This is a genomic window from Hymenobacter terrestris (genome assembly GCF_013377905.1).
Classification (GTDB): domain Bacteria; phylum Bacteroidota; class Bacteroidia; order Cytophagales; family Hymenobacteraceae; genus Hymenobacter; species Hymenobacter terrestris.
On the sequence record NZ_JABKAV010000008.1, the window covers coordinates 57,083 to 105,357 of the forward strand.

The window sequence follows — 48,275 nt, forward strand, 5'->3', positions numbered from 1 at the left end:
CAAACGTAGGCACAAGCGGCGCGGCTGCAGCGGGCTCCTCATCCTCACGGTCTGGACCGGTCGTAGGGTCAGCCCGAGCATCGTCGCGGGGCACTACGGCCGTAATGTTGTGGGCGTCGCGAGCGAAGCCGGTGGCAATTACAGTTACGCGGATGCTCTGGCCCAGCGAGGGGTCGATGCCGTGGCCAAAAATAACCTCAGCATTCTGGCCGGCCTTATCTTGGATGTACTCCGTGATTTCGGTCAATTCGTCCATCTCCAGTTCGGCCTGGTCACCCGACATGATGCTGAGCAGAATACGCTGGGCACCGTGGATATCGGTGTTGTTGAGTAGCGGCGAGGCCAGAGCCTCCTCAGCGGCCCGGGCGGCGCGGTTCTCGCCCTCCGTTACGCTACTGCCCATTACGGCCGCGCCCGAGTCCTTCATCACCGTTTTCACGTCTTCAAAGTCCACGTTCACGTCCGAGGTTACCGTGATAATCTCGGCAATGGACTTGGCCGCCGTCGTCAGCACAGTATCGGCTTTGGCAAAGGCCGCGCTCAGGGGAAGGTTGCCGTACATCTCGCGGATCTTGTCGTTGAGAATCACCAGTACCGTGTCGCAGTCCTCACTCAGCTCCTTGATGCCCTGCTCAGCTTGCTGGCGCTTTTTGCGGCCCTCAAACATAAACGGGGCCGTTACGATACCAACCGTCAGAATGCCCAGCTCCTTGGCAACCTTGGCAATTACGGGCGCGGCCCCGGTACCGGTGCCGCCGCCCATGCCTGCCGTAATGAACACCATGCGGGTACCATTGCTCAGCAGCTCGCGAATCTGCTCGCGGCTCTCAATGGCCGCCTGCTTGCCCCGCTCGGGGTTGGCCCCCGCGCCCAGCCCTTCGGTTAGGTCGATGCCAATTTGCATGCGGTTAGGTACGGGCGACGATGCCAGGGCCTGCTTATCGGTATTGCAGATTACAAACTCCACGTCTTTTATGCCTTGGGCATACATGTGTTTGACCGCATTGGAGCCACCACCACCCACACCAATCACTTTGATGATGGAGGTCGATTGCGGCTGTATGTCGAAGGTATAATTCATGTTTAGGGTCAATTATGAATTAAAAGCCAAAAATTAAAAATCAAGAATTGGCAGTCTTGGCAGAGCAGCAACTCCTAATTTCTAACTTCTAATTTTCAATTGACATTAATACTGTTTGTCGTCGAAATCATTAATCAGCAGATCTTTTGTGCGATTAAGAATTCGTTGGAAAAAATCCCCGGCACCCGGCTTTTTAGCAGCCTTTTCGGCTGCTGGAGTGGCCGAGGCTGCTGGAGTTTGCGGAGCAGTAGTAGCCGGCCGCGCTTCGGGCGTGGGCACGTAGTAGTTCTGCTCCTGCTCGGGCTCCTCGTAGCCGCGCTGAGCCAAACGGTCGTCGAGCGAGCGGTAACCAGCTAGCACCAGGCCCACCGTGGTGGCGTACATGGGCGATTTTACCGCTTCAATCTTGCTCTTACCCAAGTGCTCGTTGGGGTAGCCGATGCGCGTGTCGAGGCCTGTTACGTACTCAGCCAGTTGCACCAGATTCTGGAGTTGCGAGCCGCCACCGGTCATCACGATGCCAGCCGCCAACTTGTCCTGGAAGCCCAGACGCTGGATTTCGGCATATACCAGCTCCACAATTTCCTCCATCCGGGCCTCAATGATGTAGGCCAGGTTTTTCAGGCTGATTTCCTTGGGTGCTCGGTCGCGCAGGCCAGGGATGCTCACGATTTCGTACTCCGAGGCTTCTTCGGCAATAGCCTTGCCGAACTTCACCTTGAGCTGCTCGGCCTGGTTCTGCATCACCTGGCAGCCCTGCTTGATATCGGTAGTGATGATGTTGCCGCCGAAGGGCAGCACCGCCGCGTGGCGGATGATGCCATCCTTGAAAATGGCCAGATCGGTCGTGCCGCCGCCAATGTCAACCAGCGCCACGCCAGCTTCCTTCTCCTCATCGCTCAGCACCGACATGCTCGATGCCAGCGGCTCCAAAATCAGGTTATCAATTTCCAGCCCGGCCTTCGTAACGCACTTATACACGTTATTGATGGCCGTGCTCTGCGCCGTGATGATGTGGAAATTGCCCTCCAGCCGTACGCCCGACATGCCTACCGGGTCCAGAATACCTTCCTCGTAATCCACCTTGTAGTCCTGGGGCATTACGTGGATGATCTGCGAACCAGGCGGCGTCACGAGGCGGTACATGTCGCTGGTAAGGCGCTCCACGTCGGCCTGGGTTATTTCGGTTTCGGCCGAGGTGCGGGTGATGCTGCCGTTGTGCTGCAGGCTCTTGATGTGCTGGCCCGCAATGCCCACGTTCACCACGCCAATGTTGATGCCCGACTGCTCCTCTGCCTGCTTAATGGCCTTCTTGATGGCGTCCACTGTTTTGTCGATATTCGACACAATTCCCCGTACCACGCCTTCCGACACGGCCTTGCCCAAACCCAGAATTTCGAGCTTGCCGAATTCATTTTTACGGCCAACCAAAGCACATATTTTGGTGGTACCGATGTCGAGGCCGACTACAATTTTATCGTGTTGCATGGGAAGGATGGGCGAGGAGTTGGCAGGTGCAGGCAGGAAAAGGGCGTTTAATCCGCTTTAAGGTAGCGTTTTAGACGGATAATTTTATTCACAGATGATTTGATCCTTGAATTCGACGTTGACGCGATGGTACGTGTCCCAGCCAAGCACCGGCGGAATTTGACGGTAAAATACCATCAGTTTCGCGAATTTTTCCGAAATATTATCAGGAAAGCCAAATTCGACCCGCTGGTCACCCACCTGTTGGGTGAACGAAATCTTTCCATTAGGCGCCACGAATATTTCGGCGACCTGTGCGCGCCAGAAGGGTTTTCCGTCGATGTAACGCAGGAATTCGAGGTAACGTATGCCGCTGCTGTCCTGAAAGAAGGAGGCGACCAGCGGAACGCCGCCAGCCCGCGAGATGGGCACGACCCGGGCCGTGAACAGCGAAGAAAGCGGCAGCTTACGCCCATCGGCATCGAGGTAGCTGTCCTGTCGCGAATCGGCGTGTACGAGGCGGGCAATGGGCCGGCTCTGGCGCACATCGGCGTGCAGGTTGCCGGCCAGGTCGCGGTAGACTTGGGCCTCCTTCACGAAACTATGGGCCTTGAGGCGCGCTTCGAGGGCCTTCAGGTCGATGTCGGAGGGCGCAGAGCCCTCCAGCCGGTCGCGGCCCTGGCGGGTCAGCAGGCCGGTTACTTCGCGCTGGCCGATGAAGAAGTTATTGAATTCGTTGCTGACCGACACAATGACGCCCCCCACCTTGCGATTGGCCTGCCGCACGGCCGCAAATGCCCCCAGGCCCAGCAGCAGCAGCAGACATACAGTGGCAATCAGCAGGTTTTTGGCGTCGCGCTTCATTCGGGGTTTGGTACTGGGGTCAGGAGAAAAATGAATGACGTGGCGGCGGGGCTTGCTGCAGGAGCCGCTTCCGGTTACCGGCAAGCGGCCGGCCGGGCAACTCAGCTATTCAGCCAGCGAATATTCAAAATATTCTTTAATTGAGGCACTAACTGGTCGATGTCGCCGGCGCCTACGGTGGCTAATACGTCAAAATTCGGATTGGTTTCGGCGTTTTGCAAAATTTCGTCCTTAGTTTGGAGAGATTTTATCGGCGCCGTGATTTGGGATAAAATCAACTCCGACGTGACGCCCGGCAGTGGCTGCTCGCGGGCCGGGTAGATGTCGAGCAGTACCACTTCGTCGGCAAGGCTCAGACTCTCAGCGAATCCGGCGGCAAAATCGCGGGTGCGGCTGTAAAGGTGGGGTTGGAAAATCACCCGCAGCCGCCGCCCCGGGTACAGGGCCCGCAGAGACTGCAAAAAGGCCTCGATTTCGCGCGGATGGTGGGCGTAATCATCCACATATACCTTAGGCTGCTCGGACGTACCGGCCGTCACGATGAACTCGAAACGGCGCTTTACGCCCCGATAAGCGGCCACAGCAGCACGCAGTTGCTCATCGCTGAGGCCGTAGAGGCGGGCCACGCAAGCGGCGGCCAGCATGTTTTCCACGTTATGAAATCCTGGCACGGCCAGCTCCAGATTTTTTATCTGAGCTGTTGGCTGAGAGTTGTTAGCTGATAGCGCCGTTTGCTCCGCTACCGGTCCGTGCATATCGAAACGGAACAAGTGGCCCTCGGCGGTAATGTTGGTAGAATATAGCTCCGGGCCCTGCTCGGACGAGAGACCGTAGCGCAGCACCCGCACGCCGGCCGGTGCGGCGGCAGCCACGCTGGCATCAGCCGTGTGGTTGATGATGAGCGTGCCACCCGGCTGAATCTGCCCTACAAACTGCCGGAACGACTCCAGTAGCGTCTCGGCATCCCCGTAAATATCGAGGTGGTCGGCGTCGGTACTTGTCACGATGGCCACCGTCGGAAACAGCGTCAGAAAGCTCCGGTCATATTCATCAGCCTCTACTACGACGGGAACATTTTCAGTTGTTGTTTCGGTGTTCGTTTCTGCCGCCTGATTATCACTTTCTACACTCAAATTTTTAATTGAATCCGGCAGCAGCAGGTTCGAGCCCAGGTTCACGCTGATGCCACCCAGAAACGCGGCGCAGGGTACGCCGGCATGATGCAGCAAGTGGGCCACCATGCTGCTGGTGGTAGTTTTGCCGTGGGTGCCGGCCACCGCAATGGTGGGCCGGCCGGCGGTGAGCACGCCCAGCACCTGGCTGCGCTTGCGGATGTCGTAGCCCCGCTCCCGCAGCCAAGCCCACTCGCGGTGGTCCTTCGGAATAGCGGGCGTAAGCACGACCAATGTATCGGCCGGATTCGCGCGCACGGCCGCCGGAATGCTTTCTATCGAATCGTCGTAGTGAATCGTGATACCTTCGGCCGTCAGAGCGTCGGTCAGAGGCGTACGGGTTTTGTCGTAGCCGCTCACCACATGCCCGTTGGCCCGGAACCAGCGCGCCAGTGCCGACATACCGATGCCACCGATACCCAGGAAGAAGACGTTGGTTTTCATTTTTAGGGGTGCAGAGCTTGGATGGTAGTCGTAGGGGCGGGGCTTGTCCCCGCCCGCCGTGCGCGCAATTGCAACGACAATCGTTCAGTGACGGGCGGGGACAAGCCCCGCCCCTACGCGTTCGGAATCAGTTTCAGTAGCTCGTCCACAATCGTGGCCGTGGCTTGAGGGCGGGCAAGCTGCAGAATGTTGGTGCTTAGCTGCTGCTGGCGCGCCGGGTTTTGGAGTAACGCCAAGGTTTCGTCGTAGAGCGTGGCGGCGGCCTCGGCGTCGCGCACGAGCAGGGCGGCGTCCTGAGTGCTGAGGGCCAGGGCATTCTTGGTCTGGTGGTCTTCGGCTACATTGGGCGAGGGCACCAGGATGCTCGGCTTGCCCGTCAGGCACAGCTCCGACACCGACAGTGCCCCAGCCCGGCTCACCACCACGTCGGCAGCGGCGTAGGCCAGATCCATGCGGCGGATGAACTCTAGGGCCTGCAAACCGGCGGCGGCAAATGGGGCGGCCTGCTTGCCGGCTTCTGGAAAATAGAGCTTGCCGGTTTGCCAGAGCAACTGCACGCCGGCCTCCTGCAGGCGGGGCAGCGCGGTGGCAGTGGCCTGGTTGAGCGTACGCGCCCCTAGGCTGCCCCCAATCACAAGCAGCACCGGCCGGGCTGCATCGAGCCCGAAAAAGGCCAGGGCCTCGGCACGCTGGCCGCTGGCAATTTCGGTGCGCACGGGGTTACCGGTTAGCGTCAGCCGGTTGCTGGGGAAGAACTTTTCCATGCCCTCGTAGGCTACACAGATGCGTTGGACCCGTTTGGCCAGTAATTTATTTACGAGGCCGGCGTAGGAGTTCTGCTCCTGAATAAGGGCCGGAATGCCTCGCGAAGTGGCCGCCAGCAGCACCGGGGCCGAGGCATAGCCGCCCACGCCCACTACGGCATCGGGCCGGAACTTCTCAATGATTTTACCGGCTTTGCGCACGGCCCGCATCACTTTAATCGGGAACAGCAGGTTTTTAGGCGTCAGGCTGCGCTGCAGGCCGGCAATATCGAGGCCGATAATCTCGTAGCCTGCTTCGGGTATCCGGGTCATCTCCATGCGGCCGTTAGCGCCCACAAACAGAATTTCGGCGTCGGGAAAGCGCCGCCGCACTTCGTTGGCAATGGCCACGGCCGGAAAAATGTGCCCCCCGGTGCCGCCGCCGCTGATGATGAGTTTCATGCTTTGAGCTTAGTATTTTACGCCTAGTGCTTAGGCTGTTAGACGCTGCCGGAATAATAGAAAGGCCCAATCACCAGGCACGAACAGCTAAGCACTACCAGCAACCGCTAATAGCTGACCGATACTTTCGGGATGCGGGCGGTATCGGCGGGCTGGTCAGTCATGGGGCGGATTTCCCGCTCGCCACGGCTTACAGCCAGAATAATGCCGATGCTGATGCCGGTGAAGATGAGCGAGGTACCGCCCATGCTGAGCAGCGGCAGCGGCAGACCGGTAATTGGGCCCAGGCCCACGGCCACGCCCATATTCACCATAGCCTGCAGCACTAAGCTAAAGGTAAGCCCCGCTGAGAGCAGCCCTCCGAAGGCCCCGTAACTATTCATCACCGTTTTCAATCCTCGATAGAGGAAGGCCAGATAAAGGAACAGCACTATCACGCCCCCAAACAGGCCGTATTCTTCAATAATGATGGCGTAGATGAAGTCGGAATACGGGTGGGGCATGATGTTGCGCTCGGTGCTTTTGCCGGGCCCCTTGCCGAACACGCCGCCCGTAGCCTCGGCAATGTAGGCGTGCTCCAGCTGAAACGGCACCGGCTTGCTCTTGTCGGTGAAGCTCTCAATGCGCGACTGCACCGTTTTCCAGCGCTGCCCCGCCACTAGGCCCACGCCGCCAATCACAACGCCAATCACGACCATCACGGCCATCTGCTTGAGCGGCACCCGGCCAATAAACATCAGCAGCAGGCAGGTGGCGAACAGCAGCAGCGCTGTGGAGGCATTCGACAGAATGATAAGCCCGCAGATGACGCCCACCCACAGCATTACCGGCAGCAGCGTGGTTTTAAAGTCGCCCACGTTTTGCTGGCGGCGGCTGAGCATGGAAGCCAAGTGCGTGATCAGGGCCAGCTTGGCTAGGTCGGAGGGCTGGAAGGTTTGGTTGATGACCGGGATGGTAAGCCAGCGCGAGGCCTCGTTAAGCGTCGAGCCCATCACGAAGGTGAAGATGAGCAGCGGCACCGAGGCCAGCAGCGCATAAAGCGAGAGGCGCGAGTAGTGACGGTAGTCTATTCGGTGTGCCAGCCACATAAACAGCAGGCCCACGAAAATCAGGCTGGTGTGCTTGAAGAGGAAGTACTCGGTGTTGCCACCGCGGCTCTTATAGGCCAGCGTACCCGTTGCCGAGTACACCACGGCAATGGAAATCAGCGAAAATAGCAGCACGATACCCCATAGAATAGGGTCACCCTTGAGGTTTTTCCGAAGCCAGTTATTAATCACTGATTTTCGTTGATTAGAGGTGGTTGTACTGATTATTTATGTTCGATTGGAGAAACGAACGTGTCATGCTTCATCTGGCGTCCGCTTCCAACAGCTACGCTTCGGCCTCCAATGCAGCCACAGCGGCGGCGAACTGGCGGCCGCGGTCCTCGTAGTTCTGAAACAGGTCGAACGAGGCGCAGGCGGGCGAGAGCAGCACCACGTCGCCGGAGGCGGCGAGGGCAGCGGCCCGCTGCACGGCGCTAGCCATGCTTTGGGTTTCTTCGAGATGCGGCACCACGCTGCCGAAGCTGGCGCGGAGCTTTTCGTTGTCGAGCCCCAGGCAAATTAGCGCTTTTACGCGGCTTTCGGCCAGCGGCAGGAGGCTGCTGTAGTCGTTGCCCTTATCGGTGCCACCCGCAATCCACACAATTGGGGCCGTAATACCGTCGAGGGCGTACCAGGCAGCCTCCACGTTGGTGGCCTTGCTGTCGTTGATGAAGCGCACACCGCCTACCTCGCCTACCAGCTGCAAACGGTGGTCGGCGTTGCGGAACGTAGCCAGGGCGGCTTCAATCTGCGGGGCTTCCAAGCCGGCCAGGCGGGCGCATAGTATGGCGACCAGCGCGTTCTGACGGTTGTGCTGGCCGATGAGCGGCGATGCAGCGGTGCTGATTTCCTCAGCCTCACTGTAAGGACCGGGCTGCAAGTCCACGCCCATCACCTCCTCCTGCAGGTAGTAGCCCGCCAGTTGGAAATCGGGGCGGTGGTGCAGGCTAAAGGGTAGCTGGCGCATAGGCCGCAACGCGCCGGGGAAGTAACGCTGGATGGTTTCGTCGTCGGCATTATAAATGAAGAAGTTGCTGCTGTCTTGGCGCTGGGTGATGCGCAACTTGGACTTGGCGTAGTTCTCCAGCGAGTAGTCGTAGCGGTCGAGGTGGTCGGGGGTGATGTTGAGCAGCACCGCTACCCAGGGCTGAAAGTCGTAGGTGTCGTCGAGCTGGAAGGAGCTTAACTCCAGCACGTAGTAGTCGTGCGCATCGGCAATAACCTGCTCGGCCAGCGAGTAGCCCACGTTGCCGGCCAGCCCCACGCTCAGGCCGCACTCCTTCAGCAGGTGGTAGGTGAGCAGCGTAGTGGTAGTTTTGCCGTTGGTACCCGTAATGGCGATGCACCGGGCGCGGGTGTAGCGCCCGGCCAGCTCAATTTCGGAAATAATGGGCGTGCCTTTATTCCGCAATGCCTGAATGACGGCTGCTTTTTCCGGGATGCCGGGGCTTTTTACTACCTCATCGGCCGTCAGAATTTCTTCCAGCGTGTGCCCGCCCTCCTCGAACCGGATATTGGCGTTGCGCAGCTTCTGCTGGTACTTGGGTTGAATCGGGCTTTGGTCGGACACGAACACGGTGTGCCCCTTGGCCTGGGCCAGCAGCGCCGCCCCTACCCCACTCTCGCCGGCTCCCAGAATTACGTAGTGCATAGTTGTTCTTTTGGGTTTAACGCAGTGTCTTGCAGTGAACGAACTCTGCGTGAAACCTCTGTTAGCGTAGCTTCAACGTTACCAAAGTCAGCACGGCCAGCATAATACTCACAATCCAGAAGCGCGACACGATTTTGGACTCGTGGTAGCCCAGCTTCTGGTAGTGGTGGTGCAACGGCGACATGCGCAGCAGCCGCCGGCCCTCGCCATACTTGCGACGGGTGTATTTGAAGTAGCTTACCTGCGCCATCACCGAGAGACTCTCAATCAGAAACACCCCGCAGAGTACCGGAATCAGCAGTTCCTTGCGCACAATGAGAGCCAGCACGGCAATAATGCCGCCGATGGCCAGCGAACCGGTGTCGCCCATGAATACCTGGGCCGGATAGCTATTGTACCACAGAAAGCCCACGCAGGCCCCCACGAAAGCGGCACAGAAGATGACCAGTTCGCCCGAATTCGGGATGAACATGATATCAAGGTAATCGGCCAGCAGAGCATTGCCGCTCACGAAGGCAAAAACGGCCAGCGTAGTGCCAATAATGGCCGAGGTGCCTGCTGCCAGCCCGTCGAGGCCATCGGTGAGATTGGCGCCGTTGCTGACGGCGGTAATGATAAGGATGACGATGGGAATGTAGAAGAAGGCGTAATACTCGTTGAAAAAGTCGCCGGCCGTGGCGAACAGGTCGCCGTAGTTGAGCTCGTTGTTCTTAATGAACGGCACCGTGGTGATCATCAGCTTCACATCCTGGTATACCGTGCTGGCATCTACGGCCGAAAACGAGCCGTTGGCCAGCACGTACTGGCGCACCGTCACGTCGTTGCTGAAGAACAGCACCCAGCCCACCGTGAGGCCCAGGCCCACCTGCCCCAGAATCTTGAAGCGGCCGGCCAACCCGTCCTTGTTCTTCTTTACTACCTTAATGTAGTCGTCCACGAAGCCAATCAAACCCAGCCAAACCGTGCTGAGCAGCATCAGGATGATGTAAATATTATCGAGCTTGGCAAACAGCAGTACCGGCACCAGAATGGCCAGCAGAATAATCAGGCCGCCCATGGTGGGGGTGCCCTTTTTCTCGGCCTGCCCCTGCAAGCCTAGGTCGCGGATGGTTTCGCCAATCTGCTGCCGTTGCAACAGCCGAATCAGCGGCGCCCCGAAATACTGCGCAATAATCAATGATGAAACGATGGCCAGCGCCGCCCGAAACGAGCTATACTGCATCACGCCGGTGCCCGGAATGTGGTGTACTTTATAGAGGTAATTGAACAGGTAGTACAGCATGGGCGCGGCGTTCGGCGGGCGGGTTGAAGCGCAAAGGTAGATTTTAGCGGGGAGGGATTAGCGGCTAGTGGTGAGTTTTTGGAGATAATATGATTAAAAAACTGTCATGCAGAGCGGAGCGAAGCATCTCGCGTGCCGACGTTGGTTTACCATTTCAACGTCAGTACGCGAGATGCTTCGCTCCGCTCTGCATGACGTTTTTCCGCATCCACTAAACGCTACTTCCCCAGCAGCGCGAACATCTCCTTTAGCACCTGCTTGTCGTCAAAGTCGTTTTTAATGCCCTTGATTTCCTGGTAGGTTTCGTGGCCTTTGCCGGCTACCAGCACGATGTCGCCGGGCTGGGCCAGAGCTACGGCCGTTTTAATGGCCTCGCGCCGGTCGGCAATGGTGAGAACTTTGCCCAGCGCGGTAACCGGTACGCCGGCCTGCATCTGGGCCAGAATATCGTTGGGATCTTCGAAGCGGGGATTGTCGGAGGTAAGCACGGCTCGCTCGGAGAGTACGGCGGCCAGGCGGGCCATTTCGGGACGCTTGGCTCCGTCGCGGTTGCCGCCACAGCCCACTACCGTAATTATCTGCTGGCTGGGCTGGCGGATGTCGGCCAGCGTCTGGAGCACGTTTTCCAGCGCGTCAGGCGTGTGGGCGTAGTCCACGATACCCGTGATGCGCGCCTTTTCCGATACCACCGGCTCGAAGCGACCGGGGGCCGAAGTCAGGCCCGACAGCACCGTGAGCACCTCGGTGGGGTCTTCGCCCAACAGCACCGCCGCACCGTAAATAGCCAGCAGGTTGTAGGCGTTGAACACGCCAATCAGCCGAAACTGCACCTCGCGGCCCTCTATTGCGAGGTGCAGACCGTGCACGGCGTTTTCCAGCAGCCGCGCCCGGAATTCGCCGTGGCCGCGGAGCGAGTACAGCTCGCGGCGGCCGGCCACGTTCTGCAGCATTACGGCCCCACGCTTGTCGTCGGCGTTGCTGAGCGCAAAGCCTGACTTCGGCAGCATGTCAAAAAAGCCCTTCTTGGCCTTCAAATAGGCATCGAAGGTACCGTGGTAGTCGAGGTGGTCGTGGCTGAGGTTGGTGAACACGCCGCCCGCGAAGTGCAGACCCGTAACGCGGTGCTGCACCACGGCATGCGAGCTGACCTCAATAAACACGTGGGTGCAGCCAGCCTTCAGCATCTGCGCCAGCAGCTCATTCAGACGGATGGCGTCGGGCGTAGTGTGGGTGCTCGGAATCACCTGCTCGTTAATCTGGTTCTGCACCGTGCTCAGCAGCCCGCAATGGTAGCCCAGCTCCCGGAACAGCTTGTGCAGCATGGTAGCGCAGGTGGTTTTGCCGTTGGTGCCCGTAATGCCCACCAACTGTAGCTGCCGCGACGGATGCCCATAAAACTCGGCCGCCATCAGGGCCATTGCTTCCGCCGAATCGGCTACCTGCACGTAGCTCGTGGCCGGGTTCAACTCAGCCGGCAGCTCCTCGCACACTACCACGGCCGCACCCTGTTCTACGGCTTTCTGGATAAACTGGTGGCCGTCGGCCGCAGTACCGCGCAATGCAAAAAACACCGTTCCCGGCCCTGCCGAGCGCGAATCAAGGGTGAGGGCAGTAATGGTAGCGTCCGTCGGCCCGCGCTGGTCGAGCACGGTGGCAGCGGCAAGGAGTTGAGCAAGGTTTTTCAAGGGTGATTTCACGCAGTGTTGTTGAGCAGCGTATAGACGCACTAGTTGTAGTCTCTACGTTGCTGATATTATTCGAGCGGGCCTTTCAGGACGAGGATCCAATTAGTGCATCTCGACGCCGTTCAAAGGCCCCGATACCAACACTAGATCATCAAGGATTAGCAGCTACCTGCACCGCTAACGGCCGCGGCAGCATGCCAATCGGCTCCAACGTAAGCTGCACGGTGGTGCCGCGCTTGGCAGGTGTGCCGGCCGCTACCGACTGGCTGATTACCCGGCCCGATCCGACGGTACGGACCCGCAGGCCGCGGTTTTCGAGCAGAAACAGCGCATCGCGCAGCGTTAGACCCTCTACGTTGGGCACGCGGCCGGGGCGTAGCAACAGCGGCCGTAGCTGCACATCGGCGGCCTGCGAGTCGGGGCGGGCGGTGCGCACCCAATCTTCGGTGGGAGCCGTGGCCTGGTGGCGCACCCCTAGCTGGCTGAACATCATCGTCAGCTCGTCCTGCAGGCCGGCTTTCACCAGCGGCACGGGCGAGCGGCGCACGGGGGCGCGGGCCAGCAGCGGCCGCTCCGAAGCTGCGTCGCGGGCCATGGCCTTGTCGGCCAGTTCGCGGAACACCGGTGCGGCCACGTCGCCGCCGTAAATGCGGCCGTTCTTAGGCGAATCGACCACCACAATACAGCTGTACTTGGGCTTATCGGCTGGGAAGTAGCCGCAGAAGCTGGTGGAATAGGTGCGGGTATAAGCACCGTTTTTGAACTTCCAGGCCGTGCCGGTTTTACCCGCAATCAGGTAGTCGCTGGTGCGGATGCCGCGGGCCGTGCCGTGTTCTACCACGCCTTCCATCATGGTGCGCACTTTCTGCAGGGTTTCCTCGGAGCATATTTTGGGGTTGAGCACCACCGGCTCGAACCGCTCAATCACCTTATCGGCCTGCTTGATTTCGCTTACAATCATGGGCTGCATCTTCACCCCGTTGTTGGCCACAGCGTTGTAAAAGGCCAGCGTCTGGAGCGGGGCCAGCTTCAGCTCGTAGCCGATGCTCATGGTGCTCAGCGAGGTCCGGCTCCAGCTGCGGTCCTGGGGGTCTTTGATGTATGGCCGTGCCTCGCCGGCCATCTGGAAGCCCAGCGGCTTATCGAGTCCGAAGCTTTTCAGGTGGTTGGTGTACCCGTCGGGGTTCTTGCTGAAAGTGCGCTCGGTGAGTAGCGCCACGCCGATGTTCGACGATTTCTCGAACACCTGCTGAATGGAAATCCGACCATACGGGTGCGAGTCGGTTTTCACGGCCCCGCCGATGCGCATGGCCCCCGAGCGGCCAGTGTTAATCGTGTCGGTTAGCTGCAAGTCAGGGTTTTCCTCGAAAGCGGCCATCATTGAGGCCAGCTTGAAGGTTGAGCCCGGCTCAGTGCGGCCCTGGTCGGCAATGGCGTAGTTGTAGTTTTCGCGGTACACACCGTCGGCCACCTTGCCCAGGTTGGCGACGGCTTTGATATGGCCGGTGGCCACCTCCATCAGAATAACGGTGCCGTACTGGGCGTTATTCTGCACCAGCGACTTGTAGAGGGCACTTTCGGCCATGTCCTGGAGGTTGATATCGAGCGTCGTCTTCACGTCGTAGCCCGGCTGGGGCTTCACCTCGGTACCGTCGTAGATAGGCTTGTTGCCACCGGGCAGGCGCTCGAACAGGGCCTCGCCGTCGCGGCCGGCCAGGTGGCGGTTAAAGGTGAACTCCAGGCCCGCCCCGTTCTTATCTTCGTTCAGGAAGCCAATGGTGCGTTGGGCCAGCCCGCCAAAGGGCCGGAAGCGCTTATCAATCTTCTCAAAAATGACCCCGCCCCGGTTTTTTCCCTCCCGGAAGATGGGCCACGAAGCCAGCTCTTTTTTCTCCTGATAATTGATTTGCCGCGAGTTGAGGCGGATATAGCGCACACCCTTCTTGGGGTCGTGAGCGTTCTTGAGCTTGCGGAAATACTCCTGCTTGCTTCGGTCGCCAAAAAAGCCCGCCAGCAGCCCGGCCAGCGAATCTACCTTCTGGTTGAACAGCGCATCGTTCACCACACTAGGGTCCCAGGCAACCCGGTAAAAGGGCAACGAGGTAGCCATAATACTCTCATTATCAGAGTATATATTGCCGCGGGTAGCAAAAACCGGCTGGTATATAACCCGCCGTTCCTGCTCCAGGGCGCTCCATTTGGCACCTTCAGTAAACTGAATGTGGGTTATGCGCCACACAATGGCCGCCGAAAACAGGCAGACCCCCAAAAAGGCCAAACGTACGCGGGTTACAATGCTTTTTTTAACGTTTCCTTTCATCGACGGCGGATTGTAGCGCGATTGGATGAAGCGGCGGCCGGAGCCGGCTCGCCGTTGAGGTCGGTGCCAATAGGAACGGGCGGCGCGCCCACTTCCACCACCGAGTCGATGCCCAGGGCGGGGCCCACCACCCGGCGCAACGAGTCGACGCGGGCGCGGGCAGTCATGGCAGCTACCGAGTCGGCCGTGAGTCCGGGCATCATGTCCAGTTTGGCCTCATCGAGGCCACCGGCGGGCACGGCAATGCGAAAGGGCGGCGAGGAGCTTTCGGCCAGCCCGTAGGCAGCCACGCGCCGGGCCACTTCGCTCTGCTTGCTGGCCTCCATGTAGTCAGACTTGAGCGTGGTGTAATCAGCCCGCAGGTCTTCGGTTTCGGTCTTCATTTTCTGAATGCTGCGGTTCATGCGGGTGGCGTAGTGCGTGTTGCCGATATACAGCAGCACCAGAAACATGATGAACAGCAGATGCGGCAGCAGCCGCACCGGCAGTCCCTCCCGAAACAGCCCGTCCATGGGTGTGGCCCGCTCCAGCAACGTAAACACGCTCCACGTGCTTCGCTTTGGGGCCGCCGGCCGGGCCGCCCGCACTGGTCGGGGAATCGGCTCGGGGGCCGCCTCAGGCTCTGGCTCGGCCACTGCCGGCGGGCGCACCGGTTCCGGCTCCACGGCGCGGGGCACGTTGGCACGGGGCGGGGTGCTGGCAGGACGAACGGTATTGGCGGACATCTTTTTACTTTTTGATTGCGATGCGCAGCTTCGCCGAACGGGCGCGGCTATTGAGGGCAACTTCTTCGGCCGTGGCCTCCATGGGCTTGCGGGTAACGACTTCGAAGGGCAAATCGGTGCGGCCAAACAGGTCTTTATCAGCCTCGCCGAAGAATTTACCCTTGGCGAGGAAGTTCTTCACCAGTCGGTCTTCGAGCGAGTGGTAGCTCATGACCACCAGCCGGCCGCCGGGGCGCAGCACCTGAGTAGTCTGTTCGAGCATTTCGCGCAAAGCGGCCATTTCGTCGTTGGCCTCGATGCGTAGGGCCTGGAAAACCTGGGCCAGGTACTTGTTCTCCTTGCCCCGCGGCGTGCAGGGCGCAATGGCTTTCTTGAGGGCCGCAATGGTGGTAATGGACTGCCCGCGCCGCGCCGAAACCACCATGGCGGCCAGCGTGCGGGCATTGGTTACCTCGCCGTACATGCCAAAAATGCGGTGCAGCTCCGCTTCCGGGTATTCGTTGATGAGGTCGGCGGCCGAGGCGTCGGGGCCGTCGGGGTCCATGCGCATATCCAGCGGCCCGTCGAAGCGGGTGCTGAAGCCGCGCTCCGGCGTATCGAACTGGTGCGACGACACGCCCAAATCGGCTAACAGGCCATCGACGGGCAGCACGCCGCGCTGGTTGAGTTCTTGGAACAGGTGGCGGAAGTTGGCGCGGATGAACGTGAACTCGGGGCGGGCCAGTTGGGCGGCCTCCGCCTCGGCATCGGCATCCTGGTCGAAGCTGTAGAGGTGGCCGGGGCTTTGCAGGCGCTCCAGCATCCGGGCCGAGTGGCCGCCACCGCCGAAAGTAACGTCCACATAGCGGCCTCCGGGCTGCAAGTCGAGGGCTTCGAGGCACTCGCGCAGCATCACCGGGCGGTGGTAGGCGGTATCGTTGGCGTAGTCGTTCACGGCAGGTAATTCGGGTTCCGCGTTGTAAATCGGCGAAAGTCAAAAGTACGCATCCAATGGGCAACACCAACTGCCTGGGGCCGCAAACCGGTTTTTCTTGGATCATAGCCTGCTAAAGCCCATAATACTGAACACGTCCCTTATAATTCCGTACGCGGCCCCCACGCGGTATTCCCTACCTTTGCGGTTGCTACTTATGAAACGTCCACTGCTCCATCGGCTCTTTAGTGTCTGGCTGGCCCTGCTGGTACTCACCTCCTCGGTGGGTCTGGCGGTACAGCAGCATCTGTGCCTGCAAAGTGGTCAAAGCAGCACCGACGTCATTTTTCAGCCGGCCAGCCACGGCTGTGCGCCGGTTCAGGTAGCCGCTGAGCCCCACGAGGACGAAGCAGGCCACCTGCTAAAGTCGTGCTGCGAGTTTGGGGCTGATTTTCATAAGCTCGATGTCGCTTCGGCTCAGCTGAGCTGGGCGAAAGTATCGGTGCCGGCTTTGGTGCCGGTTTGGCCCGCGGCCCCGTTTCCGGCCTTTAAAGCCGCTACCTTCTACCAGCCCGCTTCGCGCTGGTACGCGGCCGATTCGTCTCCCCCGCCGCTGGGCGGTCGGGCGCTGCTCACGCGGGTGGGCCTGCTGGTCGTTTAGCATTTTTCCGGAGGCTGCCGTTCGGGCAGCCCGCTTCGCCGGGCCCTATTGGGCCAGCGCTTATTTCGGAAAAAGCTAAACTTCTGCTTCTTATGCATTCCTCTATCCGGCACAGCCGGGCGCTGGCGGTAGCCGGCCTCGTGCTGGCTGCCACTGCCGCCCAAGCCCAAACGCCCGACCCTTCCGTGGCCCCCGTGCGCGGGCAGGTGCTCGACGTTACCAGCAACTCGCCCGTCCCCGGCGCAGTCGTCCGCTGGCTGAGCAACCCCGCCGGGGCCGCCACCACCGACGCCCAAGGCGCCTTCTCGCTGGTGCGCCCCGCTGGCACTGACAACCGGCTCATCATCAATTTCCTGGGTTACCTGGCCGACACGGTGCGGGCCGAGGGCACCCGCTACCTGCGCGTGCCGCTCCGCCGCTCCGCCGAGCTGGGCGAGGTGAAAGTGGAAGCCCGCGCCCTCGCCTACTCCGGGCTCACGCCCACCAACACCCAGGTCATCACGAGCCGCGACCTCACCAAATCGGCCTGCTGCAACCTGGCCGAGAGCTTCGAAACCAATGCTTCGGTCGAAGTTTCGACCACCGACGCGGCCTCAGGAGCCAAACAAATTCAGCTATTGGGCCTCGATGGGGCTTATACGCTGCTGACGCTGGAGAACCTGCCGGCCCTGCGCGGGCTGGCCACACCCTACCGTCTGGGCTACCTGGCCGGCCCCTGGATTGAGGGCATCGACATTATTAAGGGCATGGGCTCGGTGGTGAACGGCTACGAAAGCATTGCCGGGCAGGTGAATATTCACCTCAAGGACCCCGAGAAAACCGACCGCCTGCACTTCAATGCCTACGTCAACGACATGGGCAAATTCGACCTGAACCTGAACCTGGCCACCCGGCTCACGCCCAAGCTGAGCACGGCCCTACTATTGCACACCGACCACCTGGGCGGCCGCATCGACCGCAACGACGACGGGTTCCTGGATCTGCCCCGCGCCACCCAGTTCAACGCTTTTAATAAGTGGAAGTACAACTCGGGCAACGGCGTAGTGCTGGAAGCCGGCCTGGGGGCGCTGCGCGAAACCCGGCAGGGCGGGCAGCTTGGCTTCCGCGAGAATACGCCCGGCCCCTACTACGGCATCACCCAGGAAACCAACCGCTTCACCGGCTACGCCAAAGCCAGCTACGCCTGGACCGGCCGCCCCTACCAGAGCCTGGGGCTGCTGCTAAGCGGCACCGACCACGACTTCATCTCCAGCTATGGCCGCCGCAACTACGACGGCAACCAGCGCACGGGCCTGGCTACGCTGCTGTTCCAGAGCATCATCGGAACCACGGCCCACACCTACCGTACCGGCCTGAGCTTCCAGTACGACGACTACCGCGAAACCTATAACCCCAGCACAACCAGCACGGAATTGCTGGCCCGCAACCGCCGCGAGCAGGTGCCGGGCGCATTCGGCGAGTACACCTACCAGAATGCCAGTAACCTGACGGTGGTTGGTGGCCTGCGCCTCGACCGCCACAACCTGTACGGCTGGCTGCTGACGCCCCGCCTGAACGTGAAGTACGACCCGGCCAAGAATACAGTGCTCCGCTTTGCGGCCGGCAAGGGCCTGCGGGTGGCCAACCCGCTGGCCGAAAACTCGGGCATGTTCGTCAGCTCCCGCGACTTTGTCATCAGCCCCGATCTACAGCCTGAAAAGGCTTGGAGCGTGGGCGGCTCGGCCACCCAGTACTTCAATGCTTTCGGCCGGCAGGGCACGCTCGTGGCCGATTACTACCACACCGAATTTCAGAACCAAGTGGTAGTCGACTCCTACACCTCCCCCGACCGGCTACTGATTGGCAACCTGGCCTCGGGCGGGCGTAGCTACTCGCGCAGCTTTCTGGCCGAAGTGCTGGTGGAGCCCTTGAAGGGCCTGGAGGTAAAGGCGGCCTACAAGCACCTCGATGTGCAGACAACGTATGGCGGCGAGCTGTTGCCGCGGGTGCTGGTGCCCCGCCACCGCCTATTCCTCAACCTGGCCTATGCCACGGCCTTCGACAAGTGGCGCGCCGATTTGACAGTACAGGGTTACGGCCAACGCCCGCTGGCTCCCGAGCCCGGCTCCGTTGAGCGAGGCCCGATTTTCAGTCCCCGCTACGCCCTACTCAACACCCAAATCACGCGCGCTTTCAAGCGCTGGGAGGTGTATGCCGGCGTCGAGAACCTAACGAATTATCGCCAACGCAACCCCATTCAGGGAGCCGCCGCGCCTTTTGGCCCGACTTTCGATGCGGCCATGGTATGGGGTCCGGTGTATGGCCGTATGAGCTACTTGGGTATGCGGTTCACGCTACCCTAAATCGGCCTTTTTCGAATGATTACGCACTTTTTCACCTTTCAGTCTGTTTCAATCTCATGAAATTCTTCCCCTCCTTTCTGCTTTCCTGCCTGCTGATAATTTCGGGCGGCGCTTTTGCTCAAACCACCAAAACCAAGGCGAAAGGCCCGGCCACCGAAACACTCCAGCTGAAAACCTCGGCCGTGTGCGACATGTGCAAAGCCCGCCTCGAAAAAGCCATGGCCTACGAAAAAGGCGTGCAACAGGCCACGCTCGATGTGCCCAGCCAAATGCTGACTGTTACGTTCCGCCCGGATAAAACCAGTGCTGCCGCGCTTACCTCGGCCGTGCAAAAAACCGGCTACGATGCCAATGGTCAGTTGGCTGACAACAAGGCCTACGAGCGCCTGCCGGAGTGCTGCAAGAAAACCAACGACGTTCACTAAATAGCCTGGCCAGAGCAGCTGGTAATTGGCTGAGCATTGCCCCATGTGGCAGCTTATGGCTCAGGGTCCATAATGCAGGAGGGCTGGCGGTAAGTGGCATACCCAAACTGGGTTGCTACTTACCGCCGGCCCTCCTGCATAGGTGTAATGGCCTATGTATCTGGGCTTCGGATAGTATAGCAACCAGATTAAATAGTATGCCAACGGGGCTATATATCCGACGAACAGGTAAATTTCAGCACGTTTATAAAAATAGTCTGATTTAATCCACCTATATTACCGACTGCTACTCCGCATGTAAGTCAGCTTGTATCGGTACCAAAACTGCTTTCTCGCTTATTCTTTATGAAGATATCCTGCCTGCTTCTAGACGATGACCGGTTGGTACTGGAGCTGCTTCAGGCCTACGCAACCATGACCAACGTGTTGGAGGTGAAAGCAGCCTTCACCGACCCGCTGGAGGCCCACCGATATTTGCTGGAAAATCCGGTGCAGGTGCTGTTCTCCGATGTTACCATGCCTCACCTCAGCGGCATCGACCTCGTCAGGTCGCTCCACCATCCACCGTTGGTGGTACTCATGACGGCGCATCCGCAGTACGCGATGGAAGGATTTAATCTGGATGTCATCGACTTTCTGCTCAAGCCTATTTCGCTCGAACGCTTTTTAAAGGCCGTAAACAAAGTGGCGAGCCTGCTGCGGGTGCAAACCCATCCGGCAGAGTTACCGCCCGACGCGGCCCCCGATTGGGGTTCGTTCTTCATCCGTACCGATGCCCGGTTTGTGCGCCTGCACTACCGCGAGGTGCTTTTTATTGAAGCGCTGAAGGACTTCACGAAGATAAATACCGCTGACGGACGCTCGCATCTGACGCTGGTGAACCTCAAAAACCTGGAGCACCAGCTACCGGCCGGCCTGTTCGTACGCACTCACCGCTCCTACCTGGTCAACGCTGCCCGCATCGACTCAATGAGTTCTTTGGAAGTGAAAGTAGCCGGCCACGCCCTGCCGCTGGGCCAGACCTACCGCGAGCGAGTAACCGAGCAGATTGTTAACACTACGCTTATCAGGCGGAATTAGAAGGGCCGAACTACCCTTTAGCCTTCCATAGCCGCCACCAAGGCAGGTAGGGCTGGTCGTGGTGCTCGTAGTGGTAGCCGAAGAAGTAGCAGCTTATAAAGGCCCAGACATGCTGGCGAAACTGGCTGCGCGATTTGTGCGCATTGTCGGCCTCATGCTCGCCCCGATGCGGCAGATATGTACCGAAATAAAACAGCTGAAAAGTACCCAACACGGCCGGTAGCATCCAGAAGGCAACAACATTGGCCTGCGGGAAAAACAGCTTGAGCACATTATAAGTGGCCGCCATCAGTAGCACCTGCCACACGGTTACGTAGTTCCAGGCAAAGCGCACAAACCAAGGCAGAAAGCCCGGGTGGCGGCCGTTGTGGAAGTCGGGGTCGTGTTCGGTGGCTACGTGGCGGTGGTGGGCGTGGTGTTTGGCCAGCATCCCCGGAAACCAGTTGAACGCGAAAAGCCCGGCGGCCAGCGTACCAAGTGCATTATTGAGGCGCTTGTTGGAGCTTACTACCCCGTGCATGGCATCATGGGCCGTAATAAAAAGGCCGGTATACAGATGTGTTTGCAGCAGCGCCAGCAGGTAGGGCCAGGGCGTGCGCCAGTTGGGCTGGTAGAAAGCCAGCAAAAACGCAAGCAGCCCACCCCAGCAGGCCAGAACCAGCCCCGCCGCCACTACACCCCGTCCTTCAAGTGGCGCCGGCCGCACCCGGCTTGGCCGAGCCAACGGCACGGCGGCAGTCGTGTTTTCAGCAACAGGGTAGCTCAGTTCACTCATTGACTTACGTACTCGTTCAGCGACTACAACGCCAGCAGCGCGTCGCGGATCTGCTCCATCTGCCACATGGGGGTGCTGGTAGCCCCGCAGATGCCCACACTTTGGCCCGGCGTAAACCAAGCATTGTCTAGGTCGTCGAGCTTGGAGATGAAGTGGGTGGCTGGGTTGGTATCCTTGCAGACCTGGTAGAGCACCTTGCCGTTAGAGCTTTTGGTGCCCGATACAAACACCACCTGATCGTACTGAGCGGCAAAGCGGCGCAAATCCTTGTCGCGGTTGCTTACCTGCCGGCAGATAGTGTCGTTGGCATTTACTTCGTAGCCGCGCTCGGTTAACTCGTTTTTGATGCGGTAAAACGAGTCGGTGCTCTTGGTAGTCTGGCTGTAAAGGGTGAGGCGGGACGGCAATTCGTGGCCCAGCAGTTCCTCCAAGCTTTCAAACACCACGGCATTTCCGCTGGTCTGGCCCAGCAGGCCACGCACCTCGGCGTGCCCATGCTTGCCGTATATAAAGATCTGATCCTGCTTGTCGTAGCTGGTTTTAATTCGGTTCTGTAGCTTGAGCACCACCGGGCACGAGGCATCGACGAGGGTCAACTCGTTCTCCATAGCCATCTGGTAGGTGCTGGGCGGCTCGCCGTGGGCCCGGATGAGCACAGCTTCGCGGCGCAAACCAGCCAGCTGCTCGTAATCGATAATGCGCAGGCCCCGGCGTTCAAGGCGCTCCACTTCCTCGTCGTTGTGCACAATATCGCCCAGGCAATACAGGTAGCCCTGCTCATCGAGCAGGTCTTCGGCCATCTGAATGGCATAGATGACGCCAAAGCAGAAGCCGGAGTTGGGGTCGATTCGAACGCTTAGGTGGTGCGGCATAGCGAAGCAGTAACCTGGAAGCAGCCCGGAAGGTTACGGCTAGCGGAAGATAAGCCGTATTTCGCAAAAAGCTCACGACTGTCCTGTGCGGGCAGTTCGGCTAAAACGTGCCAAAAGCTTTCTGCTCCTCCATGTCGCGGATAACGCGCTCTTCGGCAGGCGTAGCGCGCAGCACTTCGCGGCTGCGCCAGAACTCAGGTTCGTAAGGGCCTTTTCGGGCCTGGCGCAGGTCGTTGTAGTTCACGCCGGTGCTCTTGTAGCCTTTGGTGTTGGCACCTTTGGCGTAGCGATAGAAGAATAGGTTGCCGCTGAGCGTGGTCGTATCGGGGCGGCCGTTGTAGGTCAGCACTATGCGCTGGTCGGCCCGCACGGCCCGCAGCTGACTGAGCGAGTCCTGGTAAGGTGCAAAATCAGCTGTCAAGCGCATATTCTGCGAGTCGAGGCTGGTGCCTTCACCGAACTGCAGCGACATAAGGTCGGCAATAGGCACCCGGCTTTCCATGCGCCGCAGGCTGGCCGTTTCCATATCGAGGTAGAGTGTGCCAGTCAGCGCCGACTGGCCCAGCTCGGGGCGGGGCCGGAAGTCGATAACGGCTACTTCGCCCGACTCATCGCGCAGTATCTCGCGCAACTGAAATATGAACTGTTTGGTGGCGCGCGGGCCCAGCGGTACGGCCACCTTACGGGAGCTGGGCTTGGGGTCGTATACCGGAATCAGGCGCAGGGCGGCCGAGAAATTCATCATATCCACGCCCGTTTCTTCCTTCACCTGTCCATAGCGGGCCTGCGTTAGTTGCCAGCCGCTAATACCTTCCACCGTGAAGCGTACGTCATAGAAGGCATCCATAAACTCGGTATAGCGGCCATTATGGCGCTGCTTCTGGCGGTAAAAGGCCTGCCCATACATAGCGTCACGCTGGTGCCGGGCCAGCTTGGCGCTGGCACGCTGCACTAGCTCGGCCGCCACCTGCGCGGGGTTGCGCACCCGCACTTCGGGCAGGGCCACCAGGCTGCTTTTGAGACGGACTTCAAGCGGCGAGGCCGCCATGGTAGTGTTAACGTTGAGAATGGTAGGCTCGAAACCCAGACTGTTCACCGTAAGCTGCTGGGGCAGCCGCGGCACCCGTAGCAGAAACTCGCCGGCTTCGTTGGTAGCGGTGCCAACTTCGGCCCCCACCACCCCCACCCCGGCGTAAGGTATCGGCTGATTTTTCTCATCGACCACGCGGCCTTTGAGTAGAATTTCCTGGGCCTGGGCAAGGCTACCACCCAGCAGAAAAACCAGGACAAGTAACAGCAACGATTTCATAGGCAGAATAAGTAGGAAGGACCTCGAAAGGCAGATAATGGAGCCATGGGCCACGAATAAACCGGGAGGCCCAGCGAAGCGGAGCACCCATATGCCACCCAAAGGCGCTATACTAAATAAGTGATTCTATAACCGGGCCAGCTTCTGAGCATCGGCGTCCGACACGTGGCCCCGCTCTACCAGAAAATCGCGCACCAGTCCGAACGATTCCGCATCGAGACCCGAGTTGGGATGGTTGAGCAGCGTTTTAAGCAAAAACTGCCGGTCCTCGTCTACGTGCTGGCTCAGGCCCAGGAAAGAAGGCAGGTTGCTTTCCACGCTCAGGCGCAGAAACCGCACTTCGGGGTTAGCCGAATCGAGCTGCACGGCCTGCTCGAACTGCTTGCTGGCCTGCTGCACGTAAGTGAGCTTACTGAGCATGGAGGCGTCGCGGGCACGGATAGCCTCGGCGGCCGCCTTGTACGCCAGCACCACGGCATCCTGCCGGGTGTAGGCGCTCATCAGCTTATGAAACTTCTCGCCGGCTTCTTTACTGGCGGCTGCCTGCTGGTACTGCTGGCGGAGCTTGGGCAGGGCGTAGGGGTTGGCTTCGGTCGACACGAGCGTGGAAAAAATCAGGAGAACGGTTAAAATCAGAAACTTAGGCACGGCAGAGGGCAGGAAACAGCGGCAGGCAAGGCGGCCTCGTGAGCCGCGGTTGTAGCCGCTTTGCTTCAATTATGACGCCAAATAGCGAAATTCAGCGCAATCCGGCATCTGCAGGCCTATATTTTAGCCATCCGGTAGCGCAGCCACGAGCCCATCAACAGCAGCAGCTTGGTGTTGGTAGGTACCCGCACCCGCTGCTGCTGAATGTGGGCCGCCGGCAGCCGCCGGATTTTGTCGAACAGCTTCAAATAGTATACATACGCCAGGTAAACCCCCAGCCGTGCTGCCTGCGGCAACTGCACGATGCCCGCATAACCAGCCTCAAAATCGGCCCGGATGTCGTCCTCAATGTCGCGCTTTACCGCATCGGTGAACCGCTCGTATTGCACCCCCGGAAAATATACCCGCCCCCGATCTTCATAGTCGGAGCGGATGTCGCGCAGGAAGTTGATTTTCTGGAAAGCCGAGCCCAACCGCCGGGCCGGCTCGCGCAGCCGCTCGAACTCTGCCTCATTGCCTTCGCAGAAGATACGCAGGCACATAAGCCCCACTACCTCGGCCGAGCCGTAGATGTACTTGCTGTACAGCGACTGGTCATAGCTACGGTCATCGAGGTCCATCTCCATGCTATAGAGGAAGGCCGCAATAAACTCCCGGTCGATGCCGTACTGGTGCACCACATCCTGAAATGCGTGCAGCACGGGGTTCAGGCTGATGCGCTTGTCGAGGGCTTCGTAGGTCTGGCGCTCGAAATCGGCAAACAGCGCGGCCTTGTCGTGCTCGTGGAAGGTGTCCACAATTTCATCGGCCCAGCGCACGAAGCCATACACCGAATACACCGGCAGGTGAAACCGCTTATCGAGCGTGCGGATGCCGAGCGTGAAAGACGTGCTGTAGCGCTGGGTAATCAGCTTACTGCACGCCCGGCTGGTTTCAGTGAAAAGGGCAACGTGGTCCAAATGTGGTTGAATTATGCGTTTTAGATTTTGAATGCCGCTCGATTGAAGCTATTTGAAAAGTCAAAAGAACGTCATACTTCAACTGGCATCCGCGAAGCTGAAGCGCCTCTACTACGATATTAAATTCCTAGTTCCTTAACTACCTCCCCTGCCACTACCTGGCCCGAAATGAGCGAAGGCGGCACGCCGGGGCCGGGCACAGTGAGCTGGCCGGTGAAGTAAAGGTTGCTTACTTTCTTGCTTTTGAGGCTGGGTTTGAGAATGGCCGTCTGGCGCAGAGTGTTGGCCAAGCCGTAAGCGTTGCCCTTGTAGCTGTGGTAGTCGTCGATGAAATCCTGGTGGGCGTAGCTGCGCTTGTACACCACCGCGTCGCAGATGCTGGTGCCACAGTGCCGCTCCAGCCGCTCCATAATGAAGTTGTAGTAATGCTCGCGGGTGGCCTCGGGGTCGGGCAGGTTGGGAGCCACCGGAACCAGCAGAAAGATGTTTTCGCAGCCTTCGGGGGCTACTGAGGGGTCGGTTTGCGAAGGGGCCGAAACGTAGAACAGCGGGCGGGTGGGCCACTTCGGGTTCTCGTAGATTTCCTCGGCGTGCAGGCCGAAGTCCTGATCGAAAAATAGGTTGTGGTGGCGCAGGTTGGGCAGGCGCTTGTTTACGCCCACGTAAAACAGCAGCGACGAAGGCGCCATCGTGCGCTTGTCCCAATACTCCTCCGAATAGGTGCGCCACTCGGGCGCCAGCAGGTGCTGCTCGGCGTGGTGGTAGTCGGCGCCGGCTACCACGGCGTCGGCGGACCGGAAGCCGGCGGCCGTCTGCACGCCGGTAGTGCGGCCGTTTTCTACCACAATCTGCTCTACGGGCGCGTTGTACTCTATTTCTACGCCCTGCTCGCGGGCCAGGGCCACCATGCCCTCTACAATCTTGTGCATGCCGCCCATCGGGTACCAGGTACCCATCGCCAGATCGGCGTAATTCATGAGCGAGTACAGGGCCGGCGTGTTCTCGGAGGTGGCGCCCAGAAACAGAATCGGGAATTCCACCAGCTCCAGCAGGCGCGGGTCCTTGAAAAACTTACGCACGTGTTTGTGCATGCTCTGCAGCAAGTCGAGGCGCACAGCATCCACCAGCAGGCGCGGGTCGGCAAACTCCAGCAGCGAGCGGCCGGGCATGTGCACAAACTTGCCGATGCCCACCTTGTACTTGTAGGCCGCCTGCCGCAGAAACTCATCGAGCCGGGCCCCACTGCCGGGCTCGAACCGTTCGAATAATGCCCGCAGCTCGCTCATGGCCGCCGGAATATCCACCGCCTCAGGCCCCTTAAAAATCACCTGATACGAAGGATCGAGCCGTACCAAATTGTAGTAGTCGCTCACCTTGCGGCCAAACTTGGCGAAGTATTGCTCGAAAATATCGGGCATCCAGTACCAGCTCGGCCCCATATCGAAGGTGAACCCCTCGGCCTGAAACTGCCGGGCCCGTCCGCCAGGGCCCTCGTTTTTCTCTAGCAACGTAACGCGGCAGCCCTGCTGGGCCAAAGTAGTAGCCGCCGACAGGCCCGCGAAGCCGGCCCCGATAACAATGATGTGTTTCTTCACAGGCGCAAAGATGGGTATTTGCTGATTTTGCCAGCTAAAGCTGACTTATGATACCGGCCACCGGCCCCAAAGTTTGAGTTTGGGGCAAAACAACGGGCCGCAAACTACGCTGGCCAAAGTTGGTTGCGTAGTCCGCGGCCCGTGATACGCCCGGGGCGGGTCTGTACTCTCTCCCTATTCCCTACACGCCGGGGGCATATGTCTTCAGCGCCTGCTTAAGCTCTTTGCGGGCGATGTGGATTCGGTTTTTAACGGTTCCGATCGGAATCTGCAGCTTTTCTGCAATTTCCAGATACTTGTAACCGATGTAGTACATCATAAACGGCGTCCGGTAGTCGGCCGAAAGGCCGGCAATAGCCGCGTTGATGTCCGTTACTACGAAATCGGAGCTCGCTCCGTTGTGGGTAATGTAATTTTCATCGGTATTAAAGTACTGAAAGTACTCGGTGCTATCGATGTTGCTGTTGCGCTTGGTTATTTTGTTGTAGTTGTTGATGAAGGTGTTGCGCATGATGGTGTACAACCACGCCTTCAGATTGGTACCCGTTTTAAACTTATCTTTGTTGAGCATTGCCTTGAGCAGGGTTTCCTGCACGAGGTCTTTGGCGTCGTCGGCGTCGCGCGTCAGGTTCATCGCCACCGGCTTCAGCGAATAAGAAATCTTCTGTACCTGGTCAGTGAATTCGAGAGAGGTCATGCTGTTTAGCTTTTGGTGGCCAAATGTTAAACAAATATACGCAGGCACCGCCAAAAAGTACGAGAACAGGGCAATTTATTTTGCACAACCAATTGGTATCAAGCTCTAGGGGCCGCCAAGGCCATTTTAGCTTTCATAAAATTTGGTTCTGGTGTTCAGGCCCGTTTTCAACAGTGCTGGCTTGCGCTTTCCCAGCAACATTATACCGGCATCATTGGCCAACTGAGATACGGTGGGGCGGCCACAGCGGTTTGCAACGCTATACCTTAACCGCTCCCGCACCGACATCCGCCAAGGCAATAAAGTCGGTAATCAGGGCCAAGCGGGTAGTTTCAGGGGGAAGCGGGAAATCCAGCTGGGCTAACGGGCCATAGAGGTACAGCTCGGTGCCAGGGCAATAGCTGCGTAGCTGCTGCACGAAATTGCCTACTTCATCACGCTCGGGCACGGCAGTCATTACCGTCAGCAGGGCATGGGGCTGGTAGCTGACACACACGGCTTGCAACTCGGCAGCGGGCAGGTTCTGGCCCAGGTACAGCACATGATGCTGGCGAGCCCGCAACACGTAGTTCATAAACAACAGGGCCAGTTCGTGCATTTCGCGCTCGGGCAGAAACAGCACCCAGCGCCGGGCCGAAGCCGGCGACACTGGCGGCAGGGCATCGGTACCGGCCAGCATTTTCTGGCGTAGCAAATTGGTTATCAGATGCTCCTGCGCCGGATTAACGGTTCCGGCCTGCCACATAATCCCGATGCGCTGCAGAAACGGATACGCAACCCGCAGTATGGCTTCTTCGAGCCCTAATTGCTGAATGGCCTGATCGAGCAGGTAAACCAACTGGCACTCATCCATGGCCAGCATGGCGGCCAGCAGCGCGTTTACGCGCTGACAGTAGTTATGCGCTGCATCATTGCCGGCCAGCACAGCTGTCGAAAGATCTTCCTCGCTCAGACTTGCTACCTTGGAAATACGGTAGCCCCGGTCGCAGAGCGTGGCTACGTTCAGCAGCCGGCGTAAGTCGTCTTCGCAGTAAGTGCGGATGTTGGTGGCAGTGCGGGCGGGCTGCAGAATGCCATAGCGCTGCTCCCACACCCGAATGGTGTGCGCTTTAACGCCCGAAAGCTGCTCTAGATCGGAAATGGAAAAATACCCCATTGTTATGAATCGTTAGCCATTAGCTGGTAGCCGTTAGCCTTTGTTTAGGGGAAGAGGAAGTATAAGCCTGACAGCAACCCAGTGCCCGGGGCTGTTCCGCGAATGAATGACCAGCTATTAGCTAACTAACCGCTTTTGAGGACTTCAACACCCGAGTAGGCGCAGGCCGCCGTAGCGCCAGCCGGAAATATCGGGGCGACACCCACAGCAGGCCAAACTCCTCGCTACCGTCGCGGCCGGTGGTTTTATGGTGCATTTTGTGGGCCATGTTCAGGGCCCGCAAGTACGTACTGCGCGACTTGCGCCAGAAGCGTAGCCGGCCATGAATCAACACATCGTGCACAAAAAAGTACAGCGTACCATAGCTGGCTATGCCCACGCCCATCCAGAACCGAAAGTCGTGGCTTTCGGCGCCGGATATGATGAGCAGCATCGAAAGCGAGCCGTAAAACAGGAAAAAGAAGTCATTCCGCTCGAAGCGGTGCGGATGGCGCACGTGGTGTGAGCGGTGCAGGAACCACAGCGGCCCATGCAGCACAAACCGGTGCATGAACCAGGCCACGAACTCCATTCCCAAAAAAGTAGCCGTCGTAACGGCTACGGCACCCAGCGTTGTCATAGTAGCCCTAACCAGCGAAAAAGAGAGAAGGTTTAGCAGGTGATGTAGCGAAAACAAAAAAAATCCGTTCTGCCTCGACGATGCGTAGCAGCACGGACTCCTTTAGTATCGCCACACTTGCTAATTATCCCAGGTCAGCTTTTCCTTGTTAAGGAAGGCGGCAATGCCACGGCGGCAGTCGTCGGAGCTACGGGCATCGGCGTTCATACGGGCGGCGTAGCGCAGGCTGTCTTCGAGAGGCATTTCGGGCAGGCGCGCCATCATTTCTTTGGTGGTTTCCATGCTCTGGGCCGAGTTTTCGACGCACAGTCGGCGGGCAAAGCGGTACACGTTGTCGGCCAGCTCGGCACGGGGCACTACAAAGTTCACCAACCCATATTCCAGGGCCTTATCGGCCGGAATTACGTCGCCGGTAAGTAGCAGCTGCTTGGTGCGGGTTTCGCCGATTTTGCGCAGCAGGAAAATGCTGACGATGGCCGGCAGAAACCCGATTTTCACTTCGGTGTAGCCGAACTTCGCTTCCGGCACCGTAAAGGCGAAGTCGCAGATGGTAGCCAGCCCGCAGCCGCCGGCCAGCGCGTGGCCGTGCACCTGCCCGATTACCACCTTGTTGAGGGTGTAAATCTGATGAAACAGCTGCATGAGGTGGGTCGAGTCGGCCAAGTTCTCGTTGTAGCCGAAACTCTGTAGCTCCTGAATGTAGCCCAAATCGGCGCCGGCGCAGAATACGTCACCCTCGGCCCGCAACACGATGACTTTGCAGGCCTCATCTTCCTCGGCGTAGGCAAAAGTCTGCTTGAGCTCGGTAACAACATTGGCATTTAACGCATTGCGCTTGTCGGGGCGGTTAAGGGTAATGTAGCCAATGGATTCCTGAACGTCGTAGCGGATATAGCGCAGTTCTTCTAGTTGCTGAGTGGGCATGTCTTCCATAGTCGGAATGGGTGGGGCAAGGATGGGGGTCAGCAAAAGGGCCGGTGGGTGCAAGCAGCGAGGGGCCGGGCTGAGCCAAAAAAAGGTCGGAAATCCAAACCTAGCAAAATTGATGCTACTATAATACGAACTACGTGCGAAACCCGGCTACTGCCGGGCGGTATTTTGAGTTCCTACAGCTGGCTGCTCACCACAAAGGCCCCCGCCAGCGTTACATCGTGGGTACGGAAACCGGCGGCCCGGAACAGCGAATCCTGGCGGGACACGTACCAGCTTTTGCAGCTCGAGTCGAAAACGATTCGCGGGCCCGTGCCGAACAAAGCGGCTACTTCGGCGGGCTGCACGCGGGCATTGCGGCGCATCACCACGGCCTCCAACCCCGGCAACGGCGCAGTGCTGCCGCTGAGCCGCCCACTGATGAAGGCCAGTTGCCGGCCGCGCCAGCCGGCCAGCACCAACCCCGGCTCGGCTACCAACGCCGGCACCGGCCCACCCCGCCAGCCGGGCCAGTAGTTTACGCGCCGGGCGTTGCGCCGAATGCTGCCCGGCACAATGCGGTAGGTACGCTCGGTTTCGGTGAGCGGCAGCGAATCGAGGGGTACAATATCGGCGGCCGCGCCCTGCCAGAAGCCCACCACCGAGCGGCGCGGAATGCTGTACACCACCAACTGCTCGTCGGGGGCCAGCCGGCGGGCAGCCCACACCCGGCTGCCGGCAAACACACCCATAAATGTGCAGGCCAGCACCAGCCATTGCAACCCTTTAAGGGCCAAGAAAGCCAGCAGGGCCAATATCACCCCGAATACCAGCCAGGCCTGCGGAGCCGTAATGTGAATGCCCGACACCAGCGCCCCGGGCAATGAGCGGCCAATGAGGAAAATGTATTCGTTGAACAGCCAAATCATGTTTTCAAACACCCACGCCAGGCCTTTGATCAGGTAGTCGAAGCCATACGCAGCGGAAGCAGAAACCAGCCCCAGCACCCAGCCAACACCTTTAAGGACCAGCAGCACCAGACCCACATACACGGCCAAGCTGGAAATGGGCACGGCCACAAGGTTGGAAAGCAGGAAGCTGAGTGGGAACTGGTGGAAATAAAACAACCCCAGCGGAAACGTAGCCACCTGGGCCGCCAACGACAGCGCCGTAGCTTTCCACACCCAATCAAGCCCTACTCCTGTCCATTTCCAGAGCCGCTGCACCGCCTGCGGCTGCCAGGGCCGCTGCCGGGCCAGGAAATAAGCCTTTGGGTGCAGCCAAGTGGCAATGCGCGGCTGCAGATACACAATGCTGAGCACGGCCAGAAACGAGAGTTGAAAGCCCACGTCGCAGAGTAGGTACGGGTCGTAGCAGAGCAGAAAAAACGCGGCCACGGCCAGCAGGTTGTACATCGAGGTCTGGCGGCCAAACGCGCGGGCTACAATCAGAAACGAGAACATAACCGTAGCCCGCAGCACCGAGGCCGAGAGGCCCGTGAGGAAGGCGTAGCTCCAGATAACGCCCAGCCCGGCCAGCGCCGTGGCCAGCCGCATAAGCGGTCCACGGCGGCCGGGCAGCAACCCCAGCAGCCAGCTCACGGCCCCAAACAACAGCCCCACCTGCAGGCCCGAAACGGCCATAATGTGGGTAGTACCGGTGCTGGCGTAGGCTTCCTTGGTCTGCTGGTCCACGTCGTCTTTGAGGCCCAGTACCAACGCCGAAGCCAGCGCGTACTCGCGTTTGGCCCCCACGTAGCGCTTAAATACGCCCTCCACCACCCGCGCCGCCCGCATGGCCACCGCCCGCAGCACACTCGGCGGCGCTACATCAATGCGCTGGTACTGGTCGGGGTGGATGAACTGCTGGTGGTACACCTGGTGGTACTGCAGATAGCGGCGGTAGTCGAACTCACCGGGGTTGAGCGGGGCCTTGCTTGGAGCGGGCGCGCCGCGCACCAGCCACACGTCGCCATACTGCGGGGCGGGCAGCGAGTCGGTGAGCGGGATAGAGACGCGGATGCCGCCCACTGCCGGCCGCCATTGCCCGGCCACCCGCACCGCCGACACGCGCACGGTAGTGGCATAGGTAGCGGGCCGGCGCACGATGTAATCGTCCACCACGGCCCGGTAAAATTCAATCTCGTCGCCGAAACGGTACAGGTGGTTGGCCGCCCGGCTCTCGGTGGCCTGCTGCGTGAGCGTGAGGCCGGCTATGTACAGGGCCAGCACTGCCAGCAGCCCGGCGGCATCGGTCGGGCCGGGTTGGGGCTGCCGGGCCGCCCACCATTGCACGCCGGCAAACAGCGCCCCCAGCCCCAGCAGCAGCGGCCAGAGGTCGGGCAACGTTGCGCCATAATACAAATACGTCAGAATGCCGGCCATCAGCGGCAGCACAAGGCGCACGAAGGCATTCGGGGCCCATTTGACTTGCATACGCTTCTTGGCTGTTAGCTTTTAGCGGATAGCTGACAGCTTTCGACCGGGCGGTTTGGCTAGGGCAGGCAGTTGATAATCAAGGTGTAGAAAATCTATGAAACAACAAAGGCCGAGGGTATCATGCCAGCGCAAAAAACGCCGCAATACTCCACGGTCGTGCCGCACTTCGTTCCCTCAACCTTTCTTTAGCGCCATCCTGTAGTGCCCGATACCAGCTTCCTCAAACAGATTACCCGCTTTCGTGAATCCGTGGCGCTCATAGAAACGCACGGCAGGCAGTTGGGCGTTCAGATACACCAGGGCGGCCGGATGAGCAGCTTGCACGTCGCGGAGCACGGCGGTGAGCAGGGCCGCCCCGGCTTGCTGGTTGCGGTACTCGGCCAGCACGGCGAAGCGCTCCAGCTTCACGCCGGCTTCGGTAAGGCGCCAGCGGGCCGCACCGCAGGGCTGGCCGGCGGCCGTGAGGGCCAGATAGTGGGTGGCGTCGGTGCGGTCGTGGGCGTCATGCTCCAGGTCGGCGGGCACGTTCTGGCCCAGCACAAACACGATGTGGCGAATGGCTAACGCCGCTTCCAGGTCGGCTTCGGTGGTAATGCGGCGGACTTGCATAGTGTAAATAGAAGGGGATGGTGAAGCGTGAAAATACGCGGCCAGCATTTAACCGGGCACAAAAAAAGCGGCGACCCGTAACTGGGTCGCCGCTTTTTTTCGGTGAAAATTCTTATGGTCACGCCAAATCTGCTGGTTGACAGAGGTGAAAGGTTATAAGCTAAAAAGCCTACTCCCCGCGGCGCTGGGCGGGGCGCACGGGGCGGTTGGCCTGATCGGCGCGCTCCTGCTCCTGCTCGGTATCAAACTGGTCGTAGGCCAGCACAATTTCCTTTACCAGCCGGTGGCGCACCACGTCGTCGGCCGTCATTTCGATGAAGCCAATACCGGGCACGTCGCGCAGTATATCAAGAGCCTGGTTGAGGCCGGATTTCTGCTTGGTGGGCAGATCAATCTGGCTCCGGTCGCCGTTCACCATCACCTTGGCGTGGGGGCCCATACGGGTCAGAAACATCTTCAACTGCGAAGGCGTGGTGTTCTGGGCTTCATCGAGCAGCACGAAGGCGTGGTTGAGCGTGCGGCCGCGCATATAGGCCAAGGGCGCAATTTCGATGGTCTTGTTCTCCATGTAGAACTTGAACTTCTCGGGCGGCAGCATGTCTTCCAGCGCGTCGTAAATCGGCCGCAGGTAGGGGTCGACTTTCTCCTTCATATCACCGGGCAGAAAACCCAGGCTTTCGCCGGCCTCCACTACGGGGCGGGAGATGATGATTTTCTTGACCTCTTTGTTTTTGAGGGCGCGCACGGCCAGGGCCACCGAAATGTAGGTTTTGCCCGTACCGGCCGGCCCGAGCGCAAACACCAAATCGTTCTTCATCACGGCATCAACCAACCGCTGCTGGTTGGCGGTGCGGGCCTTGATAACGCCGCCTTTAGCCCCGAACAGAATAACGTCGGGCGCGGCCGCCATACGGGCCTCCTCCACCTCTTCATTGGCCGAAGAAAGGTACTGACTCACCGTTTTATCAGTAATGGTGCCGTACTCGTGGTAGTGCTCGATGAGGGCTGAGAGAATCTCGTTGATGCGGTTGATAACGGCCGGCTGGCCCTGAATTTTGATTTCGTTGCCCCGGGAGACGACTTTGCTACCCGGGAAAGCCGCCGCAAGCTGGCGGATGTTCTGGTTATCGGGTCCCAGGAACTCCACCAGGGACACATTTTCCAACGTGATGACTTTTTCGACCAAACTAGGAGATTTTAAAAGCGGGAAGAGATAAATAAGGGGTTGAGCGCCCGGCAAATGAGGGCTCCTGCTGTGTATAACAGCGAAAGCCCGGTTATCGTTGCCCTACTTGGTTCCGGGCAAAAGGGCTACTTTTGCCACCCCCACGGGGAACAAAGCAATAGTACGAATAACTCCCAATTTCCGGTCATGGGCTTGATTACGTTTCTGTCAGATTTCGGCTACCGCGACCATTACGTGGCCGCCGTGAAGGCCCGGATTCTGCAGCTGGCCCCCGAGCTGCCGGTACTCGACCTCACCCATGGCATCGAGCCGTTCAACATTGCCCACGCCGTGCACGTGCTGGGGGCTGTGTACGCCGATTTTCCGGCCGGCACCGTGCACCTGGTAGGCGTGAACGATTTGGGCGCCCCGCACGCCGCTTGGCTGGCCGCCCGCTTCCAGGGCCACTACTTCGTGGCCGCCGACAACGGCCTGCTGCCTCTAATCTGCGACGGAGCCCCCGAAGAAATGGTGCGACTCAGCGCCGGTGAGCAGCCCACTGCCTCCCCCACCCGCGACCTGCTGGTACCCGCTGCCGTGCATCTGGCCCAGGGCCTGCCGCTAATCGACCTCGGCCCGGAGCTGGCCGAACCCTACCAGCTGCTCAACCGCCAGTTGCGCCTGCAGGACAACCGCATTACGGGCCACGTGGTGCACGTCGACCACTACGGCAACCTGATAACCAATATTTCCCGCTCGGCCCTGGAAGTTATCGGCCGCGACCGACCCTTCACTATCCACTTCGCCCGCGAAACCGTGCGCTCCGTTGCGCCCCACTTCCAGGCTGCCGACCCGGGCGAGGCAGTGTGCATCTTCAACAGCCAAGACCAACTTTGCATCGGTATCAACCAGGGCAATGCCTCCGAATTGTTAGGCCTTCACTTCGACTCGCAGGTGGATGTGCGTTATCTAGGCTGAAGAAAATACGGCTTAATAGCTTACTAAAGAGGAAAATAACTTCCGTGCTTACATTATGTTAATAAATATCGGCCACTATGACAGTTGTGCCGGTTACACACAATTACCTTCATTTGCTGAGCCGATGCTGATTCGGATTGTTCGCCTCACCTTCGCCCCCGAGCACGTACCTGCCTTCCTGCGCATTTTTCAGGACTCAGAGGACCAGATCCGGCAAATGCCGGGCTGCTGCCACTTGGAGTTGTGGCAGGACGCCGACGACCCACGGGTGTACTGCACGCACAGCCACTGGGAATCGGCCGAGGCGCTGAACGCTTACCGCCGCTCGGCCCTGTTCGGGCAGGTCTGGCCGGCTACCAAGGCCCTGTTTGCGGCCCCACCGCTGGCCTTCTCGGTGCAGCCGGCCGTACTGCCTGGCCCGGCCAGAGCATAATCCGGCTTCCCTTTTCGGCCGGGTACCGTAACCTATCTATCCGGCTACGGGTTGAACCCGACAGCCCTGCGCCCCGATGGCCCGCCCCTACTTGCCCCAACCCTATGCCCGAAACGTCCAACTACTTCGATTTCTACGAACTGCCCGAAACGTTTCGGCCCGATGAGGCGGCGCTCAAGCGCAAATATTACGCCCTGAGCCGGGAGTACCATCCCGATTTCCACGGCACGGCCAGCGCCGAGAAGCAGCAGGAAATTCTGCATTTGGCTACGCTCAATACCGACGCCTACCGTACGCTCAGCCACCCCGACCAGCGTATGTCCTACATTCTGGCCCGCCACGGCCTGCTGGAAGAAGGTAAACAGGCCCTGCCGCCCGATTTTTTAATGGAGGTAATGGACCTGAATGAGCAGCTGATGGAGCTGGAGTTTGAGCCCGATCCAACCATCGTAAACAAGGTCGAAACGGAAGTTAACACACTGAGCGATACGCTCGATGTCGGCATCGAGCCGGTGCTGGCCGGCTACGAAGGGCTACCCGGTGATGCCCGCCCCCAGGCATTGCAGCAGGTGCGAACCTACTACCTCAAAAAGCGCTACCTATTGCGCATTCGCGAATCTCTTTCTAAGTTTGCAGCCCGTTCCTAAGCTACCTATCGGAACGGAATAGACGCCCGGATGGCGGAACTGGTAGACGCGTCGGTCTCAAACACCGATATCGAGAGATATGCCGGTTCGATTCCGGCTCCGGGTACTAGGAAGGACTAGATTCTTCCTCTTAAGCAAGCCTCAAAAGCTGTAAATCTGTTCGCAGATGCAGTTTTTGAGGCTTTTTTGCATTCAGCGCAGCATGACTGGAGCTAGATAAACCGGGCCGCCCACAAGCCCAGAAAGGCCGCCAGCATGCCCAGCAGCAGGCTACCGGTGGCATACAAGGCCAGTAGCAGCAACTCGCCGGTGCGGCCCAGTGCCACGCTTTCGTAAGCGAAGGTAGAGAAGGTAGTGAAGCCTCCGCAGAAGCCAGTCGTTAGGAACAGGCGCCAGGGCGCGGGCACGGCGGTGTGCCGCTCGAAAGCGCCCAGCAACAGGCCAATCAGCAGGCAGCCCAGCACGTTTACCACGAACGTGCCGAGCGGGAAGGCACCCGGCATCAGCCGCAGAAAATACTGCTGCACCCAATACCGGCTCACCGATCCGATGAAGCCGCCCAGGCCAATAAGCCACACCGAACTATTCATACCAGTACCTTACGTAGGCGGCCCCGGCTAACCGCCGCGCTGGCGGCCGGGGCTCAACCGGCGGCAAGGTAAAGAATGGCCGCCAACCGACAAATCGGGCCGGCGGGCGGGTAGTGCGTATTTTTGCCGGTGCGGAGCGTTTGCAGTTCTCTTTCTCCGCGAATCTTCGCGCGAAAATCTCCCGACTCATGAGCAAAGCCGTTTACATTGCCACCGCCGAGCCCTACAGCGGCAAATCGGTGCTGACCCTGGGGCTGGTGAACCTGCTGCTGGGCCAGGCCCAGAAGGTGGGCTACTTCAAGCCCATCATCACCCCGGCCGATGGCAGCCCCGACCAGCCCGACGCCCACATCGACACGGTGCTCCGGCACTTCCAGCTGCCCCAGCCCTACGCCGATACCTACGCCTACACCGGCCAGCAGGCCCTGCGCCTGCTCGAAAGCGGCCGCACCGGCCAGCTGCTCGACACCATCATTCACCGCTACAAGCAGATTGAGGAGGCCCATGATTTTGTGGTAGTCGAGGGTACCGATTTTGTAGGCACCGGCTTGGCGCTGGAGCTGGACCTAAACTGGCAGGTGGCCCGCACGCTCAGTATTCCGGTGATGCTGCTGATGTCGGGCCTGGGTAAAACAGTCGACCAGCTCGTGGATGCGGCCCTTTCTGTTAGGCGCGACGCCGAAAACGAGGATGTGCGGGTGCTGGCGCTGGTGCTCAACCGGGTGCCGCCCGAGCAGCTGGCCGAGGTGCAGGCCCGGTTGGCCGCCCAGCTGCCGCCAGACACGCTGCTGGCCGTTATTCCCGAAAGCCAGGCGCTGCGCAGCCCTACGATGCGCGAAATTCAGGAGCAGCTGGGCGGTGAGGTACTGTTTGGGGCCGAGCTGCTGGCCAACCCCGTCGACCACTTCATCAATGGGGCCATGCAGGTGCCCAACTTTTTGCTGCGCCTGCAGGAAAACGTGCTCATCATTACGCCCGGCGACCGGGCCGACATCTTGCTTACTGCCTTGCAGGCCAATATTTCGGCCAATTACCCCCGCGTGGCCGGGCTGGTGCTCTCGGGCGGCTACCGGCCCGAGGAGTCGGTGCTGCGCCTGATTGAGGGCCTGCCCGAGGTGGTGCCCATTGTGCTGGTCGAGCCGGGCACGTTTGAGGCGACTACCCGCGTGGGCCGCATTCAGTCGCGCATCGGGCCGGGACAGGAAAGCAAAATCCGGCTTGCCATCCAAACATTCGAGCGCCACTTCGATACCACCCGGCTGCTGCAGGAGCTGAGCACGTTCGCCCCCCGAGGCCTCACGCCCCACATGTTCCAGTACCAGCTGCTGCAGGGTGCGCGAGCCCAGCGCAAGCGCATTGTGCTGCCCGAGGGCACCGACGACCGGGTGCTGCTGGCGGCCGCCCGGCTGCTGGAGCAGGACGTGGTGGAACTCATCATCCTTGGCGAGCCCGACCAGATACTGGCCGCCTCCCGCCGCCTGGGCCGCCCCCTCGACCCGGCGAGGGTCCAGCTCATCAACCCCCAAAACTCCGAACTAGCCCCCGAATTTGCCCAGACGCTGCACGAGCTGCGCCAGAGCAAGGGCGTGAACCTGGAAATGGCCCGCGACCTGATGACCGACGTGTCGTATTTCGGCTCGATGCTGGTGTACAAGGGGCTGGCCGACGGCATGGTGTCGGGGGCGGCGCACACCACGCAGCACACCATTCGGCCGGCGCTGCAGTTCATCAAAACCAAGCCGGGCGTGTCGGTGGTGTCGTCGGTGTTCTTTATGTGCCTGCCCGACCGCGTGGCCGTGTTCGGCGACTGCGCCGTGAACCCCAACCCCACCGCCGCCCAACTGGCCGAAATTGCCATTTCATCAGCCGAAAGCAGCCGGCGCTTCGGCATCGAGCCGCGGGTGGCCATGCTTTCCTACTCATCGGGTACCTCGGGCGAGGGCACCGATGTAGACAAGGTGCGCGAGGCTACGGCCCTAGTGCGGCAGCTGCGCCCCGATCTGCTCGTCGAAGGCCCCATCCAGTACGATGCGGCCGTCGACCTGGCCGTGGGCCAGCAGAAGCTGCCCGGCTCGCCGGTAGCTGGCCAAGCCAGCGTGCTCATCTTCCCCGACCTGAACACGGGCAACAACACCTATAAAGCCGTGCAGCGCGAAACCGGGGCCCTGGCCATCGGCCCTATGCTGCAGGGCCTCAACAAACCTGTAAACGACCTCAGCCGCGGCTGCACAGTAGATGACATCTACAATACGGTGCTGCTGACGGCCATTCAGGCGCAGGAAGCGTAAAGGGCATCATTCAACGAGGAGGCGCAAAGACACGCCACCATATCACCCCAATGAAGCTGTTTAGAAAGCACTTAAAATCAAGCAAAACGTCATGCTGAGCGAAGCCGAAGCATCTCTACTGCTTCGTCGAACAACTGCAACGAAGCGGTAGAGATGCTTCGGCTTCGCTCAGCATGACGTTCTTTTGGCTTTCCAAACGACCTTTACACCCCAATCACTCAACCCACTTTATGGCCTCCGGACTTTTTGCTTTACTAGATGATGTGGCGGCTTTGGTGAAAGTCAGTGCGGCCAGCCTGGACGATGTACCGGCGCAGGTGGCCAAAACGACTGGCAAGGTGTCGGGCATCGTGATTGATGATACGGCCGTGACGCCCAAATACGTGGTAGGCCTGAACCCCTCCCGCGAGCTGTCCATCATCTTCCAGATTGCCAAAAAATCACTCTTCAACAAGCTGCTCATCCTCACACCGGCGGCGCTGGTACTGGGGTATTTTGCGCCCTGGGCCATCACGCCTATTTTAATGTTGGGCGGCGCCTACCTGTGCTACGAAGGCTACGAGAAGGTGCACTCCATGTTCAGCAAGCACCCCGAAGTAGACCCGGAAGCCGACCAGGTGCAGAACATTACGCCGGAGGAGCTGGAGAAAGAACGGGTAGCCGGCGCCGTGCGCACCGACATTATCCTGTCGGCCGAAATTATGGCTATTGCCTACAGCCAGGTAGTCGATTCGCCGCTGGTGAACCAGATTGTCGTGATGCTGACCGTGGCCGTGTTTATTACCGTGGCCGTGTACGGCTTTGTGGGCCTGATTGTGAAGGCCGACGATATCGGCCTGCACCTGGCGCAGAAAGAAGGCAGCCCCGGCGTTCAGAAATTCGGCCGCGGTATCGTGAAATTCATGCCCAACTTCCTGAGCATCCTCAGCTATGTGGGTACCGCCGCCATGCTGTGGGTGGGGGCCGAAATCATTGCCCACGGCATCCCCTACACCGCCCACCTGCTCCACGAGCTGGAACTGGCGCTAGCCTCAGTGCCAATACTTGCCTGGCTGGCCAAAGTGGTAGCATGCGGTATCGGCGGACTTATTCTGGGTTTTCTGATTGACCAGGTGGTTCGGTTGGTTAAGAAAGTGATGCCAAGCAAGCAGTAAGCATCTAGAACACTTCGGATAACTAAAGCAAAGCGGCCGCTGCTTCTGATGAAGCAGCGGCCGCTTTGCTTTAGTTGTTATGCTAACGGTTTTGGGCTTGGCGAAGCGCGGGATTTTCAGCACAAATGTTCATACGAAGCACAAATGTTGAACCTTCCACAAATGTTTCTACGAAGCGAGTTAACCCGCCTTTTGCCAAACCCATGTTAGCACCAGTAGTTCTATTCTGTCGTAAATTTTCCACCTGTTGCATAAATGTCAAACGTAAGTTCAAGTCCAAGTTTTGATAATCTGTTTATTATATCAATCTCAAGATAAAGTCCTGTAAAATTTTCGTTTCCGATATGATAAACAATTGTTACAAATATGTCTTTACTGCTTGTCTGTTTTGAAAGCAGTTTAATTCCTTCAATGTCTGTTTCTAAAATGTCCAATAAGTAATTTAGTTTTCTTTCAATTCGTCCTGGCTCTGAAAAGGTTTCAAATTCAATTCCGTTGTAAGTGTATTCAAATTTTCCATTTGAAAAAAAGTCGCCTTTTGTAATTGTCTTTGACGGCTTAACAGAAGTGATTTTCAACAACTCTTCTGTAGTAAACTCTTCCGAAGTCGGCATAAAACTAATTCCAACAAATGGCAATGTGTCTATACCAGTTAATTCCACATTGTCAGTCGTGTCTAAAATAAATTCAAGATAAAAGCTTTCATTTTTTACTTCTACATATGCTCTCGCTTGATTTTCCTGAAAGTCGATTTTTGCGATTTTAGGTTTGTTGTCTTCATATTTGACTTCCAATATTTTTAAATACTGTCGTGTCATCTCAAAAGTCGGATTGAGAAGTTCGTTAGTAATTATATTGGTTATCGTTGTCGTCATACTATTGGTGCTAACATTATGATACCCGCTACTCAGCGGTTGCCCGAATAGCGGGTATTTTTTCTTAGTACGCAAGTGAGTAGCGGATAGCATATCAAATTTAGTTTGCTATCCGCTACTTGCCAGTCAAAGGCCGAGGATGTCGAGTGGGGAAGCCGGGCGGGTGCGTTGGGCAACATGCGTGTAGATTTCGGTGGTTTGGTGCTGGGCGTGGCCCAGCAGATACTTCCCAATCTACAGCACCTGCCCCAGCCCAAACAGCAGCGTGAAAACTAGCGTGGTGAAGGCCATTTGCTTGAGCAACGGGTCGAGTTGCTTGGAGTCCTGGCGCTGCCACACGGCGCGGGCGTTGCGCAGCAGCAGCGGGGCGCTCAGCAAAAACAGCCACTGCCAGGGCGAGTGGTAGGTGAAGGCCACGTAGAGTACGGCCGCCGTAAAGCCCAGCGCCAGCAGCAGCCAGTGGTAGCGGCGGGCCTGCACCGGCCCCAGCCGCACCGGAATCGTGATTTTACCGGCCAGCGCATCGGAGCGGATGTCGCGGATGTTGTTCACGTTGAGCACGGCCGTAGCGAAGCAGCCCAGCGCCGCCGCCGGCAGCAGCACCGGCCACGGCAACGCCTGCGCAATAGTGGGCACCTGGCTGTAGGCCTGCAGAAAGTAGGTGCCGCACACACCCACCAGCCCAAAAAACACGAATACCGATAAGTCGCCCAGCCCGGCGTAGCCGTAGGGCTTGCTGCCCGCCGTGTAGTTGACGGCCGCCCAGATGGCCAACAGCCCCAGCACCAGAAACGCCAGAAACACCCACGCCCCGGCCGCACCCAGCGCCACCCACAGTAGCAGCACCCCGCTGCCCAACGACAGCGCCCCGAACAGCCCCATGCCCCGGCGCATCTGGGCGGGCGTAATCGCGCCGCTCTGCACGGCCCGTAGCGGCCCCTCGCGGTGCACGCTGTCGGCTCCGTTCTGCGAGTCGCCGTAGTCGTTGGCGAGGTTGCTTAGTATCTGGAGCAGCACAGTCGTAAGGGCCGCCAACGCCACCACCACGGGCCGGAACTGCCCGTGGCTGGCCGCCAGAAAGCCCCCGGCCATAATGCTGGCCAGCGCCAACGGCAACGTGCGCGGCCGAAACGCCGAAACCCAGGCTTTAGCAGAAAAGGTCATGGGGTGTTTTTGGGGTGATGAGGCGGAAATAATTTGTCATGCTTAGCGGAGGTGCAAGCCGGAGTCGAAGCAGCTCTGTTGCTGTGCTACCCTGCCATCGGAAATTCGCTATAGAGAAGCGGTAGAGATGCTTAGACTTCGGCTTGCGTCTCCGCTCAGCATGACGCCCACCCTCTCCTAAAGCTCCGCTTCTACGCCGCAAAATTAAACGCTAATTCAACGCCAGCGTGGCAATCCGGGCGGCACTCAACTCTCCGAAATCGGCCACCACCAAATCGGCCAGCCGCAAATCCTGGCTGGGCGAGTGGATGCTGTTGTAGCCGATGCAGTAGAGGCCCGCGGCCTTGGCAGCCGCCACGCCGTTGGCCGAGTCCTCGATAACCAAGCACTCGGCCGCGGGCGAGCGGGCTTCGGCGGCGGCATGCTCGAAAATGGCCGGGTCGGGCTTGGAGCGGGCGAAATCTTCGCCGCTGATGAGGTGGCTGAAGTACGGGGCCAGCGCAAACCGTTGCATTACCCGGTTGATGGTGGAGTGAGAAGCCGACGAGGCCAGCAGCATTTCCAGGCCATGTTGGTGCAGATCTTCGATGAGGGCGCGTACGCCGGGCAGCAGGTCGAAGTCGGGCTTCTCGTCGAAGGCGCGGTTGAAGTGCGCCCGCTTGGCCAGCACCAACTCCCCTACTTCGTGCGCCAGACTATACTGGTCTTTCAGGTGCTGGTACACGTTCTTGGTCGAGCGGCCGGTGAACGTAGCGTACTCGGCATCCGTCACGGCCAGGCCCAGCTCCTCAAAGTGCCGGAAGTAGGCGTAGCGGTGCACGGGCTCGGTATCGACGAGCACGCCGTCCATGTCGAAAATAACGGTTTGCATCGGGTGCAGGGAAGTTAGTAGAACTGCCGCGAAGATACCAGAACCGTTATGGCGCATAGAGTGGGGCCCAGAACCGGTATCAGAACGCTGTAGGGGCGGGGACAAGCCCCGCCCGCCGCAGGCACGGTACTACCGGATTCGTTCAACGGCGCGAATGGCGGGCGGGGGCAAGCCCCGCCCCTACCTCGTTCTGATACCTCTACTTTCCGATAGCAGACAGTAGTTCCTCGCCCATCGGCTTCGCTTTCGAGGGGAAGAACGCCACTACATGCCCGGTTTCATCAATTAGGTACTTGCAGAAATTCCAATTCGGCTTTTCGTCGGTTACGCCGTTTTGGGCCTTGCTGCCCAGGTACTGGAAAAGCGGGGCGGCATCGGGGCCGGCCACCGAAACCTTGCTGAACAGCGGAAACGTAACGCCGAAGTTCTTCTCGCAAAAAGAGGCAATCTGGGCGTCGGAGCCGGGCTCCTGGCCGCCGAAGTTATTGGCCGGGAAGCCCAGTACGGTTACCTGGTCGGCGTGCTGGCGGCTGAGCTGCTCCAGCTCCTGGTACTGTGGTGTGTAGCCGCACTCGGAGGCTGTATTCACGAGCAGCATCTTTTTGCCCCGGTAACGACTCAGCGGCACGGGCTGGCCGTTGATGTCATTTAGGGTGAAATCGTAAACAGAAGTGGCGGCAGAGCTTGATTCGGGCATGATAATGGGAGTGACGGAAGTAGTAACAGTGGGTGAATTGCAACTGCCCGTGCCCAGCGTGGAAACGAGCAGCAGGCTTGGCAGAAGTACTACTTTCATACGGTAAGTGCGAAGTTTGCGGCTGATAACCCACCTAATGCCCCGAATGTTCGGGTGAGGTTGGCAGCCAGCACCGGCCTTAATAAAAGCCGGAATTTTGAACATCAGAGCTCAACCCTAGCTAAAAAGCACTTACTTTCGTTGAATAGCACACCAGTTCCTTCACCCCAACCTGCTCATGCGTAAGGCTTTGCACTCAGTCATTACCGGAACAGGGTCCTGCATCCCGGCCCGCATCGTCAGCAACGATGCCTTTATTGACAGCACTTTTTTCGATGGCAACGGCCAGCGGCTCGACAAGCCGGGCGCCGAAATCGTGGAGCGCTTCGCCCAGATTACCGATATCCGCGAGCGGCGCTATGCCGAAGACCACCAGGTGGCCTCCGACCTGGCCCTGCTGGCCGCCCAGAACCTGTTTGCCTCCTGCCCCACCGCCGACCCCGAGCAACTCGACTATATTCTGGTCGCCCACAACTTCGGCGACATCACCGCCGATAACCGGCGCTCGGATTTCGTGCCCAGCTTGGCCGCCCGCGTCAAGCACAAGCTCGGCATTCAAAACCCGCACTGCGTGGCCTACGACCTGCCCTTTGGCTGTCCGGGCTGGCTGCAGGGCGTTATTCAGGCCGACTACTACCTGCGCTCCGGCGACGCCAAGCGGGTGCTCGTCATCGGGGCCGAAACCCTCTCGCGCGTGTGCGACCCGCACGACCGCGACAGCATGATTTACTCCGACGGGGCCGGCGCGGTGCTGTTTGAGGCCCGCGAAACCGCCGACGCGGCGGCGGGCATCTTGGCTCACAGTTCGCGCTCCGATACGGCCCAGGCGGCGCTACTCCTGCGCATGGCCGCCTCGCGCAACCCAGCCTACACCGGCACCGAGCTGTTTCTGCAGATGGAAGGCCGCAAGCTCTACGAGTACGCCCTCAAAACCGTGCCCCAAGCCATTAAAGACTGTCTGGAGAAGGCGGGCCTACAGGTAGCCGATATGAGCCGTCTGATCATTCATCAGGCCAACGGCAAAATGGATGAAGCCATCCTCAAGCGCCTCTATGCCCTGGCCGGCGACACCCCCGCCCCTGCCGACATCATGCCTATGACCATCTCCTGGCTCGGCAATTCTTCGGTGGCCACCATCCCCACCCTGCTCGATCTGCTGACCAAAGGCCAACTCGAAGGCTACACCATTACGCCCGGCGAAGTGCTGGTTTTCGCCTCCGTCGGGGCCGGCATGAACTGCAACGCCGTGGTGTACCGGGTGCCGGAGTTGGTGACTGCGTGAATTGATTGAAGCTGAACAAACCGTTTGTCATTCAGAGCGAAGCGAAGAATCTCGCGGGCCAAAGTACCCCCTGATAGTAGGAGTACTTTGGCCCGCGAGATTCTTCGCTTCGCTCTGAATGACAAGTGGGGCGTGGGCTTACTCCTCTCCCGGCCGCAGCCACTTTTCGACCGGGATGGGCACGTAGGCGGCCAGCGCGTCGAGCAGGGCGGCGGGCTCGAGGTGGCTCAGGAGCTGCTGGCGGTTTTCACGGCGCAACAGGCCCTCGTTGGCCATGTGGTCGAGGGCGCGCAGCAGGTGGTCGTAGTAGCCCTCCACGTTCAGCACGCCGATTGGCTTGGGATGCAGGCCCAGCTGGCCCCAGGTGAGCACCTCGAACAGCTCTTCGAGCGTGCCGTAGCCGCCGGGCATGGCCACGAAGCCCTCGGCCCGCTCGGCCATCAGCAGCTTGCGTTCGTGCATGCTGGCCACAATGTGCAGCTCGGTGAGGCCCCGGTGCTCAATTTCCTTGCCCATCATGAAGTCGGGAATCACGCCTACCACTTTGCCGCCGTGGGCCAGCACGCTGTCGGCCACTACGCCCATCAGGCCCACGCGGCCGCCGCCGTACACCAGCGTCAGGTCGCGTTCGGCCAGCAGGCGGCCCATTTCCTCGGCCTGCCGCTGGTAGGCGGGGTTGGTTCCGGTGGCTGAGCCACAGTACACGGCAACGCTTTTCATAGGGCAGCTGGTAAGTTGAATGAGATTGAAGCTAAAAAAGAGAAGCATCAGAGAAGCGAAAAGGCAAACAGCTCGGTTTGCCTTTTCGCTTCTCTGATGCTGTTACATCCGCTCGGGCACTTCGATGCCGAGCAGGCCCATGCTGGTTTTGAGGGCGCGGCCGGTTTGGGCCGATAGGGCCACGCGGAAAGCCCGCTTGATTTCGTCGGCTTCGGCAATGATGGGCACCTCGGCGAAGAAACGGTTGTAGGCACGGGCCACGTCGTAGGCGAACTGCGCTACCAGGGCCGGCGACTGCACGCGGGCGGCTTCGGTCACTACAGCATCGTAGCGCGCCAACTCCTGAATCAGGTCCCGCTCGGTGCCTTGCAACTCGGTAATACCCGTCAACTGCCCGTCGGGCCCAACGCCGCGCTCGGCCGCCTTACGCAGGATGCTGGAGATGCGGGCGTGGCTGTACTGGATGAATGGACCGGTGTCGCCTTCAAGCTTCACCGACTCTTCGGGATTGAAGAGCATGCGCTTCTTGGGGTCCACCTTCAGCAGGTAGTACTTGAGGGCACCCAGGCCCAGCATGTGGTAGAGTCGGGTTAGCTCGTCCTCGCTCAGGCCCTCAGTTTTGCCTTTTTCGAGGGTGGCGGCTTCGGCGGCGGCTACCACTTCGCGCACCAGCTCGTCGGCGTCTACTACAGTGCCTTCGCGGCTTTTCATCTTGCCCGAGGGCAAATCCACCATGCCGTAGCTAAGATGATGAATGGCGTCGGCGTAGGGCTTGCCCAGCTTCTGGAGCACGGCCCGCAGCACCTGCATGTGGTAGTTCTGCTCGTCGGCAATCACGTACACGCTCAGGTCGTAGCCGAAGTGCTCGAACTTGAGCTCGGCCGTGCCCAGGTCCTGGGTGATGTAGACACTGGTGCCGTCGGCGCGGAGCAGCAGCTTCTCGTCGAGTCCCTCTTCCTTGAGGTCGACCCACACCGAGCCGTCGTCCTTCTTGAAGAACACGCCCTTCTGCAGACCTTCCTCGACCCGCTCCTTGCCCAGCAGGTAGGTCTGCGACTCGTAGTAGAACTTATCGAAATCGACGCCGATGTTCTGGTAAGTGGCATCGAAGCCCTCGTACACCCAGCCGTTCATCTTCTTCCAGAGGCTCACCACGGCCTCGTCGCCGGCTTCCCAGGCCCGAAGCATGTCCTGGGCTTCGAGCATGAGCGGGGCCTTCTTTTTGGCTACGTCGGGGGCCACACCTTCGTTTTCGAGCTGACGCACCTGCTCGCGGTAGTGCTTCTCAAAGAGCACGTAGTACTTGCCCGCCAGGTGGTCGCCCTTGATGCCGGCGCTCTGCGGGGTTTCGCCCTGGCCGTAGTGCTGGTAGGCCAGCATCGACTTGCAAATGTGAATGCCCCGGTCGTTGACCAAGTTGGCCTTAGTGACTTCCGCGCCAGTGGCTTTCAGGATTTCGGCCACCGAGTAGCCCAGAAAGTTGTTGCGCAAGTGGCCCAAGTGCAGGGGCTTGTTGGTGTTGGGCGACGAGTACTCGACCACCACGCGTTGCGGGCCACCGGTGGCCACGGGCGCGCCCGCGGGCCGCTGACGCAGCCCTTCGAACACGCGCACCCACTCGCTGTCGGCAATTTCAAGGTTGAGGAAGCCCTTCACCACGTTGAAGCCGGATACGCGCGGCTCGTGGGCCAGCAGGTATTCGCCCAGCGCCTGCCCGATTTGCTCGGGGCCTTTGCCCAGGGCTTTGGTGAGCGGAAAGGTAACGAGCGTAAACTGGCCCGCGAAATCTTTGCGGGTGGCCTGCAAAGGCAGTTGCGCGGCGGGCACATCGGCCCCGAATACGTGTTGAATGGCCGCGCTGAGGGCGGATTTGAGGCTTTGTTCGAGTTGCTGCACAGGATAGAGTCGTAGGGGCCGCTGCGGCACGAGCGGCGGGAAGCGAAGGAGCGCACTGCGGCCGCGGCAACGGCCGCCACCCCCGAAACTGCCGGGGCCTCCTTGCATGCAAAGGTAGAAAGTGCGGCCGGATGGCTACCGTTTTTTTGCGGCGCATTCCCACTACCACGAAAGCCGACCGCGCCGCGCCTTATTCGGGCAGATAAACCGTGAAGACCGACCCTTCGCCCAACCGGCTCTCAACTGCAACGCGGCCACCGGCGTTTTCGGCTATTTTCTTCACCATATACAGCCCGATGCCCGAGCCCTCCACATGGTCGTGCAGGCGCTGGAACATGGTAAATAGTTGGCGGTCTTCGCGCAGGTCGAGGCCCAGGCCATTATCGTGGACCTGTAGCGACACGAAGCCGGGGCCGGCCGGGCAG

General features: G+C 59.5%; 43 protein-coding genes and 1 tRNA gene (1 of these 44 cut by a window edge). 11 read left to right on the top strand and 33 right to left on the bottom strand.

Annotated elements, in window-relative coordinates; genetic code table 11:
• From ftsZ to rsmH, 12 genes are all read right to left on the bottom strand, one after another.
• Positions 1-1,081 carry the 5' portion of a cell division protein FtsZ gene (gene ftsZ / locus HW556_RS04680; RefSeq protein ID WP_176898440.1) on the bottom strand. 404 nt of this gene lie to the left of the window's left edge, so only the first 1,081 of its 1,485 coding nucleotides appear in the window; its start codon is at positions 1,079-1,081; its stop codon lies beyond the left edge, outside the window.
• A 105-nt stretch (positions 1,082-1,186) separates the two neighbouring features.
• Entirely contained in the window at positions 1,187-2,569 is a 1,383-nt protein-coding gene (ftsA, locus tag HW556_RS04685) for a cell division protein FtsA (RefSeq protein ID WP_176898441.1), read from the bottom strand.
• An 84-nt stretch (positions 2,570-2,653) separates the two neighbouring features.
• The gene (locus HW556_RS04690; protein WP_176898442.1) at positions 2,654-3,412 is read right to left on the bottom strand and encodes a cell division protein FtsQ/DivIB; all 759 of its coding nucleotides are present in this window, start codon (positions 3,410-3,412) and stop codon (positions 2,654-2,656) included.
• 101 nt (positions 3,413-3,513) lie between these two features.
• Positions 3,514-5,028 carry a UDP-N-acetylmuramate--L-alanine ligase gene (gene murC, locus HW556_RS04695; RefSeq protein ID WP_176898444.1) on the bottom strand — a complete coding sequence of 505 codons (1,515 nt, stop codon included), beginning with the start codon at positions 5,026-5,028 and terminating at the stop codon, positions 3,514-3,516.
• Positions 5,029-5,141: 113 nt separating this feature from the next.
• A complete protein-coding gene (gene murG / locus HW556_RS04700) occupies positions 5,142-6,233 on the bottom strand; it encodes an undecaprenyldiphospho-muramoylpentapeptide beta-N-acetylglucosaminyltransferase (protein WP_176898446.1) in 1,092 nt (363 codons plus the stop codon).
• A gap of 107 nt (positions 6,234-6,340) precedes the next feature.
• Positions 6,341-7,513, bottom strand: coding sequence for an FtsW/RodA/SpoVE family cell cycle protein (locus HW556_RS04705; protein WP_176898448.1), 1,173 nt, complete (start codon positions 7,511-7,513; stop codon positions 6,341-6,343).
• Between the two features lie 94 nt (positions 7,514-7,607).
• Positions 7,608-8,972 carry a UDP-N-acetylmuramoyl-L-alanine--D-glutamate ligase gene (gene murD, locus HW556_RS04710; RefSeq protein WP_176898450.1) on the bottom strand — a complete coding sequence of 455 codons (1,365 nt, stop codon included), beginning with the start codon at positions 8,970-8,972 and terminating at the stop codon, positions 7,608-7,610.
• A gap of 61 nt (positions 8,973-9,033) precedes the next feature.
• Positions 9,034-10,254: a phospho-N-acetylmuramoyl-pentapeptide-transferase gene (gene mraY, locus HW556_RS04715; RefSeq protein ID WP_176898452.1), complete on the bottom strand. Its 1,221-nt coding sequence runs from the start codon at positions 10,252-10,254 to the stop codon at positions 9,034-9,036.
• A gap of 218 nt (positions 10,255-10,472) precedes the next feature.
• Positions 10,473-11,939, bottom strand: coding sequence for a UDP-N-acetylmuramoyl-L-alanyl-D-glutamate--2,6-diaminopimelate ligase (locus HW556_RS04720; protein WP_176898454.1), 1,467 nt, complete (start codon positions 11,937-11,939; stop codon positions 10,473-10,475).
• Between the two features lie 151 nt (positions 11,940-12,090).
• Positions 12,091-14,259, bottom strand: a complete 2,169-nt coding sequence (locus HW556_RS04725; protein ID WP_176898456.1) for a penicillin-binding protein — start codon at positions 14,257-14,259, stop codon at positions 12,091-12,093.
• Entirely contained in the window at positions 14,256-14,984 is a 729-nt protein-coding gene (locus HW556_RS04730; RefSeq protein ID WP_176898458.1) for an FtsL-like putative cell division protein, read from the bottom strand. The genes HW556_RS04725 and HW556_RS04730 overlap by 4 nt, the downstream gene beginning before the upstream one ends.
• Before the next feature lie 4 nt (positions 14,985-14,988).
• Positions 14,989-15,918: a 16S rRNA (cytosine(1402)-N(4))-methyltransferase RsmH gene (gene rsmH, locus HW556_RS04735; protein WP_176898461.1), complete on the bottom strand. Its 930-nt coding sequence runs from the start codon at positions 15,916-15,918 to the stop codon at positions 14,989-14,991.
• 196 nt (positions 15,919-16,114) lie between these two features.
• Here rsmH and HW556_RS04740 point away from each other — a divergent pair, with 196 nt between their 5' ends.
• The 4 genes from HW556_RS04740 (at position 16,115) to HW556_RS04755 (ending at position 20,405) form a co-directional block, all read left to right on the top strand.
• A complete protein-coding gene (locus HW556_RS04740) occupies positions 16,115-16,558 on the top strand; it encodes an HYC_CC_PP family protein (protein WP_176898463.1) in 444 nt (147 codons plus the stop codon).
• Positions 16,559-16,650: 92 nt separating this feature from the next.
• Positions 16,651-18,900 carry a TonB-dependent receptor gene (locus HW556_RS04745; RefSeq protein WP_176898466.1) on the top strand — a complete coding sequence of 750 codons (2,250 nt, stop codon included), beginning with the start codon at positions 16,651-16,653 and terminating at the stop codon, positions 18,898-18,900.
• Positions 18,901-18,956: 56 nt separating this feature from the next.
• Positions 18,957-19,325 carry a heavy-metal-associated domain-containing protein gene (locus tag HW556_RS04750; RefSeq protein WP_176898469.1) on the top strand — a complete coding sequence of 123 codons (369 nt, stop codon included), beginning with the start codon at positions 18,957-18,959 and terminating at the stop codon, positions 19,323-19,325.
• A 345-nt stretch (positions 19,326-19,670) separates the two neighbouring features.
• Complete coding sequence (locus tag HW556_RS04755; protein ID WP_176898472.1) at positions 19,671-20,405, top strand: LytR/AlgR family response regulator transcription factor; 735 nt, start codon at positions 19,671-19,673, stop codon at positions 20,403-20,405.
• Positions 20,406-20,415: 10 nt separating this feature from the next.
• On the opposite strand, the gene HW556_RS04760 is transcribed toward HW556_RS04755, so the two are convergent.
• The 13 genes from HW556_RS04760 to HW556_RS04820 all read right to left on the bottom strand — a co-directional run bounded on the left by HW556_RS04760 (position 20,416) and on the right by HW556_RS04820 (position 34,177).
• The gene (locus tag HW556_RS04760; RefSeq protein ID WP_246289521.1) at positions 20,416-21,180 is read right to left on the bottom strand and encodes a fatty acid desaturase; all 765 of its coding nucleotides are present in this window, start codon (positions 21,178-21,180) and stop codon (positions 20,416-20,418) included.
• 23 nt (positions 21,181-21,203) lie between these two features.
• Positions 21,204-22,052, bottom strand: coding sequence for a 4-hydroxy-3-methylbut-2-enyl diphosphate reductase (locus HW556_RS04765; RefSeq protein ID WP_176898474.1), 849 nt, complete (start codon positions 22,050-22,052; stop codon positions 21,204-21,206).
• A 100-nt stretch (positions 22,053-22,152) separates the two neighbouring features.
• Positions 22,153-23,361, bottom strand: a complete 1,209-nt coding sequence (locus HW556_RS04770; RefSeq protein ID WP_176898477.1) for a carboxypeptidase-like regulatory domain-containing protein — start codon at positions 23,359-23,361, stop codon at positions 22,153-22,155.
• A 126-nt stretch (positions 23,362-23,487) separates the two neighbouring features.
• Positions 23,488-24,009 (bottom strand): hypothetical protein, encoded by a 522-nt coding sequence (locus HW556_RS04775; protein ID WP_176898479.1) that lies wholly within the window; start codon positions 24,007-24,009, stop codon positions 23,488-23,490.
• A gap of 116 nt (positions 24,010-24,125) precedes the next feature.
• Positions 24,126-24,968 carry a phytoene/squalene synthase family protein gene (locus HW556_RS04780; protein WP_176898481.1) on the bottom strand — a complete coding sequence of 281 codons (843 nt, stop codon included), beginning with the start codon at positions 24,966-24,968 and terminating at the stop codon, positions 24,126-24,128.
• A 119-nt stretch (positions 24,969-25,087) separates the two neighbouring features.
• Positions 25,088-26,563 (bottom strand): phytoene desaturase family protein, encoded by a 1,476-nt coding sequence (locus HW556_RS04785; RefSeq protein ID WP_176898483.1) that lies wholly within the window; start codon positions 26,561-26,563, stop codon positions 25,088-25,090.
• A 181-nt stretch (positions 26,564-26,744) separates the two neighbouring features.
• Positions 26,745-27,260, bottom strand: a complete 516-nt coding sequence (locus tag HW556_RS04790; RefSeq protein WP_019947844.1) for a sigma-70 family RNA polymerase sigma factor — start codon at positions 27,258-27,260, stop codon at positions 26,745-26,747.
• A 259-nt stretch (positions 27,261-27,519) separates the two neighbouring features.
• Positions 27,520-28,416: a MerR family transcriptional regulator gene (locus HW556_RS04795; protein ID WP_176898485.1), complete on the bottom strand. Its 897-nt coding sequence runs from the start codon at positions 28,414-28,416 to the stop codon at positions 27,520-27,522.
• 121 nt (positions 28,417-28,537) lie between these two features.
• Positions 28,538-29,035 carry a sterol desaturase family protein gene (locus tag HW556_RS04800; RefSeq protein WP_176898487.1) on the bottom strand — a complete coding sequence of 166 codons (498 nt, stop codon included), beginning with the start codon at positions 29,033-29,035 and terminating at the stop codon, positions 28,538-28,540.
• Between the two features lie 120 nt (positions 29,036-29,155).
• Complete coding sequence (locus HW556_RS04805; RefSeq protein WP_176898527.1) at positions 29,156-29,968, bottom strand: enoyl-CoA hydratase/isomerase family protein; 813 nt, start codon at positions 29,966-29,968, stop codon at positions 29,156-29,158.
• A gap of 173 nt (positions 29,969-30,141) precedes the next feature.
• A complete protein-coding gene (locus tag HW556_RS04810) occupies positions 30,142-32,379 on the bottom strand; it encodes a ComEC/Rec2 family competence protein (RefSeq protein ID WP_176898489.1) in 2,238 nt (745 codons plus the stop codon).
• 177 nt (positions 32,380-32,556) lie between these two features.
• Positions 32,557-32,991 (bottom strand): GNAT family N-acetyltransferase, encoded by a 435-nt coding sequence (locus HW556_RS04815; protein ID WP_176898491.1) that lies wholly within the window; start codon positions 32,989-32,991, stop codon positions 32,557-32,559.
• Between the two features lie 169 nt (positions 32,992-33,160).
• Positions 33,161-34,177, bottom strand: a complete 1,017-nt coding sequence (locus HW556_RS04820) for a PhoH family protein (RefSeq protein WP_176898493.1) — start codon at positions 34,175-34,177, stop codon at positions 33,161-33,163.
• A 186-nt stretch (positions 34,178-34,363) separates the two neighbouring features.
• Between HW556_RS04820 and HW556_RS04825 the strand changes: the two genes are divergently transcribed.
• The 4 genes from HW556_RS04825 to HW556_RS04840 all read left to right on the top strand — a co-directional run bounded on the left by HW556_RS04825 (position 34,364) and on the right by HW556_RS04840 (position 36,320).
• On the top strand, positions 34,364-35,134 hold the full coding sequence (locus HW556_RS04825; RefSeq protein WP_176898495.1) for an SAM hydrolase/SAM-dependent halogenase family protein: 771 nt from the start codon (positions 34,364-34,366) through the stop codon (positions 35,132-35,134).
• A 124-nt stretch (positions 35,135-35,258) separates the two neighbouring features.
• Positions 35,259-35,567 carry a putative quinol monooxygenase gene (locus HW556_RS04830; protein ID WP_176898497.1) on the top strand — a complete coding sequence of 103 codons (309 nt, stop codon included), beginning with the start codon at positions 35,259-35,261 and terminating at the stop codon, positions 35,565-35,567.
• A gap of 104 nt (positions 35,568-35,671) precedes the next feature.
• Complete coding sequence (gene hscB, locus HW556_RS04835) at positions 35,672-36,214, top strand: Fe-S protein assembly co-chaperone HscB (RefSeq protein ID WP_176898499.1); 543 nt, start codon at positions 35,672-35,674, stop codon at positions 36,212-36,214.
• Positions 36,215-36,238: 24 nt separating this feature from the next.
• A tRNA-Leu gene (locus HW556_RS04840) sits at positions 36,239-36,320 on the top strand.
• Positions 36,321-36,426: 106 nt separating this feature from the next.
• Here the strand turns inward: HW556_RS04840 and crcB are convergent.
• Positions 36,427-36,804: a fluoride efflux transporter CrcB gene (gene crcB, locus HW556_RS04845; protein WP_176898501.1), complete on the bottom strand. Its 378-nt coding sequence runs from the start codon at positions 36,802-36,804 to the stop codon at positions 36,427-36,429.
• Between the two features lie 188 nt (positions 36,805-36,992).
• Here crcB and pta point away from each other — a divergent pair, with 188 nt between their 5' ends.
• Together pta and HW556_RS04855 are read left to right on the top strand one after the other, a co-directional pair.
• Entirely contained in the window at positions 36,993-39,092 is a 2,100-nt protein-coding gene (gene pta, locus HW556_RS04850; RefSeq protein WP_176898504.1) for a phosphate acetyltransferase, read from the top strand.
• A 230-nt stretch (positions 39,093-39,322) separates the two neighbouring features.
• Positions 39,323-40,246 (top strand): DUF808 domain-containing protein, encoded by a 924-nt coding sequence (locus HW556_RS04855; RefSeq protein WP_176898506.1) that lies wholly within the window; start codon positions 39,323-39,325, stop codon positions 40,244-40,246.
• Positions 40,247-40,467: 221 nt separating this feature from the next.
• Here the strand turns inward: HW556_RS04855 and HW556_RS04860 are convergent, their stop codons facing one another.
• From HW556_RS04860 to HW556_RS04875, 4 genes are all read right to left on the bottom strand, one after another.
• Positions 40,468-41,214, bottom strand: coding sequence for a DUF4279 domain-containing protein (locus HW556_RS04860; RefSeq protein WP_176898508.1), 747 nt, complete (start codon positions 41,212-41,214; stop codon positions 40,468-40,470).
• Positions 41,215-41,355: 141 nt separating this feature from the next.
• A complete protein-coding gene (locus tag HW556_RS04865; RefSeq protein WP_176898510.1) occupies positions 41,356-42,285 on the bottom strand; it encodes a 1,4-dihydroxy-2-naphthoate polyprenyltransferase in 930 nt (309 codons plus the stop codon).
• A gap of 211 nt (positions 42,286-42,496) precedes the next feature.
• The gene (locus HW556_RS04870) at positions 42,497-43,156 is read right to left on the bottom strand and encodes an HAD family hydrolase (protein WP_176898512.1); all 660 of its coding nucleotides are present in this window, start codon (positions 43,154-43,156) and stop codon (positions 42,497-42,499) included.
• 199 nt (positions 43,157-43,355) lie between these two features.
• Positions 43,356-43,952, bottom strand: coding sequence for a glutathione peroxidase (locus HW556_RS04875; RefSeq protein WP_176898514.1), 597 nt, complete (start codon positions 43,950-43,952; stop codon positions 43,356-43,358).
• 178 nt (positions 43,953-44,130) lie between these two features.
• Here HW556_RS04875 and HW556_RS04880 point away from each other — a divergent pair, with 178 nt between their 5' ends.
• On the top strand, positions 44,131-45,234 hold the full coding sequence (locus HW556_RS04880) for a 3-oxoacyl-ACP synthase III family protein (RefSeq protein WP_176898516.1): 1,104 nt from the start codon (positions 44,131-44,133) through the stop codon (positions 45,232-45,234).
• 138 nt (positions 45,235-45,372) lie between these two features.
• Here HW556_RS04880 and HW556_RS04885 read toward each other — a convergent pair whose 3' ends face one another.
• From HW556_RS04885 to HW556_RS04895, 3 genes are all read right to left on the bottom strand, one after another.
• On the bottom strand, positions 45,373-45,954 hold the full coding sequence (locus tag HW556_RS04885) for an LOG family protein (protein ID WP_176898518.1): 582 nt from the start codon (positions 45,952-45,954) through the stop codon (positions 45,373-45,375).
• A gap of 102 nt (positions 45,955-46,056) precedes the next feature.
• Entirely contained in the window at positions 46,057-47,850 is a 1,794-nt protein-coding gene (argS, locus tag HW556_RS04890) for an arginine--tRNA ligase (RefSeq protein WP_176898520.1), read from the bottom strand.
• Positions 47,851-48,040: 190 nt separating this feature from the next.
• The coding region (locus tag HW556_RS04895) for an ATP-binding protein (protein WP_246289522.1) at positions 48,041-48,275 on the bottom strand (235 nt) is incomplete at its 5' end.

Coding starts and splice junctions, on each gene's coding strand:
- ftsA (WP_176898441.1), bottom strand. CDS start 2,569: ATGCAACACGATAAAATTGTAGTCGGCCTCGACATCGGTACCACCAAA.
- HW556_RS04690 (WP_176898442.1), bottom strand. CDS start 3,412: ATGAAGCGCGACGCCAAAAACCTGCTGATTGCCACTGTATGTCTGCTG.
- HW556_RS04880 (WP_176898516.1), top strand. CDS start 44,131: ATGCGTAAGGCTTTGCACTCAGTCATTACCGGAACAGGGTCCTGCATC.
- hscB (WP_176898499.1), top strand. CDS start 35,672: ATGCCCGAAACGTCCAACTACTTCGATTTCTACGAACTGCCCGAAACG.
- HW556_RS04790 (WP_019947844.1), bottom strand. CDS start 27,260: ATGACCTCTCTCGAATTCACTGACCAGGTACAGAAGATTTCTTATTCG.
- HW556_RS04745 (WP_176898466.1), top strand. CDS start 16,651: ATGCATTCCTCTATCCGGCACAGCCGGGCGCTGGCGGTAGCCGGCCTC.
- HW556_RS04865 (WP_176898510.1), bottom strand. CDS start 42,285: ATGACCTTTTCTGCTAAAGCCTGGGTTTCGGCGTTTCGGCCGCGCACG.
- HW556_RS04765 (WP_176898474.1), bottom strand. CDS start 22,052: ATGCCGCACCACCTAAGCGTTCGAATCGACCCCAACTCCGGCTTCTGC.
- HW556_RS04830 (WP_176898497.1), top strand. CDS start 35,259: ATGCTGATTCGGATTGTTCGCCTCACCTTCGCCCCCGAGCACGTACCT.
- HW556_RS04860 (WP_176898508.1), bottom strand. CDS start 41,214: ATGCTATCCGCTACTCACTTGCGTACTAAGAAAAAATACCCGCTATTC.
- mraY (WP_176898452.1), bottom strand. CDS start 10,254: ATGCTGTACTACCTGTTCAATTACCTCTATAAAGTACACCACATTCCG.
- pta (WP_176898504.1), top strand. CDS start 36,993: ATGAGCAAAGCCGTTTACATTGCCACCGCCGAGCCCTACAGCGGCAAA.
- HW556_RS04725 (WP_176898456.1), bottom strand. CDS start 14,259: ATGAAAGGAAACGTTAAAAAAAGCATTGTAACCCGCGTACGTTTGGCC.
- murD (WP_176898450.1), bottom strand. CDS start 8,972: ATGCACTACGTAATTCTGGGAGCCGGCGAGAGTGGGGTAGGGGCGGCG.
- HW556_RS04740 (WP_176898463.1), top strand. CDS start 16,115: ATGAAACGTCCACTGCTCCATCGGCTCTTTAGTGTCTGGCTGGCCCTG.
- HW556_RS04825 (WP_176898495.1), top strand. CDS start 34,364: ATGGGCTTGATTACGTTTCTGTCAGATTTCGGCTACCGCGACCATTAC.
- HW556_RS04885 (WP_176898518.1), bottom strand. CDS start 45,954: ATGAAAAGCGTTGCCGTGTACTGTGGCTCAGCCACCGGAACCAACCCC.
- HW556_RS04875 (WP_176898514.1), bottom strand. CDS start 43,952: ATGAAAGTAGTACTTCTGCCAAGCCTGCTGCTCGTTTCCACGCTGGGC.
- murC (WP_176898444.1), bottom strand. CDS start 5,028: ATGAAAACCAACGTCTTCTTCCTGGGTATCGGTGGCATCGGTATGTCG.
- HW556_RS04810 (WP_176898489.1), bottom strand. CDS start 32,379: ATGCAAGTCAAATGGGCCCCGAATGCCTTCGTGCGCCTTGTGCTGCCG.
- HW556_RS04805 (WP_176898527.1), bottom strand. CDS start 29,968: ATGGAAGACATGCCCACTCAGCAACTAGAAGAACTGCGCTATATCCGC.
- HW556_RS04770 (WP_176898477.1), bottom strand. CDS start 23,361: ATGAAATCGTTGCTGTTACTTGTCCTGGTTTTTCTGCTGGGTGGTAGC.
- HW556_RS04855 (WP_176898506.1), top strand. CDS start 39,323: ATGGCCTCCGGACTTTTTGCTTTACTAGATGATGTGGCGGCTTTGGTG.
- HW556_RS04760 (WP_246289521.1), bottom strand. CDS start 21,180: ATGAGTGAACTGAGCTACCCTGTTGCTGAAAACACGACTGCCGCCGTG.
- HW556_RS04750 (WP_176898469.1), top strand. CDS start 18,957: ATGAAATTCTTCCCCTCCTTTCTGCTTTCCTGCCTGCTGATAATTTCG.
- HW556_RS04870 (WP_176898512.1), bottom strand. CDS start 43,156: ATGCAAACCGTTATTTTCGACATGGACGGCGTGCTCGTCGATACCGAG.
- HW556_RS04800 (WP_176898487.1), bottom strand. CDS start 29,035: ATGACAACGCTGGGTGCCGTAGCCGTTACGACGGCTACTTTTTTGGGA.
- crcB (WP_176898501.1), bottom strand. CDS start 36,804: ATGAATAGTTCGGTGTGGCTTATTGGCCTGGGCGGCTTCATCGGATCG.
- HW556_RS04730 (WP_176898458.1), bottom strand. CDS start 14,984: ATGTCCGCCAATACCGTTCGTCCTGCCAGCACCCCGCCCCGTGCCAAC.
- HW556_RS04795 (WP_176898485.1), bottom strand. CDS start 28,416: ATGGGGTATTTTTCCATTTCCGATCTAGAGCAGCTTTCGGGCGTTAAA.
- murG (WP_176898446.1), bottom strand. CDS start 6,233: ATGAAACTCATCATCAGCGGCGGCGGCACCGGGGGGCACATTTTTCCG.
- HW556_RS04755 (WP_176898472.1), top strand. CDS start 19,671: ATGAAGATATCCTGCCTGCTTCTAGACGATGACCGGTTGGTACTGGAG.
- HW556_RS04815 (WP_176898491.1), bottom strand. CDS start 32,991: ATGCAAGTCCGCCGCATTACCACCGAAGCCGACCTGGAAGCGGCGTTA.